Annotated in this window: 32 protein-coding genes and 1 pseudogene (1 of these 33 cut by a window edge); 18 read left to right on the plus strand and 15 right to left on the minus strand. The window is 58.5% G+C overall.

Features of this window, described 5'->3' with window-relative positions:
- From EC912_RS18080 to EC912_RS18100, 5 genes and pseudogenes are all read right to left on the minus strand, one after another.
- Positions 1–1,676, minus strand: partial view of an AIPR family protein gene (locus EC912_RS18080; protein WP_132147059.1) — the 5' portion only. The gene continues 364 nt to the left of window position 1, outside the view; the window shows 1,676 of its 2,040 coding nt (coding positions 1–1,676); the start codon lies at positions 1,674–1,676; its stop codon lies off the left edge, out of view.
- A 26-nt stretch (positions 1,677–1,702) separates the two neighbouring features.
- The gene (locus EC912_RS18085; RefSeq protein WP_132147062.1) at positions 1,703–2,677 is read right to left on the minus strand and encodes a PD-(D/E)XK motif protein; all 975 of its coding nucleotides are present in this window, start codon (positions 2,675–2,677) and stop codon (positions 1,703–1,705) included.
- Complete coding sequence (locus EC912_RS18090) at positions 2,658–5,378, minus strand: Z1 domain-containing protein (protein WP_132147065.1); 2,721 nt, start codon at positions 5,376–5,378, stop codon at positions 2,658–2,660. The genes EC912_RS18085 and EC912_RS18090 overlap by 20 nt, the downstream gene beginning before the upstream one ends.
- A gap of 1,089 nt (positions 5,379–6,467) precedes the next feature.
- A pseudogene (locus EC912_RS19880) lies at positions 6,468–6,899 on the minus strand (ATP-binding protein); the annotation flags it as partial.
- Entirely contained in the window at positions 6,880–8,478 is a 1,599-nt protein-coding gene (locus EC912_RS18100; protein ID WP_132147071.1) for a DNA cytosine methyltransferase, read from the minus strand. The pseudogene EC912_RS19880 and the gene EC912_RS18100, both read right to left, overlap by 20 nt.
- 32 nt (positions 8,479–8,510) lie before the next feature.
- On the opposite strand from EC912_RS18100, the gene EC912_RS18105 reads away from it, so the two are divergent.
- On the plus strand, positions 8,511–9,002 hold the full coding sequence (locus EC912_RS18105; protein ID WP_132147074.1) for a very short patch repair endonuclease: 492 nt from the start codon (positions 8,511–8,513) through the stop codon (positions 9,000–9,002).
- 355 nt (positions 9,003–9,357) lie between these two features.
- Here EC912_RS18105 and EC912_RS18110 read toward each other — a convergent pair whose 3' ends face one another.
- Positions 9,358–9,678, minus strand: coding sequence for a hypothetical protein (locus EC912_RS18110; protein WP_132147078.1), 321 nt, complete (start codon positions 9,676–9,678; stop codon positions 9,358–9,360).
- Between the two features lie 368 nt (positions 9,679–10,046).
- Between EC912_RS18110 and EC912_RS18115 the strand changes: the two genes are divergently transcribed.
- From EC912_RS18115 to EC912_RS18125, 3 genes are all read left to right on the plus strand, one after another.
- Positions 10,047–10,370 carry a helix-turn-helix domain-containing protein gene (locus EC912_RS18115; protein ID WP_132147081.1) on the plus strand — a complete coding sequence of 108 codons (324 nt, stop codon included), beginning with the start codon at positions 10,047–10,049 and terminating at the stop codon, positions 10,368–10,370.
- Positions 10,371–10,570: 200 nt separating this feature from the next.
- Positions 10,571–11,527 carry an RHS repeat-associated core domain-containing protein gene (locus EC912_RS18120; RefSeq protein WP_132147084.1) on the plus strand — a complete coding sequence of 319 codons (957 nt, stop codon included), beginning with the start codon at positions 10,571–10,573 and terminating at the stop codon, positions 11,525–11,527.
- 564 nt (positions 11,528–12,091) lie between these two features.
- Positions 12,092–12,646 carry a hypothetical protein gene (locus EC912_RS18125; RefSeq protein ID WP_132147087.1) on the plus strand — a complete coding sequence of 185 codons (555 nt, stop codon included), beginning with the start codon at positions 12,092–12,094 and terminating at the stop codon, positions 12,644–12,646.
- A gap of 421 nt (positions 12,647–13,067) precedes the next feature.
- Here the strand turns inward: EC912_RS18125 and EC912_RS18135 are convergent, their stop codons facing one another.
- Both EC912_RS18135 and cycA read right to left on the minus strand, forming a co-directional pair.
- Entirely contained in the window at positions 13,068–13,433 is a 366-nt protein-coding gene (locus EC912_RS18135; RefSeq protein ID WP_132147093.1) for a DUF2314 domain-containing protein, read from the minus strand.
- Positions 13,430–14,818, minus strand: coding sequence for a D-serine/D-alanine/glycine transporter (cycA, locus tag EC912_RS18140; protein ID WP_132147096.1), 1,389 nt, complete (start codon positions 14,816–14,818; stop codon positions 13,430–13,432). Before cycA ends, EC912_RS18135 begins: the two co-directional genes overlap by 4 nt.
- Positions 14,819–14,961: 143 nt before the next feature.
- On the opposite strand from cycA, the gene EC912_RS18145 reads away from it, so the two are divergent.
- The 3 genes from EC912_RS18145 to EC912_RS18155 all read left to right on the plus strand — a co-directional run bounded on the left by EC912_RS18145 (position 14,962) and on the right by EC912_RS18155 (position 17,028).
- Positions 14,962–15,477: a PH domain-containing protein gene (locus EC912_RS18145; protein ID WP_132147100.1), complete on the plus strand. Its 516-nt coding sequence runs from the start codon at positions 14,962–14,964 to the stop codon at positions 15,475–15,477.
- Complete coding sequence (locus EC912_RS18150; protein ID WP_132147103.1) at positions 15,474–16,271, plus strand: SGNH/GDSL hydrolase family protein; 798 nt, start codon at positions 15,474–15,476, stop codon at positions 16,269–16,271. The genes EC912_RS18145 and EC912_RS18150 overlap by 4 nt, the downstream gene beginning before the upstream one ends.
- A gap of 220 nt (positions 16,272–16,491) precedes the next feature.
- Positions 16,492–17,028, plus strand: a complete 537-nt coding sequence (locus EC912_RS18155) for a hypothetical protein (RefSeq protein WP_132147106.1) — start codon at positions 16,492–16,494, stop codon at positions 17,026–17,028.
- Between the two features lie 64 nt (positions 17,029–17,092).
- On the opposite strand, the gene EC912_RS18160 is transcribed toward EC912_RS18155, so the two are convergent.
- Positions 17,093–18,301 carry a hypothetical protein gene (locus EC912_RS18160; RefSeq protein ID WP_132147109.1) on the minus strand — a complete coding sequence of 403 codons (1,209 nt, stop codon included), beginning with the start codon at positions 18,299–18,301 and terminating at the stop codon, positions 17,093–17,095.
- 140 nt (positions 18,302–18,441) lie between these two features.
- Here EC912_RS18160 and EC912_RS19705 point away from each other — a divergent pair, with 140 nt between their 5' ends.
- The 8 genes from EC912_RS19705 to EC912_RS18195 all read left to right on the plus strand — a co-directional run bounded on the left by EC912_RS19705 (position 18,442) and on the right by EC912_RS18195 (position 34,241).
- Positions 18,442–20,286 carry a hypothetical protein gene (locus tag EC912_RS19705; RefSeq protein ID WP_243649344.1) on the plus strand — a complete coding sequence of 615 codons (1,845 nt, stop codon included), beginning with the start codon at positions 18,442–18,444 and terminating at the stop codon, positions 20,284–20,286.
- Positions 20,190–21,764 carry a DEAD/DEAH box helicase gene (locus EC912_RS19710; RefSeq protein WP_243649345.1) on the plus strand — a complete coding sequence of 525 codons (1,575 nt, stop codon included), beginning with the start codon at positions 20,190–20,192 and terminating at the stop codon, positions 21,762–21,764. Before EC912_RS19705 ends, EC912_RS19710 begins: the two co-directional genes overlap by 97 nt.
- Positions 21,765–22,120: 356 nt before the next feature.
- The gene (locus EC912_RS18170; protein ID WP_132147112.1) at positions 22,121–27,427 is read left to right on the plus strand and encodes a hypothetical protein; all 5,307 of its coding nucleotides are present in this window, start codon (positions 22,121–22,123) and stop codon (positions 27,425–27,427) included.
- Positions 27,427–28,443 (plus strand): DUF4329 domain-containing protein, encoded by a 1,017-nt coding sequence (locus EC912_RS18175; RefSeq protein ID WP_165973661.1) that lies wholly within the window; start codon positions 27,427–27,429, stop codon positions 28,441–28,443. Before EC912_RS18170 ends, EC912_RS18175 begins: the two co-directional genes overlap by 1 nt.
- A 78-nt stretch (positions 28,444–28,521) precedes the next feature.
- Complete coding sequence (locus EC912_RS18180) at positions 28,522–28,893, plus strand: hypothetical protein (protein WP_132147118.1); 372 nt, start codon at positions 28,522–28,524, stop codon at positions 28,891–28,893.
- A 1,199-nt stretch (positions 28,894–30,092) separates the two neighbouring features.
- Positions 30,093–30,458, plus strand: coding sequence for a hypothetical protein (locus EC912_RS18185; protein WP_132147121.1), 366 nt, complete (start codon positions 30,093–30,095; stop codon positions 30,456–30,458).
- A gap of 284 nt (positions 30,459–30,742) precedes the next feature.
- A complete protein-coding gene (locus EC912_RS18190; RefSeq protein ID WP_132147124.1) occupies positions 30,743–31,354 on the plus strand; it encodes a hypothetical protein in 612 nt (203 codons plus the stop codon).
- Between the two features lie 265 nt (positions 31,355–31,619).
- Positions 31,620–34,241, plus strand: coding sequence for a M1 family metallopeptidase (locus EC912_RS18195; protein WP_132147127.1), 2,622 nt, complete (start codon positions 31,620–31,622; stop codon positions 34,239–34,241).
- Between the two features lie 78 nt (positions 34,242–34,319).
- On the opposite strand, the gene EC912_RS18200 is transcribed toward EC912_RS18195, so the two are convergent.
- The 6 genes from EC912_RS18200 to EC912_RS18220 all read right to left on the minus strand — a co-directional run bounded on the left by EC912_RS18200 (position 34,320) and on the right by EC912_RS18220 (position 40,692).
- Positions 34,320–35,102: a glutaminyl-peptide cyclotransferase gene (locus EC912_RS18200; RefSeq protein WP_132147130.1), complete on the minus strand. Its 783-nt coding sequence runs from the start codon at positions 35,100–35,102 to the stop codon at positions 34,320–34,322.
- A 118-nt stretch (positions 35,103–35,220) separates the two neighbouring features.
- The gene (locus EC912_RS18205; RefSeq protein WP_132147133.1) at positions 35,221–35,988 is read right to left on the minus strand and encodes a glutaminyl-peptide cyclotransferase; all 768 of its coding nucleotides are present in this window, start codon (positions 35,986–35,988) and stop codon (positions 35,221–35,223) included.
- Position 35,989: 1 nt separating this feature from the next.
- Positions 35,990–37,141 (minus strand): hypothetical protein, encoded by a 1,152-nt coding sequence (locus EC912_RS18210; protein WP_132147136.1) that lies wholly within the window; start codon positions 37,139–37,141, stop codon positions 35,990–35,992.
- 73 nt (positions 37,142–37,214) lie between these two features.
- On the minus strand, positions 37,215–37,382 hold the full coding sequence (locus EC912_RS19470) for a hypothetical protein (RefSeq protein WP_165973662.1): 168 nt from the start codon (positions 37,380–37,382) through the stop codon (positions 37,215–37,217).
- Complete coding sequence (locus EC912_RS18215; RefSeq protein ID WP_132147139.1) at positions 37,379–39,577, minus strand: peptidase domain-containing ABC transporter; 2,199 nt, start codon at positions 39,575–39,577, stop codon at positions 37,379–37,381. The genes EC912_RS19470 and EC912_RS18215 overlap by 4 nt, the downstream gene beginning before the upstream one ends.
- Entirely contained in the window at positions 39,577–40,692 is a 1,116-nt protein-coding gene (locus tag EC912_RS18220) for an HlyD family secretion protein (protein WP_165973663.1), read from the minus strand. Before EC912_RS18220 ends, EC912_RS18215 begins: the two co-directional genes overlap by 1 nt.
- 631 nt (positions 40,693–41,323) lie before the next feature.
- On the opposite strand from EC912_RS18220, the gene EC912_RS18225 reads away from it, so the two are divergent.
- The 3 genes from EC912_RS18225 to EC912_RS18235 all read left to right on the plus strand — a co-directional run bounded on the left by EC912_RS18225 (position 41,324) and on the right by EC912_RS18235 (position 45,604).
- Entirely contained in the window at positions 41,324–41,542 is a 219-nt protein-coding gene (locus EC912_RS18225) for a hypothetical protein (protein WP_132147145.1), read from the plus strand.
- Between the two features lie 232 nt (positions 41,543–41,774).
- Complete coding sequence (locus tag EC912_RS18230) at positions 41,775–44,111, plus strand: putative bifunctional diguanylate cyclase/phosphodiesterase (protein WP_132147147.1); 2,337 nt, start codon at positions 41,775–41,777, stop codon at positions 44,109–44,111.
- 155 nt (positions 44,112–44,266) lie between these two features.
- On the plus strand, positions 44,267–45,604 hold the full coding sequence (locus EC912_RS18235; RefSeq protein WP_132147150.1) for a GGDEF domain-containing protein: 1,338 nt from the start codon (positions 44,267–44,269) through the stop codon (positions 45,602–45,604).
- The last annotated feature ends 182 nt before the right edge of the window (positions 45,605–45,786 follow it).

A 45,786-nucleotide genomic window follows, 5' to 3' on the forward strand; every position in this document is an offset into this window, starting at 1 on the left:
AGGTACGGTAACGTGAACTCAGCTAGGCGGCGCGCTTCCAGCATAAATGAATCTGGTGCTCGCTGGGTTCGCCAAATGCCTTCAAAGTCAATGTTTAGATTCTTGCTAGCCATGCGATCACTCATTAGTGCGAGCGTATAGCTACAAAGCTGCCGAAGGATCGATCCGGGATACCACTTCTGCGCCGGGATGTCGGCATCTAAGCTCTTGGTTAAAATGCATTTGCACACCAGTTCTCTGAAGTACGTAATCTCGTAACTTTCAGGATTGCGGGCCCACGCTTCCTGCACTATACGAGCGAATGCCGCGACGTTCTTCTGTGCGCCAGCGCAGACGCTGTGAGGTAGTGCGGCCCAAGTTACCTCATATCGGGCTACGTCTGTCTTGGTCAGTTTCTGTTTTTTAGGGTGTAGCAATTCCCAAGCTTTAGTCGCGGCTCCTTTTCTTCGTTTCAATTCGACGTTGTAGCTTCCCTGGGTTCTTTCGAAGAACCAATAACCTGGGATCTCTCCTGGTTTTGCCGAAGCGGGTGCAACCGCTTGACGCGACAATGCCTCAAGCCGCTTGAAATATGGATGGCCGGCAAACAGGTCAGAAGCGCTGACGGCATTCTGGGCATTCGCATAGCGAGCAATTGCGTGAACTGCGTCTTCGAATCCCTCCTCAGGGATTCTCGACAGCTTCATCTGTACGAATACCTTGCTAAGGTCGTAGTTAGCCTTCATTGCCCAGTAAAGAGACGCAGTTGTTTGCCCGCCATTTACAACTTGGAAATCTTTTACAAACGAGATTACTTTCTGTCCATTCGTATCGGCTACAAGATCGAGATGAGATACCGTTGCCGTTAATCCATTGTTGTACGCAAAGAACATGGCGGGATCGGTGCGTAGGGTGTCGCGAATACCTTTGTTTACCTTACGGCCCTCGCCAAGAAAGGCTCGAACGTTCTGCTCTAGAATTCTTCCACCAAAGCGATCGTATAGTCCAGCAAGTACTACCCCAGGCACGATACACATATACGAGTCATAGCTTCCCGTCCCTCCGGCGGGGAGTGCAGGAATGCCTGCACCGAAAGATTCATCGAAGTTGATCTCGATCTCCTCGCGCCCACGAATTGATGTCTCGACACGGCAAAGGCGCGCTACGTCCCAAAGCTGAATCTCGACATCTCGGATACCGATTGCCAGTATCGGCATCTTACCGAGAGACGTGCCCAGTTCACGATCCGAGACCAAGTAGATCTTGACCTTCAGCAGGTCCTCGCTGGCAAATGCATGAACCTCTTGGGCAAGTGCATGCCCTGGGTGACTGTCGTCCCAGCACTGAGCAATATCGCCGTGAAGGCTACCCTCAACGAACTTGAAGGCTGACATTACTAAACTTCGCGTCTCATCTGTAGCAAGGGATGGAGGTTGGTCGGCTCCCGAATAGTCGCCTACAACAATACTCAGCAAACCATCGCTATGAGAGATGTTAAAGGCGTCAATGAGTACAGGGGACCGATTCCATACTGCAGAGGCATAGCAGAGGTGGTACTCGACAAATTCCTCACCCGCTTCAAGAACTTGACAGGCCTTGTCAATGAATGCTGTGCGCTCGTAGTTGCCGCCACCTCTGGCATCCGCTCGAATCTCACCAATAAGATTTCCACGATATAGCTCAACGTCTTCAAGCATGGCTCCGTCCCCTGATTGACTTGGTCCTACTGTTGCATGCAAAACATCGATATGGTGGTGTCGAAATCGGAGCGAAACTCTTCAAGGTTTTCAAGCGATAGTGAGTAAGTTGCATCGATGATGCGATGATCGACGTTGCTGCGCGCTATTCGCGGAAAATGTCCCCGCACCTCGAACGCGATCTGCCCGGTTACTTCATAGGTCAGTGAGTCATACGTTGACGAATGTACGTAGCCGCGCCGGCACAATAGCGACTCTGCCAGTATTTCGTCTCCATCTTTTTCGGCGTCTTCGAGAAGATCTTGAGCCAATTCGTTCAGCGAGAGCGCATCGATATGTTGAGACGGTGAAAGTTCGGCCACGATTAGTCGGAGTGGGAGGATTGGACTGTCTAGTTGATTTAACGAAGAGATGCTGACTTGATTGCGACTTCCCGTGAGTCGAACCTTCATCTCGATAACGCTTTGTGTGGAGGCAAAGTCCTGAGGATGGCAATCGGGAGCAACCCATGAGCGGAGTGCGCCGGGAAGCCCCAGCCGCGGAATCAGATTTTTCCTCAATAGCCAAAGTTCGCCTATAAGTCCGCGTACTTCGCGGTCGCTCAGAAGGCTTCCTATGGAGAGTCCGAGAAGCCTTTGCCATCGCTTGAGTCTGCCGAAGAGCTGTCTGGTGGCCTCTGATTCGGTTGTGGCCATGGAACTGATTTCGATGATGTCATTGCACAGTCTAAGGAATAAATCGCGATCTTCTTCCTGGCGTAGGAATATGTGGAGTGAATATCCTGCGTCACTTCCAGGCTCTATTTCAACTGAAATACCGCGAAGTTGAGGTAGTCGCCCTGGAAGGGTTGCTCGCGTCATCCCTTTCGTCACAAGACCGATGGCTCCCGAGGGGTGAACGGCCCAGAAGAGGTCTAAAGGATGTGGTTGATTAAGTCTGCGCCCAACCCAGTTCGTTGACGATTGAAGGCCCGCCCATGGGTCATTCAGTGGCGTCGTCATCGTCGTCTCCGTCAACGTCGAACTGACCAAATAGTTCGCGATAAGCGACTATGTTTGCGGTATAGGCAATGCGGCTCTCCACTTCACCATCGGCTAAACCAGGGAAACTGATGCCATAGGCTGCATGAACCTGCTTCTTCTTCTCGCGGGGTGTTGCACTATCGTCGGTTATGCTCACATCGAGAATATGGACCATCAAGAGTGGCTTGGTTCGAACTTTGCGGTAGTACAAGTCGGCAATATTGGTTCCAGAGTTCTTCTTCTTGAACTCTACTTCGGCCTCTGCCGCTTGGGCATCGTTAATGCCTGCACGCTCGAGACCTCGAGATGCTACGCGTCTAGCATTGCCCGAGATCTTCAGGGTCCGCTTATCCAATTTTGCGTTACGCTCCTGCATCCCGATTTCGAAGCCTGCTATGTGGAATGGGACGGCTTCTTCGGATCTCTTCGAAACAAAGACGACGTCCCATTTGTCTAATGCGCGTCGTTCTGTGTACTGCTCTACGAGCGCGGAAGACATTTCGATGTTTGCGGGGTGTAATACGAAAGACCGGATGAAATCGACAATGATGTTCGACTGGACGTCCGTGAAAAGTCGACTGGGCCTGCGCCTCGTCTTTGTTGTGATGGGAGGGAATGGCTCGCACGAAATGCCGGCCAACTGAAGTTTTTCGCCCAAAACAAGGGTGGCCTTCAAATTGGCCGTGCAAACCTCATCTGTAGCAAAGATGACAGCAGACTCTACAAGTTTTGCAGCAAGGCCAACTTCTCGAATGATCTCCTTTGCCGCGCGCATCTTGTTTCGAGCGGTCACGAGAAGTGCCTCCGGATGGGAGCGCACCGCGAAACCAAAGTCCAGGGGTGTCAACTTTAAAGACTCCATTTTGGCTATTTCGTCTCGTAATTCCTCCGTGGCGTTAGCAATGTACGAATACCATTCGAGTGCCTCCGTCTTTATAAAGAGACGACACAAATCAGCATAGCCATCCCGATATCCAAACCATCGGCCCATTTGAAGTAGGGTGTCATACATCTGCGTGTTTCTAAGGAAGTAACTTATGGTCAGCCCCTCCAAAGTGAAACCGCGCGAGAGCGAGTTGCCCCCCACGGCAATCACTGTTAGCCCCGCCTCGCCGTGACTACGATAATCTAGTGCTCCTGGCCCCGACCTTGCGTTGACCTCGGCAACTGCTATGCCCGCCGCCGCTTGATGAAGGGCTGACTGGATACGATCCCAGGATTCCGCGGTGGTTGTGCGATACATCGCGGCCCAAGCTTCGTGAATGCTTCGGATGTATGGGTCGCGGAGCGCCTCACTTCCACTGATCGCATAACGATTCTCGACGGCGTCTCGAAGTCGCTTCACGTGTTCTGCAATGCGTTCGGCTATCTTGCTCTGCACGGAGGTGAACCGCGATACATTGACAAGCATCGAGTGGTGTCGCTTGCCTTGTCCGCGCAGAATTCTGATCGCCTTGGACAGAACAAAGCAATCGATTGCTCGAACAAGGGACGGGTGTAGTTTATCGATCGTGGTGTCGATCTTGTGAGAGAGGGGTAGCCAATCGTCGGTATCATTTACTTCGACAGTAAGTGACTCGCCACTGCCTTGCTCAAGAAAAAACCGATTCGCACCTACATACGTCGATGGAGCATCGAGTCCAACGATAAAATCTCTGGGAAATAGATCGTCACCACTCATTTCGCTCGACGTGTCTGGGTCGATGAATATGTTTGCAAAGGGTGTTGCGGTGTAGCCGATATAAGTATTCTTAGTGGATATATTCAATAGCTGACGTATGAGCTGATTAATCGTGTTTGGCTTTGTTGGATCTTGTGAAGTGTTGACTGATGCATTGTCTGCTTCATCATCGATGACTAAGATGGGCATCGTAAGTCGATCGCCACTCGAGCTCGTGCTCTGTAGCCAGTCGATCAGATTCGTTAAAATAGACTTATTCTTCTTGATTACGAAGATTGCTGGCTGCGACAGATTATTGATCGGTACTCCTAGCCCTTCTGCGCGTACGCGCAGAAAGTCATATGCACGGCTTGTGTAAGCGGTGGCGCTAAATGAGCGATCCAAAGCGCCAACACCAAGAAACTTTGGGTTGATCTTGCCCCCCAAGAGTTGGTCGCTGTCTCTACCAACGAAACCTTCGTCAATGCGCTCTTGTGTCTGTGAGCGAAGATTGCTGTGGATTCCCGCAATGAGGATGACAAGTTTATAGCCGGCATCTGCGGCCTTATTTATGAGGCCAACATAGTTTGCTGTTTTGCCGCTTTGGACGTGCCCAACTACGAGGCCACGTCTACTCCAAGAGCCTGCGTCCGTCGGATCGCCGGCTAGGTCAAGTATTGAATCGGTGATCTCGTCAAGCCGATCTACAACTTTGGGGCCGAAACCGCTTTGCAAGAGATGATTTTTGTAGCGTCGCCAGTAGTTCCATTGGATTTCGTGGCGTTTTCCGAGGAGCCATGCCTTGTGGTCCCCCTTGAGTGTGTGCGCTGGACCAAGGTCAACCATGAATTCACGTTCGATCTGCCGAGCGATATCCTCATGGTCGTGGATGCTAAGCATGCCGGTGAACATCGGCAACGCGCTAAGATTTGTGACGAGTGTCCGAATCTCATCCTGAGTCGGCGCCTTGTTCATGGCGATGCCGGCTCTTGCCATGTTCAGTAACATTTCCCTGTTCATAATCCCCCCTGAGGATGTCTATTTGTGTCAAATGATGCGTCTTAGTCCTGCCAATATTTGACGGCATCTTCTGTCATTGGCAAACGGATGCGTTTGCAGTATGGAGCTGCAGATGGCCTCTGATATGGTGTCTGTATTTGGGGCCACGGCATTGACGTAGGCTGAAAGTATGCCTCGGAGTCCGTCTTCATCTAGGCTGGGCTGTGTTCTGCCGGGGTCGGACGCCACGTCTGAAAACATTGATTCCAGCGGTAATGTCGCTTCGATAGCCGTCAAGAGATTTTCAAAGTCAGGCGAAGATGTCTGGGTTTCTAGATGCCTAACAAGCGGGTTCGCCCGATTGATCTCATAACGAACATTTTCACGTTCGGAGATGCGAAGCCACATATCCATCTCCTTGTTGCGTGTTTGCACATTGCCGCGATGCCTGTATGGTCGTGCTCCTTGTTCGCTCATGCGTTCAATAAGAGGCTTGAGTCGCTCGCGTATTTCAGCGGGTGGACGAATTAGGGACTTGCGTACGTCGACTCCCCATTCTGCGTCGAGGGCAGTAGGTACGTCCACGCGGACGCGAAGAAGTCTTGTAATCTCGGATCGTCGGGTTAATCCAAGCCATGTTCCGTAGGCAATCAGTCGTTGCGCCCTATAGATATAGAGTCCCTGTGTTTCAGCAAGGCTCAGTCCAAGCGAAAGATCTTTTAGCTGTACTGGCGTGATTCGTTGATGGTGGGGAAGAGTAAAAGCCTGCGCATGAACGATGTGACCCTCAACATGGATCGTTTCAGGTACATGTGCATCCGCGCGCGGCGTCATGCGCTGAGCGAAGGGGTCTAGCGCCGGGACAGGACTTTCATTGATGGCAATTGTAATTGCCGATCGCTGCTGACCAGCATCTGGACTTATGAATCGATGAAACGTTAGTGCGAGGTGTCGCCGGCCTTCGGAAAATAGGTGGTTGAGTGCCGTTAGTAGCGCGTCGGCGCTTTTTCCTACTGAGTCGAGCCGATCTAAACCTTGCCAGATGACCAAGGTTCCGGTCGTCCCTAGGATGTTGTATCCCGGAAGGTCAGTTAAGAAGCTTGGATCAAGTATCTGAAGTAGCCACTCATCTGACGCGAGAATTCTGTCGAGATCCCAGCGTCTTGCAGCGATGTCCTTGCCTTGTCTGCTCACTACTGTAAGGCGTCGGCACTGGGAGAATGATGCTGTTTTCAGACCCAATCCGAACCGCCCTAGGTCTTGGGGCCCACGAGCCTCACGCGGGCTTTTTGCACCATGCTGCATCGCGGCTGTGAGCTCTGCGGCGGTCATACCTAACCCGTTGTCAGCTATGGCAACGAATGGATCGCCAGCCCCGTCGAGGCCATTTAAAATGTTGATTTGTTGAGCGCTGGCAGAGATGCTGTTGTCGACGATATCTGCTAATGCACTCTGGAATGAGTACCCGATGTCTCGCATTGACTCAAGAAGCCTCGCAGCACTTGGTGGAAGCGGTATTTCGTCATGAACGTCGGAATTCATGGCTTGCGTGGCTCCGAGTTGATGAGTGGAAAATCGACCACACGACCGACGCAATTTGTTCGGCAAGCATGGGGGGCACCGCGTTGCCTACCTGTACATATTGCTGGGTTCGATTCCCGAGAAAAATGTAATCGTCGGGAAAAGTTTGTAGTCGTGCCGCTTCCCGGACAGTTAGGCTTCGGCATTGGCTGGCGTCCCAATGAATAAATGCATGACCATCTTTGGATAGATGACTGGTGACTGTGCTTGAGGGCCTATCTCTTAGTTGTACCCGGAAGCGATCGGAGAATGCACCTGTTCCCCAGCTGACGTGGTCAGGCGCTAGGAAGGTTGGGAACTCATTGCTCTTCGGCGAACGGTGTTCGGAAGAGGCGTGAGCCGCAGCGAAAAGGTAGCGACCAAGGTCTGACACCATGTGTGATCGTGCTTCATGGCTAGTTACGAATAGTGAGCTGCCCTTCAGCTTGCTGGAGATGTCTGTAGATCGGTCTGTGTATTTGTACGAGCTCCGGGCGACCTTTGGATTGAAGCTTGCCTTTTCTAGGCGCTCCGAAATCATGGGGTGGGATCGCTCAAGCCACTTTAGAAGACGCCTTTTATGCCTTGCCAACTCATTCGCCCAAGCGTCCCCATTGTCTGCAGCTCGCGAGATTCCGCTCCGGAGTCGCGGAAGGCCGGATAGTGCCTGCTCCAAGGTCGGTGCTGTGGCCTCTTCCAGCCGTGGTGCTGAAATAGCTCGCGTGGCAAGCTCACGGCTTACACCCATGATGATGACTCGATGTCTGGCTTGTGGAAGGCCGTGGCGTTCGCTCCGTATGATGAAGCCAGTAGGGTCGGCTAGTACCTTGGCTGGATCGCGCTCTTCACCATCGCGCACGTGAATCGGCAAGAGAACATACGTATCTTCCCTAGGGGCATCGCGCATGTTAAGCGCGCGACGCGGATTGGCTAGATCGCGTTTAATCATGTCGAACATTCTCTGGCCGCCAACGGTGGACGTGAGAATCCCTTTGACATTCTCCATGATGAAGATGTCTGGTGTGAACTCACCAAGTATCCGAAGGTATTCTTTGTAGAGAAAGTGCTTCTTGTCGCCGATTGATTCAAAGCCCGGGACGTTTTTCTGCCGAGCCCTTCCTACTAGTGAATACGCTTGGCACGGCGGTCCACCGATGAGTATCAAGGATTCGAATTCCTTGCGTATTCTTCGAATTTTATCGTAAAGAATTCGGTCGTGATTTTCGTCGCCAAGCGTTAGGTTGAGCGCTTCTTCGGATGCATTTTCCCATCGTTGACGGTGTTCACCCTCACTAAACCAATCGCTTGCGGATTTTTCTGTACCTTTCGCAACGGACTCGAGGAACTTTGCGTATGCTTCGGGCATATCCCCTTCGTCTTCGCGAAGCGAGCGTAGGAATGCGCGTAACCGTAATGTTTCGTGGGCTGACTTTTCCATTTCTGCGGAAACACCAATTTTGAATGGTCGCTTGCCGGTGGGTGTTTCGAATCTCGAAAAACCTTCTCCCAGTCCACCTGGGCCGGCGAACACATCAATGATGCCGATCTTGCTGCTAGCCATTATTCTTATTAGCTACTTCTGGGAATGTTGACGTGGTCGATGTGATGACAATCGCGCAGCGATCTGCAGCGATGGCAAAAATCAAGGGGAATAACACGGCGCCGGAACGCTGGGTTCGTAATGTGCTTTGGCACGCCGGATTCCGTTACCGTCTGCATTCCAAGGCGCTTCCCGGCCGACCGGATTTGGTTCTTGCGCGCTGGGATGCAGCGATACTCGTGCACGGCTGCTTTTGGCATCATCACGACGATTGTCCATTGTTCCGTATTCCTGCGACACGGCCCGAATTTTGGATTCCGAAGCTTGAAGCAAACGCGGCTCGAGACCGTCGGGTAGTCTCCTCGCTCACAGAGGCCGGATGGCGCTCATTGGTTATTTGGGAATGTGCCATTAGATTCGCCCCCTTGGCGAGCGCCGAACTCATGGTGTCCTGGCTTTCTGATTGGCGCCCAAGCGCCCAGCTAGAATGGCGGGTGTCGGGCGTTGCCGAGCAATCGATGGCGCATGTGGGCACATTCCCCTGATCCCCCCGTTATCAGGCTTATCCAGCCTCGCCATCCACACTTTGTGTCGCTGATTTTGAGCCGACATATAGCTATGGGATTTTACCTTTCTGGTGTCCCTTCTGATATCCCTCTAGGTGAGGCTGGTTGCCGTGAGTAGGGTCCGTCAATGGCGCGAGTGGCATCGGGCGGTAAGTATTTGTTTCATATTGATATCGGTTTGTGGTCGACGTGATAGAGGTGCGACTTGGCTGGCATTGATCCTGTGGCTGGGCCCGATGAGGGGCGCTTCCTAAAGGTATATGGGCTTGAGTCGCGGCTGCTGTGTCTTTGGCGGTCCCGAAAGGTGTGCTCAAGTGAGGCGCGCCAGGGAAATTTATGGTGTCGCTATGACAGTATGCGATTCATTGACGGCAAAGCTCATGACGCGATAGATCTCTCTCGCCTCATCGATCATTCCTCTTAACGCATACCCAGCTTGGGCGACCGACCCTTGCTCCGCATCGATCATAGGCACGTCGATCAGCAGATCGGCCACACCGCGCATATGCGAGAGCTTGTCGTTCATGGCGGTATGAATATCGCCCAGCTTCATCCATGCCGCGCCTTTGCAAAGAGGACAGGGAATATAGTGGTCGTGGGTACAAAGGGTTTCGTTCGATTCGGGCGACTCGGGCCCAACTTGCTTGCTGCTCAATGCGGCATCCTCCTTGGTGCCGCCACCTGCAGGGTGCAGGTGGCGGGCGTGCCAGGTTAGTCGCCGGATGCGTTGGAACCCGGTCGGGACAAGCCCGCCCGGCACGCCCGCCGCAAAGCGTCGGGAGCCAAGAGTATGCAACGCGGAAAGGCGTCGCTTGAGAAGACGCCTTCCAGCGCCAACGCATAAAGCACGAGCTTCTAAACCCGGTCGCCGACGAGCGGCGACTGGAAGAGGATCGTTTCGCCAGCTCCGCACGTCAATCCACATTGGAATTAAAAGCCAATTTTTCAGAATAGTCGTACTTCTCGATGCGCTTCTTCCTCAGGTCCAATATCGGTGAAGCCGAATGTGAGCGGGAAAGCGAAATGATCTGGATCGAAGAAGTAGGTAGCAACGTCTACGCCGACCTTGGAGTCGCCTACGCCAACGAGATGCTCGTCAAGGCCCGTCTCGCGGCGAAGATCGGCGAACTCATCGATGACAGGAAATGGACGCAACAACAGGCTGCGGACGCTTTAGGTCTGACCCAACCCAAGCTATCGAAGATGCTGCGCGGTCAGTTGCGCGGCATGAGCGAAGCAATAATGACAGAGTGCCTGGTGCTGCTCGGACGTGTCGTGCACACCGTTGTGGAACCGGTACATCGGTCGGCATGGCCGGGTAATGTAGAAATTACATTTGCGTCTTGAATATCGATGTTCTACCACCGGGACGTAGTGACTGCCCTGCGTAGAAATATGGATTCGACCAGAAAGTCTACGTGCGCACTCTGGTCATCCACTTGCTTGCAGTGTCATCCATATTTGCCTAGGCTGCGACCAACTCCGTCAGTATTTTGGAGTGGCAGGTGCGGCTAGGGGGTTGAACGTATCCGCAAGGGGGGATTGGCATGAGGAAGCGTACTGTCAGTTTGTGGAAAGCGGGGTCGATAGCCGCCATCTTCGCGGCGGGTAGCTTATCGGGCGCATCTGCTGTCGAAGTCGTCACGTACTACCTGACTGACCCGCAAGGATCGGTCTTGGCAACGACCAATGCATCGGGAGTTCTGAGCGCGACGTCAGACTATCGTCCTTATGGAGTCGCCGTGCTTGGCGGAACAACTGCTGGGGTGGGATATGCCGGACATGTTTTCGACGATGATTCCAATCTCGTTTATATGCAGCAGCGCTACTACGATCCGCAGATCGGTCGCTTTCTGAGCATTGATCCGGTTGCGCCTGATGGAAGTACGCGCGCGAACTTCAATAGATACAAGTACGCCACCAATAATCCGTACAAGTTCGTCGATCCTGACGGTCGATACGACAGATTGGTCTGGACGAGCAGTAATACCGTGAATGTGGTTATTCCATATGCGATTTCCGACTCGAATGGCGTTGCGCGCTTTACTTCCGCGCAAGTGGATGCGGATATCGCTAAGCGGCTATCGGGTAGCGTCAGCGTGAACGGCGTGACGGTTAACGTAATTGCAGTCCCCGTAAATGTCCCACTCGATTCGCCGGAAGTCGCTAGCGGTAAAGCTAACGTAATCAATGTCGACCCCACCGTGACCCGATCATTCACGAACAAGATAGGGGGCGACAAAATTGCACTGAATGCTAATGCGCTTCCGGGTGAGGTCTCTCACGAGATAACGCATACCGCTGGTGGCGGCGACCAGTATCCAGGAGGTGTGGATGTGTCCGGTCATTGGATTCCCGCTACGTCGCCAGCATTGGCCGGTACGCTGATGGGCGATATGCAGGGGGCCGCGAATTCCCAGACGTTTCGGGAGGTCGTTACCTCGCCTACGGCAGAAGTTCATTGCCTGAGTGGCGCCAGCGCACCCACTGGAGCATGCCAGTGATCGCCCAATCATTTCGATGGATTCTACTGGCTCTCATCGTTTGCTCGTCGCCAGTAGTTGGTGCGGCAGAGAAAAATTCTTCTCCCAGCCCCGGCGCACCTCCGGCCAAATGCCAGATTTTGCGAGGCTCATGGTGCATTCTGCGTGGCCCTTACGAGATAACCTTTTCGCCAATCCAGAATGAGCCCTGGTACCAGTGGCGGATATCTGAGCCTCAGTGGCGCGACGAGGCTGGAGTGGTTCTTGAGAGCGCGGGTTGTGTCGACACTGTTGCCGACATGACCGAGGTCGTCGGCGAGCCGAGACGGGTCATCTGGAATGGTCTTCCTTGGCGAGAGGTTGTCGTCCAGTTGACGAAGAATGGCGGGTGCCGCCTGCGTCTTTTGGCGCCTACGCACGAGCGGGCTCGACTGGATATGGCGGCATCTGTGCTGAGTGGCGGTTTGGCCGCCTGTTTCCACGGAACGCGCTGCGAAGATAGGGTATTCCCATTGGATATCTACAAAGCGTTCGGCAAGTTGAAATGATGTACACAGATATAGCTGCTGAATTCAAGGCGACGTTATGAATGCAGTGCAACGGATGTTTGCCGCCTCGGCGACTCTTATGGTTTGTGGATTTGCAGATGTGCGGGCGCAGGACGGCGGGCAGGGGGCGCAACGGTCAGCTTCTCCCTTGGTCCCCATCGCACCATCCAGGAAATGCCAGATAACGCATGGCGCGTGGTGCGTTCTCGGCAGCGATGCACAGATTACGTTCTCGCCGCGGTCCGACCTGGCCTCTTATCAGTGGACTATCTCCGCCAGCGACTGGCGGAGCGAGCCGGCGATCATCCTGGAAGGCACTCTCTGTTCCGACGCCAAGGCTGACTCGATAGAGATCGTCGGCACGCCGAAGAAGGTCACGTTCGAAGGTAAGTCTTGGCGCGAAGTGGATATTCAGCTGACGCGGGACGGAAAGTGCAGGCTTCGACTATTGGCACCGACGTCCGATCGTGCACCGCTGGATGCTGCGGTATCGATGCTTAGTACGGGCCTTGCGGCTTGCTTTGAAGGGCAGCCTTGCGAAGCGCATAGATTCGGCCAGAAGGTCTACGGCGCCTTCGGTAGCGTTCATTGACTACATGCTTAAAGGTAACTAATGCGCTATCTGGACGGTCAGGAAGTCATGCTTAACGACGTGGTCGATCTTGGTAGCGACTGGACGGGATGGGTTGTGGCTGTGATGGATACGAGGCAATACTCGGCGGAGCATCCAGGGGCGCAGTGGGGATACCTCGAGCAGGGCGCAATGGTTGAATGCCCTCAGGCTGGTCTTATTCACTACGTCGTTGCCGATGAGGACTTGGTCCTCATTCGACGAAGCGCATCAGCGGGTTAGCGTTGTCACATCTGGCCTCATTGAGCGTTGCCAGGGATCTTGCCGATACTTTGCCCATTGTGCGAGTACATCCGTGTCGATCCGCCCCGGCCACACGCCGTTAAGCAGCAAGCGAAGAGCCGGGTCGCGAGGTGCCAGCAGTTCAACTTCTCGCGACACCTCATGCGTGCGATATCTCCGCCAGCTCCGGATGAATGTCGATGATGTGCCGAGCCTGAAACCAGACTTCCAGTCCGGGCTTGATCTCATCGGTGCAGTAAGGCTGGTTATCCAGTTCCCCCCGATACCACTGATCGACCTTGCCAGTCACCTTAACCCACATCCGTTCGCCTTCGTCGATTAACTCCCCGTCGTCGGTTTCTACACGGATGTAGAAACGAAGCTTGACGAGGTTGCGTGGCTTCATCGACTCGCGCTCAGCCAGAGGCGGAATCCAGAACTTGTCTGGCGATTCCGCGTGGGCTATTTCGCCGTCGTCGACCATCCAGCCGTCATGTTCCAGCGTGGTCAGTCGCGGCGCGCTCATGCACGCGGCTCCTTCAGCCCCCGCCCCTTCCACGCATACCCCATCGCCAACAAAGCAAACCAGACCGGGCTAGCCATCAACGCCTGCCGCGTATCGCTTTCCAGCGACAACAACACCAGCACGAACGCGAAGAACACCAGACAAGCCCAACACATAAACACGCCACCGGGCATCTTGTACTCGGACACCGCATGCAGCTCCGGACGCTTCTTCCGATACGCCATATACGCCACAAGAATCAGCGACCACACGAACATAAACAGCACGGCGGCCAACGTCGTCACCAGCGTAAACGCGGTGACCAGATTCGGGATGATGTAGACCAGCGTCGCGCCGGCCAGCAGGCAGATGCACGAGAACAGCAACCCGCGCGACGGCACGGCGGCTTTCGACAGTTGCGCGAAGGTCTTCGGCGCGTGCTTCTCCTGCGCCAGGCCGTAGAGCATGCGGCTGGTGGAGAAGATGCCGCTGTTGGCGGACGAGGTGGCGGAGGTCAGGACGACGAAGTTGATCAGGCTCGCGGCGGCGGGAATGCCTGCCAGTACGAACAGTTCGACGAACGGGCTGCGGCCGGGCTGTACCTGGCGCCACGGGGTGACGGCCATGATGACGACCAGGGCCAGCACGTAGAACAGGATGATGCGGACAGGGATGGAGTTGATGGCTTTGGGCAGGTTGCGTTTCGGGTCGGCGGTTTCGGCGGCGGTGGTGCCGACCAGTTCGATGCCGACGAAGGCGAATACCGCGATCTGGAATCCCGCGAAGAAACCGGTCATTCCCATGGGGAACATGCCGCCGTCGCTCCACAGGTTGGTCAGCGACGCTTTATGTCCCGACGGCGAGGTGAAGCCCCAGGCGACCATGCCGAAGCCGACGATAATCAGCACCACGATGGCGACGATCTTGATCAGCGCGAACCAGAATTCCATTTCGCCGAAGAGTTTTACCGTCGCAAGGTTCAGGCACAGCAACAGCAGTACGCACAGCAGGGCGGGTACCCATGGCGCCAGTCCTGGCCACCAGAATTGCGCGTACGACGCGATGGCGATCACATCGGCGATGGCGGTGATGATCCAGCAGAACCAGTACGTCCAGCCGCAATAGAAGCCGGCCCATGGCCCGAGCAGGTCGGTACAGAAGTCGATGAACGATTTGTATTCCAGGTTGGACAGCAGCAGCTCGCCCATCGCGCGCATGACGAAGAACAACATCACGCCGATGATCAGGTACACCAGCAGGATGGACGGGCCGGCCAGGCTGATGGTCTTGCCCGAGCCCATGAACAGCCCGGTACCGATGGCGCCGCCGATGGCGATCAGCTGCAGATGGCGGTTGGACAGGCTGCGCCTGAGGTGATCCGGGTGCTGCTCCAGCGAAGAGGTCATCTGGCGGGCCGTCGGTGAAGGAAGCCGACAACATAGAAGAAATGGGAGGGGCTGGCTATGGGCCTGCATTCTTCGAATAATCGGGTGGCGTGCCGGACCCGGTTCCCCGTACCCTGCCGGCGGCCTCTCGATGAAGGACAGATGTGCGCCAGTTCACCGCCACCCGCAGCGGCACCGTCCTGATCGCCACGACCCTGTTCGTGCTGATCCTGGTCGGCGTGGCCGGTCTGGTGGCTTTCCGGATGCAGGCGGCGTCGCTCGAGGTGGTGGCGATCGGGGGTCTCGCGATCGTTGCCTTCCTCGGCATGTCGCTGGTTACCACGCAGGGCTACGAAGTGGGGGAGGGGATGCTCGTCATTCGCCGTGCCCTCATCTCCCGTCGCTTTCCGTTGCGCGGAGCACTCGTCCGCACGGACGATCTGGCGATGAGCGGAGCCATTCGCGTCTTCGGCAACGGCGGCCTGTTCGCGGTCGATGGGCTGTTCTACAGCCGCCGGCTCGGCTGGTTCCGTGCATATATAAGGAATAGCGACCATCTGATCGTCGTCACGCTGGTCGACGGCCGGACGGTGGTGGTGTCGCCGGATGACCCGTTGGGTTTTGTCGAGGCGGCGATGCGCGAGTCGGGTATCCAGCAACGGACAGGGGATCGATCATGAAGAGATGGCTCGCGACATGGGTGCTGATGGTGGCTCTGCCGTGGTCGGCGATGGCGACCAACGCACCGGATCCGTCCGCGTCGAGGAAGGTCCTGTTCATCGGCAACAGCATCACGTACACCAACAATCTTCCCTCCGCTTTCGCCGCGCTGGTTAGCGGGCAGCGACCGGGCAGTACGGTCTCGGTCGACATGTATGTAAAAGGCGCGGCGGCACTGGCCGACTTCGTGCGCGACGAATCGCTGCGCAGTGCGTTGCGCGACAACCATTACACCGACGTCATCGTGCAAGAGAGAGGCGGCAATGCGATATGTGCCGCCACCAGCAGCAGCGATATCGGCGAGGCATGCCGGGCTGTCGTAAAGGCGCACGAAGCGATATCGCGCATGGTCAGGCGTTCCGGCGCTACCGTGTATTACCTGGGAACGTATCAGCAGTCGGACACCGCGAACCTGCTTCTGGTCAAAGGTGAGCGACGCCTTGCCGATGCGATGAGCGCCCGCTATATCGACATCGCCGACGGCTTGACCGAAGTACGCCAACGTCATCCCGATCTTCCGTGGATATATGACGATGGCTCCCATCCCGGCGTAGCGACGGTGGGGTTCATGGCGGCGCAAATTTATGTAGCCGTGTTTGGCAGTAAGCCAGGTGCGCAGGAAATCTGCATGACGGATCCGCTTTACCATCCATACACGACCTTCGATGGAATGGTGCACATCGGTCAGAACGACAAACCGAGACCCCGCCAGTGCCTATTGTCAGAAGCGGAAATGCGCACCGTTCTGAACTGACCACAACACGCCCATACCCTCACCGTCGCCCCTGCGCAGGCAGGGCGACGGTGAGGGGGCCGGAATTGCGTACGTGAAGAGTCTCTTCACGTACGCAACCATCAAAAGTAAGAACCACGACACGCGCCTACGTCAAACTACGTATTGCACTTGGCCGTCCATATGATCTACTTACTTGTCTTAAAACCGGCAAACCCCAACCGGATGCGAGGATCCCACCATGGCCCGAATCCCCCGCTTCACCGGCCGCACACTCGCACTGACCGCGGCACTTCTTCTACCCGTCACGCTGACGTCCCCGGCAATCGCCGCCGACACACCGGAACCGCGCGCCGCACACACCTGCGTCGACCCTTCCGACAACGGCGCCATCAGCCTCGAGGCTGTTCCGTGTCGTGACCTCGGTCTGGCCAGTCCGCTTGAGCCCGGCGCCACGTTCGACGCCGAGATCGACTGGAACGGCACCGTACTAAGCGGCACGGACTGGATAGATCACGTCGAACGCAGCGCGTCCGATTCGGGATATCGCGTGGTGTTCGCGGAGTATTTCCCGCGCAGACCCGTCTGCACCGAAGCACTGTCCGACCATGTGTTCACCGATGGCGGAACGCAGGTGCATCGCGACGATGTCGCCATGGTCGACGGCGATTCCGAAGCGGCGCATCAGCTGACGGTTTCCACGTCACCCGTGGTGCGCGCCAAGGCAACCGGCGCGCCACTCGGTACACGTTGGAAACTGAAGTGCACCGTTCCCTAGCGACCCGCTTTGACGACCGTCGCGCCGTCGGGAACATGCGTGAATTCTTCGGTAGCCGTCCCGACTAAGCTCCGCCGACATTGATGCCAAGAGCGAACAGCACGGACAAGAGGGCCAGGGATATGGCGGACAAGGCCATCCAGACCTGCCCGAGCCGAGGTCGCTTGTCGGCCCAAACCGCCAGTGCCACATAGATCCCTGGTGCCACTCCTGCGTAACGTGTCATCGAGGTTAGTGTGCCGGTGAGCAGCGGCGCCAGAAGCGTAAGGAGCGTGAAAACGGCCAATTCGTGCCATCCACGCTTCCAGCATGTAACCGTACTGCACAGAGCCAGGACGGTAACCCCGAAATGGAGAATTCTCGGGTTCCATGGCGTGATGATCTTGTGCGGCCGATTGATGTAGTCGAGCAAGGCTGCCCAAGGCGCGTGGAGTTCACGGCCCCAGGCGACCTGGATGTCTTTGAACGCAAGAGGGTTGCCGGTAATCGACCACAGGTAAGCCATGAATATCGCCACGCCGAACACGATAGGGGCCAGCTTCATCAGGTCGGCGAAGCGCCGTTCACCTTTGAGCCAACGCATAAAGAGTGCGGGAGCCAGGAACAGACCGTTCAGGCGGGTGGCCCCCGCAAAGAGTCCCAGGAAACCAGCGAGCCACCATCGTTGCGTAAGCGCGGCGAGGAACGAGGCTGTTGCCAGCGCGAAGAACAGCGATTCGGTATGGGGCAGCATCATGAAGTAGCTGGCTGGCCAAAATGATGCAAATAGCGTCGCGTGATCGGCTAGCCGATCGGAGTCCGTGAGGCGGCGTGTCAGGAGCCAGAGAAAGCACAGGCCAGCGAGCCAAAGCAGGTTGGACAACACGATGCCCGACCATACCCATTCGCCGCTCAGCGCTGCCGCTGCCTTCCACAGTAGCGGGTGCAGCGGGAAGAACGCCCAATTTGCCTGCCTGGACGTATCGAATGGGCGCTGCTCATACCCGTCGTGGGCAACGGTGTAGTACCAGCCCGAATCGTTCCCTATCGCTACTCTACTGAGGCCATCTGCGATGGCCCGGGCAGACAGCTTGATCGCAATGTTGTCATCCTTGCCCCAGCTTTCTGCCGGTACCTGGGCAACCAGCGGCGCGGCGGAAAGGATCAGGATAATAGCCAGGCGCGATAGCAAAAACGGTACAAACACGCGCTTGAGGCATGTCGGAATGACATCAGTAAGACGGCGGGCTTGCGAGCGCCAGGTTGATGTTGTGCTAGCAACTACGGTGTTCATCGGTGCCTTGGGGGAACTGAGTCGAAGTAGCGCACCGAGTCAAGCATCAGCGGCAGCAGCACACGGGTTGCATGGTGTGCGCGGCGATAGTCGGATAACCGCATTCGTGGCCCTGTCGATTCGTGGATGGTGGCGGGGCATTGTATGTCACTTGCCGGCACGGCCCTCCTGGCTGCCAGGTCCGTTCCTACATGGTCAATGCTAAAGATCCGTCAGCGAATGCCGTTATGCTTCTGTCATACCGGCCTCCGGCACGAACTGTGAGGGAGCAGAAAGTCATGGCGACTAGCGATACCGACCGCATTCTGGACTATTGGCACAGCGTTGAATTTTTCAACGCCTACGACCTCGACGATCAGCTGGAGGAGGCCAGGCGGAGCCGCCACCCGACTCAGCTCATCGATGACGAAAGGTTGGTGGACGGTACCTGGGCCACTTTTTCACAGCGGCCCCGCACGATTTATCTGCTCCCGTTCGACGTCTCACACGTCACGCGTGTCGTCGAGGCCTGTATCGCTACCGCGCCGGACGCCCTGGTCGAGCAACGCGATGCGGAGGCCGCCGCGGAAGGACTGACGTGTTTCGCAAAACTGACCGTCAGTCATGAAGGCAAGCCCGATTTCGACGGTATCAGCCTCTCGGCACTCCCCTGGGCACTCGGTCGTTTGCAGCATGGCGACATGACCGACCTCTGCGCGGATGCTTTCGAGGCAAGTGCGCAGGATCTGAAGCAGGGTTTGTTGGACGATCTGTCCGATAGCGAGGATGGAATTTTCGATCCGGACATGCTGCTGAAAACCATCGATCGTCTGAGGAAGTGGTCGCGTTTCGATGTGAGTACCAAAGGTCTCGCATGGCTCGATGTCGGCAACACACCCCAGGCACAGAACGTTTCGAAGAAGGCATCACCCGACGAGCCGGAGGAGTCCGACGAAGCTGCCGCCAATGCCGCTGAGATCGCCGCGGCCCGCGATATGCCGATACTTAACAGCTTCTACGTCCACGACCTTACCCAGGCGAAGCGCGAACTGAAAGGAAAGCGGCTTCCAAGGGCGCTGGCTTCATACCTTGCAGGAGTCGACGCGGCAAAGACCGATCTCGACAGCGAAGAAGGGCAGCGCGAAATAAGGGAAACACTACGTCCGCGCAACGGTATCGCAGGCCGGTGGCCGTCCGAACCACAGCACGTGCAGTCGCTTATGCAGCAGTACGCGCTGAATAAGATGAAGGTGATGAGCGAGGGTGAGGTGCTGGCTGTGAACGGTCCGCCCGGCACAGGGAAAACCACGTTGTTGCGCGATCTCATTGCGCACCTCGTTACCGCACGAGCGGACGTCCTGGCATCGTTGAACAGCGCGAAGGACGGGCTGGCAGGGGGCACCGTCGACGCTGTTTTCTCGAAGCAGACGCGGACTATTCCGTTACTCATTCCTGCACTGACAGGATTCGAGATCGTTGTCGCCTCCACGAACAATGGCGCGGTAGAGAATCTTTCGTTGGAGCTTCCGCAGTGCAAAGGCATCGATCCGGCTCGAAAGGACTCGCTTAAGTACTTCACGGATGTTGCCACGAAGTACGCGGGAACCCGGTCGAATAAGCCCTGGGCGGAGCCATCCGAGCCGGTTTGGGGACTGGTATCGGCGGCGCTCGGCAAAAGCGCCAACCGTTCACGGTTTGGTGAAGTGTTTGGATACAAGTCGTCTCGCCCAGGCGAAAAGCCCGGGCAATCGGGACGATTCCTCGCTCGTCACAGCGTCGATACGGAAAGTGGAAAGAGCTGGGCGCGATGGACTATTGGCTGTATGCCAAGGAGAAACCCGGCAAACCGACGTTCTCGGGTGCGCGTCAGGACTATCTCCGGGCCCGTCGTGCCTATGATGCCGAGCAGGTGCGCCTTGCACGTCTGGACGATGCTATCGCTCATGTACAGAAGGCGTGGCCGGTTATCGAGTCGTTGTGGCCCACGGCACCAGCCTTCGATCTGAAAGAGCTGCAGCCAGTCATCGATGCTTTTCCTCGTCTGATCGAGAGGTTGGAAGGCGAGGCGCAATCGGTTGGACGACGACTGGGCCCATCCTTCCTGCACTGGCTAACGGCTCTCTTTCGCAGGGATATATATAGCCAGTGGTGCGACGCGCGCGATCGGGTTGCTTTTGTCAGGGCAATCCGGAATGCGCTCATCGATCTGAAAGCGCTGACGGGAACATTCGATGTCGCGCTATGGGATGGGCAGCCGCTGGATAGCGATGGGAATCAGCGGCGCGCGTTCTGGCAGGGCCAGGGTCTGAATGTCCTGCGTAGTGATTTGTTCGCTGCGGCGATGGCCCTGCATGAGGCCTTCTTCCTGGAGGCTGCATCTAACGATGTCGTTATAGCTCTTTCGTCGATGCTGTCGTCACCGCCCCTTCCTTCCGCTCGTACGGCGTTGTGGCAGTGGTTCTTTATGCTGACGCCTGTGGTCTCCAGTACGTTTGCCTCGGTTCGGCGACAGTTCGCGGGCATCGGCGTGGAAGGGCTTGGTTGGCTGGTCATTGATGAGGCAGGGCAGGCTGTGCCGCAAGCCGCGGTCGGGGCCATGATGCGTGCGCGACGGGTCGTGGTGGTGGGCGATCCTTTGCAGATTCCGCCCGTGGTGACCCAGTCGACGCGGCTGCTCGCCCGGCTGGGGCAGCATTGGCTGAAGGATAGCCGCGCCCGTTACGCAGTGGACAGTCATTCGGTGCAGACGCTGGCCGATCGTATCTACCCGATGGGGGTGCGGCACCCTGTCGACGACAGCCGGTTCATCGGTATACCGCTGGTGATGCATCGTCGTTGCGACAATCCCATGTTCGACATCGCGAACGCCATCGCATACGGCGGTCGCATGAAGCACGCAAAAGATGGTTCGGCGGCTGCCCATCCGGTGTTCCGCAAGAGCTCGTGGTGGAATGTCTGCGGCGAGACGGAGGGTGACACTAAATACGTGTCCGCCCAGGGCGAGCACTTGCTGCAGGCTCTATTCGCACTCTATCGACACGACATCGCAACGCGAGGTCCGACGATGCCGAGGGTTTTCGTTATCACGCCATTTCGACAGGTCAAGAGCGGCCTGCTGGCATTGCTTGGCGATCATGACGTCTGGCAGCAGGGGCTCGCGGGGTGGGATGTGCCCGTTCCCACCGATCTCCAGGATTGGGCCCGAATTTCCATCGGTACGGTCCATACCTTCCAGGGGAAGGAGAACGATGTGGTGTTCTTCGTGCTGGGCTGCGATCAGGCACGCGGTGGTGCCGTCGACTGGGCATGTGCCGAACCGAATCTACTGAACGTGGCGCTGACTCGCGCAAAGAGCCACGTATATGTCATTGGCGACCGCGATGTCTGGGCACATAAAAGATACTTCAGTGTCGCGGCGGGCATGCTCGATACCGATACGTGGACGCCAGCTCTTCGCGATGAATTGATGGTCGAGGTTCCGTAGAGGCAGGGTATATGCATCGGCTGCCAGGGTGGCTTACATCGTAATCGCTGGAAAAGCGATGTGGAGTTAGGTCGACGGCGGATCGTAATTAGTTACGTTGACAAGATTCTACGAATGGGCATAGATTCATGCGCTATCGACGCAAAGTCGATACTCAGGGGGAAAGGGAATGTTCTGTTGCTTCGCTGTGGTGGGGTTAGCGTATCCGTCCGTTCGTTCCAGCGATTTGCGTGTAATCACGCGAAGTCCGTTACGAACTTAAGCTCCACCGACGCGTAACGGCGGAATATCCGCGTTCGCATTCGTCAGAAACGCGGCCCTTGGGTCGGCGTAATCAGTTCCAGGGGAATCCATCGATGTCGCCTACGTATCGTCGTGCGCGTGTGATCGCGCGCGTGCTCATCTGCCTGCTTGCCGCGGCTATGCTGAGTCAGGGGGCTTTTGCCCAGACCGCCACGTCCTCGCCCGAAGACGAGTACAAAAAACTCATCAAGGTCGACGAAGAGATCCAGCCGCTGGGTGAGAATCCCTTCGGCGAGTCGGTGAATGTGTATGACGGCTCGCTATCGTTCCACGTTACCGACATCAGCATTCCCGGTACCGGCCCGACGATCACGATCGGTCGTACGTTCCAGGCGGACGGCGATGCCGAGATACGCAAGGACAACGCGGCGTTCGGTGACTGGGATATCGATATTCCGCGACTCTCGACGCTGACCAGCGCCGCGGACACGATTCAGCAGGGGCCGAATCAGATCGGGTGGTTGGTCAATTCCATCGCCCGAACCGATCGCTGCACGAATTTCCGCGAGCCGCCCGATTTGCGTATAGGGCGTCCGGGGACCGAAGACCTTCCGCCCGATAAATGGTGGAACCAGGGCTATTTGCTGCGTATACCGGGCGTGCCCGATCAGGACATCCTTTCGCGTGGCCCCACCAGTCAGCAAGCTCCCCAGATGTCGGGGATCAATTTCGTTGGCGTATCGAAAGGCAACTGGAATATCGGGTGTCTGTCCGCTACGGCTAACGGCGAGGCTGGCGAGGCATTCCTCGCGGTAGGGCCTGATGGCAGTAAGTACTGGCTGAACTACCTTGTGTACCGACAGGCGCGTGCCTTCAAGGTTGCGCGTCAATTCGGTTTCATGATGGCCACACGCGTCGAAGACCGCTTCGGCAACTGGCTTACCTATTCGTACGACGCCGGAAAGCTCAGCAGCATCGACGCGAGCGATGGCCGACGAGTGACCTTCGGGTATACCGCCGACGGTAAGCAGATCGCGCAGGTGAACGTTGTCGCGGGCGGTGCGACGCGAACATGGACCTATAGCTACGTGGCAAGTGCCTCGGGTTCCTCGCTGACGCATGTCGGCCTGCCCGATGGAACTGCCTGGGACTATGCATTTCAGGACCTGACCTTCAACGTCAAGACCTATACGAGATACCAACACTGCGTCGATCCGGATCTCCCGGATGGTTCGCTGGTGAAGACGGGAACTGTCTCTGGCCCCTCGGGTGTGCAGGGTACGTTTGAGGCGCGTCCGACGCGTCACGGACGCTCGGGCGTGACGGAACAGTGCGATATCCCGAACGGCCAGCCAACCGCGAACGCTTACGAACTGATTCCCCGCTACTACAACAACCTCGCACTGACCCGTAAGGTGATTACGGGTGCGCAGTTGGGTAGCCAGCAGTGGACCTATAGCTATCCGGTGGCCAATGCGACCTGGGCGTCGCAGTGTACTGGCGGCTGCGACTACACCACCTATAGCGATGTTACCGATCCCTCCGGCAATGCTACCCGCTACGTCTTCAGCAATCGTTTCGATGCGACCGAAGGCAAGCCGCTGCGTACCGACTACTACGCTGGAGGTGTGGCCGGAAGTCCCGTTCGCACCGAGGCATACACCTATGCGAGCCCCACGCAGGGACCGTGGCCGACCAGCTACGGCTACAACTTCAGCATCTATGCCAACGGTGGCAAGGTGATGCAGGAAGTCCCGCTTGTGAATCGCGTCATCCATCAGGATGACGACAATTACAGCTGGCAGGCGCAGGCGTTCGACAGCTTCGCGCGTCCGACGAAGGTTCAGCGCTGGAGCAATGCCGGCCCGTCTGTCATCGAGCAGACGAGCTTTTACGACGACCTCTCGCATTGGGTGATCGGACTGCCGTTGCAGACCGACAACCTCACCACGGGCGAAACAGTCAGTCGCAACGTCTACAATCCGGCGAATGCCACGCTGACGGATCGTTATCGTTTCGGCCAGCACCTGATGAGCTACGGGTTCGACGGGCAGGGCCAGCTAGGTACGTTCACCGATAACAATGGTCACACCACGTGGCTGCAAGATTATAAACGCGGCATTCCGCAGACGATCAAATACCAAGACGGCACGACGCAGGTGCTGGGTGTAGACGACTTCGGCCAGATTGCCTGGATCAGGAATCAGCAGGGGAGTACGACGTCTTACGGTTACGACGCCATCGGTCGGGTAAGCCGCATCGATTATCCGGCGGGCGACACGGTCGCGTGGGCACCGAAGACCTTCAGTTATGAATACGTCGGTCCCGAGCGCGGTATTTCGGGCAACCACTGGCGCCGTACAGTGCGGCAGGGCGACAAGGCGCAGGTAACCTACTTCGACGCCATGTTGCGCCCGATTTTGAGTGGCACCTATCGCAACAGCGATGGGGCCTGGCATGTCGCGGCTCGTACCGACTACGACTGGCAAGGTCACAAGACCTTCCAGTCCTCGCCGGTCAATGGCGCGCAAGACCTGATCAGCATCGGCGCAGGCGTGTTGACGTGGTACGACGTCATCGGTCGGCCGGTCCAATCGTTGCAACATTCCGAACTGGGCGATCTGGTGAGCCATACAGCGTACCTGTCGGGTTCGCGCAAGCAGGTCACGGACCCCAAGGGCAATGTCACGACCACGGCTTATCAGGTCTTCGACCAGCCGTCCTACGACAACGTTATTCGCGTCGACGCACCGGAAGGCATCGTCCAGACCATCGATCGCGATATCTATGGCAATCCGCGCTGGATCGATCAGGGCGGTGTGCGCAAGTACATGTACTACGACGGCTACCATCGTTTGTGTCGTACGTTGGAACCGGAAAGCGGTAGCGAAGTGATGGACTACGACGCCGCGAACAATCTGGCGTGGAGCGCCTCGGGTCTGGCCATCACCGATGGCGGTGCCGATGGTTGCGGGCGCGGGCAGGTGAGTGCCGCTGCAAAAACCATCCGCGGTTATGACGTAATGAACCGCGTGACCTCGGTGGTTTATCCCAGCGGTACCGACAGCAGCAGCTTCACCTATGACGTTCTCGGCAACCCGGCGACGGCGACCTCCGGGTTTACCTCGTGGACCTTTGGCCGCAACAAGCTCGGCCTGCTGACCGCGGAAGTCCTGAACGTCGATGGTTACCAGTGGTCGCTGGGTTACGGGTACGACCCGAACGGGGCACTGAGCACCGTGCTCTACCCGGACGGCAAAATCGTGCCGTACAGCCCGGACGCACTCGGCCGGCCGACCCAGGTCGGTGGTTACGCCAACAGCATTAGCTACTTCCCGGATGGCGATCTCCAGTCGTTCAATCTGGGCAGCGGGGCGAGCTATCTGGCGCAGAAGAACCTGCGCTATATGATCAGCAACTTCAGCTACGGCGCGGGCGGCGCTATCGCCGTCAGCGAAGACTTCGCCTATGACGCCAATGCCAACGTCAACCGGATTACCGATCTGACGAACGGTGGTCAGCGCACGAAGGTCATGGGCTATGACGGCCTCAACCGCCTGACCAGTGCGACGGCGAGCAACCTGTGGGGCACGGAAAGCTACACCTACGACACGCTCAACAACATTCGCACGCTGAGCAACAGCGGCGGCACCAATGTGTACAACTACGACGGCAATAACCTGCTGGCGTCGGTGACCAACGGTGCGGCCACGGTCCACAGTTTCCAGTACGACCCCCGCGGCAACACGGTCAACAAGAACAACGTCGCGCTGACTTTCGATCAAGCCAACCGGCTGACCGCGATTCAGGGCAAGGGTGCGTATTTGTATGACGCGGCCGGGCGACGGGTGAAGAAGCAGTCGATGACGAACAACACGACGACGTATTACGGCTACAACAGTGCCGGGCAGTTGATGTGGGAATACGATCCGTCAAATACGACGGGAATCGACTATATCTACCTCGGCAAGAAGCTGGTCGCATCTACGAAAACCCAGATGTCGAAGGTGATTGGCGACTTCAATGGCATCACGCAGTCAGGTGGCGATGCATACCTTCAGGGCTGGGCATGCTCCACTGGTCGCGCAGCTTCGATCGATGTACATGTGTACGTCGGAGGGCCCTATGGCACGGGCACTGGTATCGGTGCCTACACCGCGAATCAGCCGAGTGAGGACGCCGTAGCGATCCAGTGTCACGCTAGCGGCACGGCCTACCGTTTCGCCATTAAGCTGACCGAGGCGCAGCGTGTTCAGTACGGCAATCAACCTTTGTACATTTACGGAATCACGCCGCCGGCTGTGAACGGGGATAACCTGTTGCTTCCAGGATCGGCACAATTTGTCGTGCCACCTTCGATACTGGCACCTGTTGCAGTGACCACGGTCAACGCTACCGTAGCGGGTGATCTGGCGAGTATCGGTGTGATCTGGTCGACTTCGCCCAATACGACGTACTACTACGTCGAGCAGAAGGTCAACGAAACGCCGTGGAACGCTGTCTACAACGGAATGGCTACGAGCTATACGCTAAGCAATCCGCCTGATGCGTCATTTGTCTATCGCGTTCAAGCCTGCAACGCGAATGGGTGCAGCACCCCGACGCTGTCCGCTGCGGTGAGAGTTGCACATTTCCCTCCGACGCCGGGCTCCATCAGCGTGCCCGGGACAAGCTCTGGCAGCATCCCTGTTTCGTGGCCAGGTGTTGCTTATGCCACCTACTACGTCGTGGAGCACACGACGGACGGCAATTGGAGCCAGGTGTACTCGGGAGGTGCGACATCGACAACCGTTGGCGAAGGGGCGACGGGAAACTACTACTACCGGGTGAAGGCGTGTAACGGAAACGGATGCAGCGGCTATGTTCAGTCGCCCTATGTCGTTGTCACGATAGCGCCGTCGGCGGCGCCGCCTATCAACGGCGGCGGTATCAGTAATAACGGCGCATACGCGATCGGTTGGAATGGTGTTCCTGGTGGCGTGTACTACACGCTACTTGAAAGCGCCAACGGTGGCGGTTGGACGGTTGTGCAACAAAACGGCGCCGGCAATTGGTCGACCAGCGGTCGCGGCAACGGTAACTATGTCTATCAGGTGCAGGCGTGTAACGCAGGTGGATGCGGGCCATGGAGTGGGCAGGTCACCGTAACGGTGGCGCTCATCCCGCCAACTCCCACGGGTTTCTACATGACCGATACCATCACAGGTAAGCGTGAGAACTACACGCTTTACTGGGATGCATCTCCGGGCGCGACGCGTTACGAGGTACTTCGTTACGAGACAGGAGCAATCATCTACTCGGGACCGAACCGATCCTATCTCGCTGAGGGTGGTAACTCGCCGTACGTCAACAAGTACAGCTACTCAGTACGCGCCTGCAACGATCAGGGCTGCTCCGCATGGAGTGGGAGGAACGGTTGATGAGCTATTTCCTGTCATCACGGTTTGCGGCGAGAGTGCCGTCTTGTGACCCATCTCCAGGCATGCCACGGGTGGCGAATACTGCCCGGCGTGCGAGCAGCGTAACGAATGTACTGAACTGCGTTGTTGGTCTCATCGCATTTATTTCGTTTGCACCGACTGTTCGTGCCGAAGAGGTCACGTACTACCTCACCAATCCGCAGGGAACGCCGCTTGCGACAACTGATGCACAGAACAACATCACGCGCCGGCTGGATCAGAAGCCATATGGAGATGGCGTGCTTGATGAAGAGAAAGGGGTTGGGTATACGGGGCACGTCATAGATGCCGATACGGATTATGTGTACATGCAGGCGCGATACTATGACCCGCTTGTCGGTCGTTTTCTATCCGTTGACCCTCATCCCTCCGACACAGGATCAGTGTTTTTCTTCAATCGATTTGCATACGCACGGAATGCGCCGAGCCGCTACTCGGACGAGGATGGAGAGAAGCCTGGCGACAAATTCGCAACGCCTGAGCAGGCGGCTTATGACGCGCTTCAGTACATTAATGCTCGTTCTATCGCCGAAAACCACGAATACCTTGGGTACATCGTAATCTTAGAACGCCAGTTTGTTGCCACCGAAGCCGTGCGCGCAGCGGAAGACCACGCAAATGCACCTATGCCTGAGGGCATCCCGGTGGTGGGGGACTACCATACGCATGGAAACTACACGAAGAAAGTTGGCAGCGAATACGTTATCGTGGATTCGGCCAGCGATGGATTTGATAGTGATAATTTTTCGACTAGAGATAAGTTACGTTATGCAGGGTTTGCGTCCATATTGAAGCATGTGTACAGGGGCTACTTAGGAACACCAAGTGGGAAAAGCTGGGTATATGACCCTTCTGTTGGAAAGGCGATGTCTCTCGACGATATGGTTCGTGAGCAACGCAGATATGCGGATGAGCGAGCGCAAGAGATGCAGCGGGATCGAGACATGAGGCGGGACGTTTCTGATCAGAACCATTAGGTGCTACTAGTCGTGAGTGATTGATCGCTATTGAATGATATGTCGCGCATCAATGTTTATATCTAGGGGTGGGAAGTGATGAACGGATTTGTTCCATTCAGATCGGCGCTTTATGGATTTATTATATTGGCGGTATGCGTGTGCCCAACTCCGGGTTTGACGCAAGATACCTATGGGCCAGGCGTGGGGGATTGCGCGAAAATAAGTTGCGTACTCACACCGCAGCAAGTTTTGGCGCTTGCGGCTGCAACAGTCAGGTACAAGATTGACATGCCAAAGGTGTCCGAATTCGGTGCCTACGTCGGCGTAGTGGAAGAAGGGATTGAGGTGACGATTTTGCCGCGTGAGTCTGATCCGACTGTCTATCGCGGAAAGGGTGAAAAAATGGCGATTACATATATCTATGATACGACGGGAACAAAGTTAAAAAAAATGTCTTACAACCGTTGAATATGTCAGATGAACTCGGCGATTTGGCGGCACCGGTATTGATTGGCCAAAAGTTCCCAAGGCAATTTTGGCCGACGAGCTAGGTGGGAGAGCCAGGGAGGGAGAGTTTGCTCTTTTCTTTCAGCGACTCGTCGTCTCGGCAGGTCTTGGCGGGAAGGTAATCTATGCGGGTGACGGCGCTATGGATTTGACGCTGGACTCATCGATCGATGAGCTTGTCTGCTGCATTCCCGTGCTTGCGATGTTGCCTCAGCATCACAGATCTATCCCATTCCGGATATTGCGTGGTGTGCATCGTTGACGTTTGAAGGCTACATGTACTTTGGCTTCCGAGGATGTTGGCAGGTCTGATGCGAAATCAGAAAGATGTTTTCCGGGGCATTTGCGCCGATGAAGCGAGATTTTTGTGACGATCCTGTTCGCGCTCTTCTTTTTAGTGCCGAATACACCTGAGGGTTCCGGTAGCGGTCGAACGGTTTGTGATCTTGCCTTGCATGCAACGGAAGCTCACGTTGAGCATTTGCATGGAATCTAACGTAGCGACCGGCGCGAATTTTCGTTCGTGATGGATAAGACATGTCCGGGTGTTACGTTGGACGTGAAGCAGGCGACAACGGTTGTTGAGGACGAGAGTGTCTCGCAATTTATGCGAGCTGTCGTCGGCGACTATCGTGATTTGTCGGGACGGTACTTCGTCATTGACGCAGCCGTCGATTTCACTCCATCGAGGGGAAATGCCCGGGGCTCCGTCCAGTTCATACGGATCTGGAAGTTTCATAAGCTTTGAAATAGGCGGCCCGAACAATTTCCAGCAAGACCGGATGTCGACCGTAAGGTTCGGTACCCATAGGCATGGTGGTGCCTGTTCGAGCCCGCTCCTCCCGAGAGCATAAGGCATTGACACATCGTGGCTTGTATCCGTAAATTCTTTTGATACTGGCGTGTGGCCGGTACTTCGGGGGAAGGGGAATGTTCTGCCGCATCCTGGTCACAGGGGCGCATTCATAGTGCGGACTTCGCTGGTTACGCGCGCCGTACTTTCGGCGTTGACGATCTGTCTTGTCTCCTGCGCCGCGGCGAAAGCTCCGGTGGCGGCCGCGTCCGTGCCGATAACGAGGGCTCCCGTCGAATGTAACGTTTACCTGCGGAATGCATGTTTTCGTTTTGAGGAGGGGCAGTCTGTCGTTGCCTCGACTCCTGTGGATTTCTATCTTTACAGGGTTCAGCTTGCCGACAATGTTCGGGCGACGATCTACTACGGCCGGCATCCGAATACCAAGCTGACTGATCGGGGCATCGAGAGCAATTGCAGCAAAGTGAGCGCCGCCAGATGCATTATCCAGGTGGATGCTCAACGCATCGAAGCTCTCTATCAGGCTGCGCCGCAGGATGCGTCCATGCATCTGACGATATCCGTTGCTGATGGCTCCGATGAAAAGTTAGCTAAAGAATTCATCAGCACGTTCAGGGCATGCGAAACGAATGATCACGGCGTCGAGTGCTCTCCTGGGGAATTGTTCGATACGACGAAAGATCATCCGACCATCCCGAGTCGGTTGCGATAGCGGACGCAAAGGCGAGCTGCTCGTATGGCGTTTTACAACATCCTCATGGTGGCGGATGGTCTATCCGTACCATCGCCTTCCGGCCGAGATCCCATCATCGGTTTTTTGCTACGCGCCGAGTCTTTGGTCGTGATGAACCCAGTGTGCGCGCGAAGGCATTGATGCTTATCGCGCAGAGTGGTTCGGTGGCCCTTAGCCATGGCGGCAGGTTGCAGAGGTCCGATAGATGAGTCGACGAGGTTGATGCCAGCTGTCGAAGCTATGCCTTCCGGAGGACATCCCCTATGAAATTGTTTTTATTCGTATGGGTGATGCTCGCCTTCCTTTGGGCGGGATTGGCTTATGTATTTGTCCGCAGAACTGCCACGATCCTGGGCGATAAGGAACCGAGAGATTTTTTTGGTTTCAACGATTCGTCTTACTTCATGAAGTTTCTGCTTGGCCTTCGACCCATTCCATCCGACGGATATCTAGGTGCGCTCATCGCGTTGCTTCGGGTGGGCTATGTGCTGAATATTTGCGCGTTATGTATCTTCATGTATCTGGGGCTCACCTTTACCTTCCAGATGCATGGATGCGACGAGTGTATTGTGGCGCCTGCTGATCAACCAGTTATGTTCTGGTTGGTCTATCCAACCGTATTGATGGCTCTCGCGTACAGCCACCTGGCATACGCTTTTGTTGAAACGATGGATTTCATTTGCGACGACTTCGATGATCAGCAGGTATGCGGTCTGGCGGGAACGCTGTATACCCTGCGTTTTATCGTAGGCAATCGCGCCCTTCCGGAGGGAGGGCCGAGCGCTATGCTTTTGGGGCTGCGCATTGTCCTCGGGCTCACAGTCGCAGGCGTCATAGCGGCAATATGGTATGTGGCCTTGCCGGTCCCCCTCTAAACCGACTTCCCACAATGCAACTCAGTCGCTCGGATTCAACACGGAAAATCGGCTATGCCGTAGTCGTGGGTAGCTAGCGGAACGACGATATCCGGGCCAGTGGCCTCGACACGGGCGTGGAAGCGGTCCACTTCTGGATACGCCCCGCGTTCATGCTGCGATGCAATATGGCCGATCGCAATTTTCTAAGACATGACTTCCGGCAATGTCGGCCCGACACCCGGTCGGCTCACTATCGGCCATTCACCATCGTCCAGGGGATGTCATGCGTACTGTTCTCGTTTCGGCCATCGCGCTCGCGCTGTCCGGTGTTTCGATGGCCGGGTTTGCCGCCGATCTCGCCACCACGCAGTTGCCGCGCGAAGTGCGGCCCAGTCATTACGACGTTTCCATCGTGCCGCATGCCGAAAAGCTCGGTTTCGACGGCAAGGTCAGCGTAGCGGTCGAGGTGCTGAAACCCACCACGAGCATTACCCTGAACGCGATGGACATGACGTTCTCGTCCGTGTCGCTGACCCCGGCGGGCAAGAAGGCGCTCGCCGCGCCGAAGGTGGCCGTGGACAAGGAGGCCCAGACGGCGACCTTCACGTTCGCAAAGCCCCTGCCGGCCGGTACCTATACGCTGGCGATGGTCTATACCGGCAAGATCGGTACGCAGGCCAATGGCCTGTTCGCCATCGACTACGACACGAAGGACGGCAAGAAGCGCGCCCTTTACACGCAGTTCGAGAACTCCGATGCCCGCCGCTTCATTCCTTCGTGGGACGAGCCGGCATACAAGGCGACCTTCACGCTCGACGTGACGATTCCGACCGGCGAGATGGCGGTGAGCAACATGCCCACCGCGACAACGGACAAGCTGGGCAACGGCACGACGCATGTGGTGTTCGCACCATCGCCGAAGATGTCGACCTACCTGCTGTTCTTCGGTACGGGCGAGTTCGATCGTGCGACCACCAGCGTCGACGGCACCGAAATCGGCGTCATCGCGCAGAAGGGCAAGGCGTCGCAGGCGAATTTTGCACTGGAATCGTCCAAGGCCGTGCTGCAGGAATACAACAGCTACTTCGGCGTGAAGTATCCGCTGCCGAAGCTGGACAATATCGCCTCGCCCGGTAGCAGCCAGTTCTTCAGCGCCATGGAAAACTGGGGCGCGATCTTCACGTTCGAGTATGCACTGCTGCTCGATCCGACGATCTCCACCGCCGCCGACAAGCAGGGTGTCTTCAGTATCGCCGCGCATGAAATGGCGCACCAGTGGTTCGGCGACCTCGTCACTATGCGCTGGTGGGACGACCTGTGGTTGAACGAAGGTTTCGCTTCGTGGATGGCCGCGCGCACTACCGAGAAGCTGCATCCGGAATGGAATGCGCAGCTGTCTGCCGTAGATGTGCGCGAAGGTGCGATGTCGCGCGACGCTATCGTCACCACGCATCCCATCGTGCAGCGCATCGATACGGTGGAGCAGGCGAGCCAGGCATTCGACACCATTACCTATTCGAAGGGCGAGGCGGTTATCCGCATGCTCGAAGGCTATGTCGGCGCGGACAAGTGGCGCGAAGGCGTGCAGCGTTACATCAAGGCGCACGCGTACGGCAACACGGTATCGGACGACCTGTGGAAGGAAATGGATGCCGTCGCCGGTCCGGGCGTCACGACGATCGCGCATGACTTCACGCTGCAGGCAGGCGTGCCGTTGATCAGCGTGGAAGCGGGCAAGTGCGAAGGCGGCAATACCGCGGTCACGCTGACCCAGGGTGAGTTCACCAAGGATCGTCCGGGCAAGACCGCGCTGCGCTGGCATGTACCGGTCATCGCACAGACGATCGGTGGCAAGACGGTTACGACGCTGGTCGATGGCAAGGCGTCCGTTTCGCTGCCGGGTTGCGGCCCGGTGCTGGTCAACGCGGGTCAGTCGGGTTACTACCGCACGCAGTACACGCAGCCGCAGTTCACCGCGTTGCGCGACGCTTACGCCAAGCTGCCCGCCATCGACCAGATGGGTCTGATCGGCGACGCGTGGGCGCTGGGTATGGCCGGACTGGAGCCGACGCCCAACTTCCTCGATCTGGCTAAGCAGGTTCCCGTCGATGCCGCGCCGGAAATGTGGGGCACTGTCGCGGGCGATCTGCGCAGTCTGGATATGTATTACCGCGGCGACACCGCGCGTCAGGCCACCTTCCGCAAGTACGCCATTTCCCGCCTGCATCCGGTGTTCGAGCGGATCGGCTGGAAGGCGAAGGCCAGCGAGACGGCATCGGTGGCGATCCTGCGTTCGGAACTGATAGGCACGCTTGCCCAGTTCGGCGACAAGAGCGTTATCGACGAAGCGCGTCGCCGCTACGCCGCGCAGGGAACCGATCCGTCGGCCGTGCCGGCCGAGCTGCGCAAGATCATCACCGGCGTAGTCGCCAGTCGTGCGGATGCGGCCGCGTGGGACAAGCTGCATGCCGATGCGAAGGCCGAGAAGACACCGCTGATCAAGGACCAGTTGTACACGATGCTGTCTATCGCCGAAGACGACGCGCTGGCGAAGAAGGCGCTGGATCTTGCGCTGACCGACGAGCCGGGTGCGACGAACAGTGCGGGCATGATCCGCTCGGTTTCGCGCAATCATCCCGATATGGCGTTCGACTTCGCCGTGGCGCATAAGGCCCAGGTCGACAAGCTGGTCGATTCCACGTCCAGCAGCCGCTATTACCCGGGGCTTGGCGGTTCGTCGCTGGATCCGGCGATGATCGGCAAGATCGAGGCATTCGCCAAGGCGAACATCGCCGAAGGTTCGCGTCGCGATGCCGAGACGTCGGTCGCGAACATCAAGTACCGGACCATGGTGGTGCGCGAGCGTCTGCCGTCCGTGGACGCGTGGCTTAAAGCTCAGAAGTAATAGGTACGGAAGTAATAGGTACGAAAGTGATCGAAGCGTGGCGCGTCCGGTAACGGACGCGCCACCGGTTGCAGAGGATCAGCGCGTAAGACGAATCTCGAACAGACGCGGCCAGCGCTTGCCCGTCACGAACAGGCGGTCGTGTGCCGCGTCGTAGGCGATGCCATTCAGGACATCGTTCACCGGATCGTTCACCTGCGTCGTACCCAGCAGTCCCTTGAGGTCGATCCAGCCGAGGACATGGCCGGTCTTCGGGTCGATCCGCGCGATGCGGTCCGTCTGCCAGATGTTGGCGTAGATTTCGCCCTTCACCCATTCCAGTTCGTTGACCTTCCAGACGGGCACGCCATCGGCTGTCACGTCGATGGTGCCTACGGCTTTGAGTGTCTCCGGATCGAGGATGCGTATTCTGGGCGTGCCGTCGCTCATATAGATATGAGTGGCATCGCGGGTCATGGCCCAGCCTTCGCCCGGATAGCTGAATCGCCCGGTCGGCGCGAATGTCGTCTTGTCCATGATGAATCCGACTCCTTCCTGCCATGACAGCTGGATCAGCTTCGGTCCCCACGCGATGATGCCTTCGCCGAAGTAACCCTTCGGGGTGGCGACACGCTGAAGGACTTCGCCCGATTCGAGGTCCACCTTGCGGACGGAGGACGTGTTGGGTTCGCCGGTGCTCTCGTACAGATAGCCGTTGTCGTAGAACAGGCCCTCAGTAAACGCCTTTGGGTCATGCGGGTAGCTGTGGACCACCTTGTAGCCGTATACGGGCAGCCCGGAGCCAAGCGCAACGTCGGACTGCACGGTCAGCGCCGTGCCAAGGGCGAGGGCTAGCCATTGAAAAGCGGAAGCACGGTGCATCCGGATCCCCAGGGTTTGGTTGTATGAAAATACGACATCGTTGGCGGTCCGGAGAGCCACTGCCCTTCGGTCGGCAGAACCTACTGAGACGTCGGCGCCAATGCAAGCGGCCCGGATGCTACGGTTTACGCAAGCGTATCTCGTAAACGTTCGGCCAGTTCTTTCCCGTGACCAGCAGCGTGTCGTGCTGCTTGTTGTAAGCAATGCCGTTCGGCACGCTGTCCGCGTCACTGGCGTCGACCAGGGATGTGAGCTGCGAAATGTCCACCCAGCCCTTCACTTTGCCGCTTTGGCCATCGATCCACGCGATGCGGTTGGTGGGCCACACATTGGCGAACAGGTCGCCGTGCACCCATTCCAGTTCGTTCAGCCATTCGACCGGATGCTCGCCATCGGTCACGGTCATCGCGCCCGTTTCGCGCATGCGTTCGTCGAAGAAGCGGATGCGTGGGCTGCCGTCGCTCATGATCAGGCGTGTGCCGTCGGACGTCATGCCCCAGCCGCCGCCGGGTAGCGACAGCGTTTCTATCTTCGCGAGCGATTCCGCGTCGTAGACGAAGACCGGCGAATCTTTGTAGCTGACCTGATACAGCCTGTGATGGAGCAGGGCCATACCTTCGCCGAAGGCATCGGTGGGAATGGCGACAGACGCGATGGGTGTGCCGCTTACCGGATCGACTTTCTTTACGGCCGACCGGCCGAGCAACCCGGTGGATTCGTAGATCACGCCATTGGCGAGAAAGAAGCCTTCGGTAAACGAACTGACGTCGTGGCGATAGCTTCCAACGACGTCGTAATCGAGCAAAGGTGCCTGGTAAGGCGCACGCCCGGCAGTCGACTGACATCCGGCGACGAAAATGGCAACGCCGATCGATACTCCGCGCATGCTACGCCTCCGTGCCGGGGTGCGGTGCGACTGCTCTGCCGTCGTTTATGTACGTGACACTGGGATGCATGCCGGGCCCGGCGACGACCGAATCGGTCGTGCGCAGGCAATCGCGGCCTTCCGACGACGTATAGAAGGCGGCCAGCGAGGGAAAAACGAGAGAGGCGTCGCTGGTAACGCGACGACAGACCAGCAGGGAACACATGGCGGCCAGCACGTGCATGTCGGGACAATCTTCTTCGAGGAAAAGGAAGGAGCCAGCGGGATTGAGTTCGAGGAATCGCCAGCGGCCCTCGGTATCGATGACGAAGTCCGACGCGCAGTAACCCAGCCTTAGTTCGCCCATCATGCGCAGCAGCGACGATGTGATGTCGGCGGGCGGCAGAATCGGTTCGATGCGAAGCTTGTCGCGATGGATCTGCCGGAAATCGATATCGCCCGGTTCGCGGTGATGCATGGCCAGCGCATGGACGGTGTCGCCGATGACGACGACACGTACGTCGGCCACGATGGGAACGTACGGCTGATAGATGGCGGGTGACATCGCCAGTTCGGCGTCGCTGGCTTCCATCAGCCGGCGCGAATCAACCGCCCGCGCGTACGCGGTCCATAGCTTGCCCTCGCTGTTGTCCCTCCATGTATGCGGCTGGAAGGGTTTCACCACGACCTGCGGGTGCAAGCGGAGGAAGTTCCGGATGCGTTCGGGGGAGGCGCTCATCAGCGTGGGCGGAACATCGAGACCGCAGCGCCTGGCGGCGTACAGTTGCCACGATTTGTTTTCGGCTTCCAGCAGGCGCGAGTAAGGATTGATCGAATAGACGTTCTCGCTGCGATCCAGCCACCAGTGAAGATTCTTCTCGTACTCCAGTGCTTCGACCTGCGCGTATCCACGATACATATCGGGCACGTCGTCCATGCGCTTGTGTCGGCGGAAGCGACGGTTGAGCACACTGATGCGCCGGCTACCACGCGTCACGTCGCGACGGAATGGCTCGTTGTCGGGATCGTCCGGAAACAGCGCAATGTTCCCAAGCTGTGCATGCAGCGGCAGGGCGGTATCGATCAGTTCGCACGGGAAGCCACCCGCGCGTATCGCCCAGCGGATCGCTTGTGCATGCAGGTCATCCTGCGTAGAGAAAATCAGTGAATTCATTGTGCCTTCCATGGATGGATCGCGAGTGGGGACCGCGGCTTGCGCCGCGATCCCCGGGCATGGCCAGTGCCGCTTAGTCCATCGCGGTTTCGTACTGGGAGCCGGTTTCGCCATGCTTCGTGCGGGCAATGGTCTGCATCCGCAGGCCACCGGCGACCTGTGCGGCCTCGTCGATGGTGATCTCGCGCGCCAGCGTGCGGATGATCGGGGCGACGTCGGCGTTCGGGTTCTTGTCGTTCATGTACATACTCCATTGATGGGATTGGCGAGGCGGACGCTCTCCCTTGCGCCGCGTTCGTCGTCGTGTCCGCTGTTCATCGACGGGCACGTATCCGCGCCTCCCTGCGCGGGTAGTTCGGTGTTTTCGCCGGTGCAAAGATCGATGACGCGATCGGCGCTGCGAAGCGTTTCGGGACGATGCGCGATGACGATGCGGGTCATCGCAGCGGAGCGGATGTGGGCGTTGACGCGCTGCTCGGTGGTCACGTCGAGGTGACTGGTGGCTTCGTCGAGAAGAAGAATCGACGGCTGGCGATAAAGCGCCCGTGCAATCACCACGCGCTGCTTCTGTCCGCCGGAAAGCGACGAGCCCATATCGCCGGCCAGCGATTCGTAGCCCATCGGCATGCCGACGATATCGTCGTGGATGGCGGCAGCGCGTGCGGCGGACTCGATATGTTGCATCGTCGCGTCGCCGCCTTCGTCGAAGAACGAAATGTTGTCGGCGATCGATCCCGCGAAGAGTTCGTCGTCCTGCAGGACGGCACCCAGCAGGCGCCGGTAGTTGTCCAGTCCGTAGTCGCGTATGTCCACGCCACCGATCAGTACGGCACCTTCGGTCGGCTCGACGAGGCCGAGCAGCAGGCGTGCGAGTGTGCTCTTGCCGCAGCCGGACGGTCCGGCGATGGCGACCGACTCGCCCGCCGCGACCGTGAAGTTAAGGTGGCGAAATACCCAGGGTTCGTGCATGCCGTAGCGATAACCAAGATCGCGTACGGTAATGTCAGTCGACGGCAAGACCGTGCCGCGCCGACCTCCGGTATGGGCTTCGGGCTCCGTGAGCGCGATGTCGGCAACGCGGCGCAGGTGGACGCCGAGCAATCGCAGTTCCACCAGTTTGTCGATCAGGCTGCCGGTTTTCGTCACCAGTTGGTCCGCGTAGCCGGCGAAGGCCACCAGCATGCCGGCCGAAAGACGTCCGTTCATCACGAACCACGCGCCAAACGCGAACAGGGCAAGGCGTTGCGCGCCGAACAGGCCCTGAGCCAGGGCACCGAAGGCGAGGTTCAGCCGCTGGATGCGCATGTCGCGTTCGCCGGCATCGTGCGTGACGTTCTCGAAACGGACGCGTCGCCGATTTGCCTGGTTCGCGAGACGTATCGTCTGTGCACCGCGGATCGATTCCATCAACTCGGTTTGCTGACGGGCGGCATATACCAGTTGTTCTTCGCTGGCGTGCCATAGCTTTCGCGAAAACAACCAGCGCAGTAGTCCGTAACCGCTGAGGACGGCAATCACAAGGCCGGTCATTGGCAGGCTGTAGAAACAGAGAACCGCCAGTGCGGTTACGCCGACCAGTCCATCGAGCAGTGCTTCGATGAATGCACCGGTCAGTGTCGACTGCATCATGCGCAGCGACGTGAACCGGGAGAGGATGTCCGCCGTGTGGCGTCGTCCGAAATAGTCCAGCGGTAGCCGTAACAGGTGCGAAAAGAGATTGACCGACCATTGGGCGTTCAGCGTCGCACCCAGCCAGCTGAGCAGCCAGCCGCGAGCCACGGTGAGCGCGGATTGTGCAAGTAGCACGATAAGGAATCCGGCGGTTATCGCCAGCAGGAAGCGCCGGTCGCCGGTGACCAGTGCGCGGTCGATAACGATCTGTGTGAAGTAGGGGAGTACCAAGGCAAGCGCTTCGATGGCGAGTGCGAGCCCCAGGACCTGGGTAACGCTGCCCGCCAGACTGCGTAATCGACCGGTCACGGATCGCAGCGAGAGGCGCGGTTGTTCGTCCGCTATACGGAAATCGGGCGCCGGCGTTACTTCCAGCAGGATGCCGGTGAAGTGGGTACCGACGTCCTCGATGGTCATCCATCCGGCGCCACGGGCGGGATCGTGGATGTGCATGCCACGTCTGCCGCGCGCGGTGAGGACGACGAAGTGATTAAGATCCCAGTGCAGCATGCATGGCAGTGACGCGTCTCTCAGATGCGCCATCTCGGCTCGTAGCGGCCGGGCACGCAGCGCCAGGGTCGACAGCATGTCGATCAGCGCGGGCAGGGCGGCACCCTTCAGCGATGTGGGGAACCGGCGGCGCAGGGTGGCCAGATCGATACGGTGCCCATGCCATGCGGCAAGCATCGCGACACACGCAAGGCCGCATTCGGCGGCTTCGGCCTGCATCACCAGGGGGACGCTCCGCGTGCCGGAGAAACGCATTACGGTCGCGCTCCGAACAGCGCGTCGGCGAGGCGAACCCGCGACACCGCGATATCGGCGGTCACCGCCATGCCGAGTTTGATCTTCGCATCGCCGGTCTCGAAGTCGATCAGCGTGCGGTAACCGGAAACATCCGGCTGCGTCGACGGGAGTGCGGCGACATCGACGACGCGACCGTGCATGGCGATGCGCGCGTGGGTCAGGGTGCTTTCGTAACGTATGAGTGCGGACTGTCCGGTGCGTACCGCATCGGCGGCGCGTGTCGGTAGCCACACTTCGGCGGCGAGCCGGGTGCCTTCGGGAAGTACGGTAGCGAGCCGTTCGCCGGTCGCGACCCGCTGGCCTGTACGGGCGACGATATCGACGACCGTCCCGTCGACGGGAGAGCGCAATGTTTCGTCGCGATGCAGTTCCGCCTGTGCCAGTTCCTGCGTCGTCGCGGCGATCTTCTGGTCCAGTTCCGTGCCGCGCGTGCGTTCGCTGGCGCGGGTTTCGTCCAGCGCGGCATTCAGTGCTTTTGCTTCGCCTGCAAGTTCGAGTTCGTGCTGGCGTAGCTGTTTCGACCGTGCGGCATGTTCCAGTGCGACGTCCTTCTGCCGCAGCAGGTCGACGTCGCTGACGAGACCTCTGCGCGAAAGCGCAGACCACCGGCTATGCAGACCTTCGGCGAGTTGCGCTCGCTGACGGGTTAACGCGGTTTCTTCGCGAACCTCGGCGAGTTCGGCGAGGAGCAGGGCGAGGCGTTTTTCGATTCCCTCGCGCTGCCGTTGCGATTCGATCGTCAGTTCGGTTTTCTGTTTCCGCAGTACGTCGATGCGCTCGCGATGACTGCGCGCGAGCGCGGCGAAGGTATCGCCGAATGCGGCACTGGCGTGTTCGGCGGAGATATCCACCAGTGCGTCGTTCTTCTGGACATGCGCTCCGCTCGGGAAGCGGATGCGTGAAACGACGCCGTGGGTCGGCGCGGTAATGGCGATGACGCCGCCCGACGCGACGAGTTTTCCTGTCGCATGCGCGTGATTCGTATACGTGCCGGTGAAGAGAAGGACGGCGAGTGCGGCAGGCAACAGGAGCGCGATGGCGAACAGGTACCAGCCGAGGGCGGGGGGTCGCATGCGGACCGTTCCCATCCATTCCCTTGCGCGGGCACTCCGTGCCTCTTTTCGAAACAGCGACATCCTTCGCTTCCAATCCTTGGTTGGCGAGATAAGTAGTTGCGCGAGGGTGTTGTGTCAATCGAAAGTTGCGGTAGGGGTGTATGGGGTGGGTTCTTGTGGGGTGAAAACTTATTTGTTGGTAGGGGCTTATGTGTTCTTAATTTATTTGGCCGTCTAATTGAAAAATAGGTAATTCTTGATTGTGCGCGTCGTGTTGTCTTGAGAGTCTTCGTAGAGTTCGTGCCGCTTTGGGGCGATGACCGATCGCATCGCTGCGGATTCCGGCGTGCGCCGGAATGACGGTGAGGGGGATGCGGCGAGTCGACATGTGCTTTATCGGATGAGCAAAAGAATCACCCATTCCGGACGAGCAGCAAAAAACCGCCCATTCCGTCGCGCGACCTCAACCCCTCACCGTCATTCCGGCGCACGCCGGAATCCGCCGCCGCCCGCTCGGTTTTCGCGTTGAAACCATTCGCGTTTCTCGCCGAGCCATGCCCTGTCGTCAAGCCCCCTGGCCATCCGATCTATTTACTCCCCACCCCATCCCGCCTTACCGTCCCCAAGGACAATCCGGAGGAGCGACGCTATGCGCTTTGGACCATGGTTCGTGCTGGCGACAGCCGCGGTAATGGCCGCTCCCGGAATCGCGCCCGATATCCCCATGTCGCCGCCCCGCGATGGGCGCCCATCCATCGGCCAGCTGTTGTCGCCGGCGCCGAAGGACATGGCTTTCTACGATACGGATCCCTGCCGCCACCATTGGCGTACCGGCGTCTGCCGGCTACTGCTGCCGGTTCGTGGTTAGGCACCCCTTTTCCGGCTGGCCAAGTGATGTAGGCTTACCTCCGAACTCGGGGGATACTCATGCGCTGGCGCCAAATTATCGGAACGGAGCTGGCTGCTCCGGCTTTCGCGGTGCGCGTCGCCGTCGAGGCCGTGGATGCGGAAGGGCGGCCGGTACCACGCGTTTTGCGCTGTCGCTGCCGCCCGATCCTCGCGGCATGAGCGACCGCGAGCACAGCGGTTACTGATCCCCGATGAGACCTCTCGGCTTTCGCGCGCGCCTCGGCCTGTTCTTCGTCGCCACGCTGGTGATCGTGCAACTGCTGACGGCGGGGCTCGCGTCGGGTATTGCGCGGTCGCAACTGATTGCCGAGGGTGGTCGGCAACTTATCGCCAACGCGGATGCCTTCGTCGCCCAGATGGACGACCTTTCGGCCAGCGTCGCCAACAGCGTGCAGGTCATGTCGCTGGACGATGGCCTGCGTTCCGCGATCGGCGCGCACGATCGCGAAACCATCCTCTCGATGCTGCGCAATCACGGCCGCCGGGTGGATGCGTCGCGCATGCAACTGATCGGCCTGGATGGCATCGTGCGGCAAGACACGGCCGGCGATGCCGCCCCGCAACTCTTTCCCTTCCCGGATTTGCTGAAAGACACCGATGGTGGCCGCGCCGCAGCCGTGGCCGTGGTGGTTGGCAAGGCGTACTGGGTCGTGACGGTACCCATCCATGCCCCGCGGCTCGTGGGGCGGGTAGCCGTCAGTATTCCCGTCGACGATGTGTTGCTCGATCACATGCAGCGGTTATCCGCACTGCCACGCGACGTGGAACTGGTCACACGCGAGGAAAGCGGCGATTGGGCTGTGGTTGCGAGCGGGAGCAGCAGCGCCGGGATGGCCTCGCACTATCGCGGCAATATGCCGCTTCCCACGCAACCCACGCGCGTAACGATCGGAGGCCGCCAGTACCTTGAGCTTGCACAACCGTTGCGCACGCCCAGGGGCAGCCCGGCGGTTTATGCGCTGATGGGGTATTCGCTCGACGATGCGTTGCGTCCTTATCGCGCCGTATGGGGTGCATGGGCTGGCCTGCTCGCATTGGGTCTGGGCGCCGGGCTGATCGCGGCGTGGCTGGTGGCGCGCGGCGTCTCGCGTCCGGTGGAAGCGCTGGCGGAAGCCGCGCGGCGTATCGAAGAGGGCGATTATCGACCGCCGCCGCAGCTCAACCGTCGCGACGAGATCGGCCAGCTTGCGACGGCCTTCAGCACGATGAGCGACGCGGTGCGCGAGCGCGAGAAACACATTCGCTATCAGGCGCTGCACGATACGGTTACCGACCTGCCAAACCGCGCGGCGGCCGAAGACGAGATCGACGAAGAACTGAACCGGTATCCGAAAGTCGAGGGCGCGCTGCTGATGGTCGGCCTGACGCGACTGCCCGATATCGTGAAAACAGTGGGTCATGCACTGGCGGACCGGCTGATGCGCGACGCGGGCGGACGGATTTGTCGGGCGGCGGGGAATCATCTCGTGGCGCGCGCGACGGATACCCAGTTCGTTCTCTGGATGGGCAGGGCCGATCGCGCCACCGCCATCGGCCTCGCATTCCGCATTCTCGACGCATTGGGGCATCCCTATACGGAAGCCGACGTCAGCATCGACATGGGACCGGCGATCGGTATCGCGCTGTCGCCGGAGCACGGCGTGCTGGCGGCGTCGCTGCTGCGTCGGGCCGAGGTAGCCCAGTTCGCGGCCGTGGGTTCCACGCGTGGCGTGGATGTTTACGACCCGCATATCGACCCGCATCGGCCCGAGCGGCTGTCCCTGATGAGCGAGCTGCGCGCCGCCATCGACACCGGCGGTCTGGAACTGCATTACCAGCCGAAGTTGCGGCTGGCCGATGGCCGCATCGATGCCGCCGAGGCGCTGATCCGCTGGCGGCATCCCACGCGCGGCGAGATTCCGCCGGAAGATTTCATCGGCGCGGCGGAGGAAACCGGCAATATCGGACGTCTTACGCGCTGGGTGCTGGCCACCGCTATCGCCCATGTGCACGCACTGGGCGAGCGCGGCCACGTGCTGAAAATATCGATCAACCTGTCGGCGCGCGACCTCGAGGACACCGAGTTGCCCGATCGCGTGGGCCAGCTCCTGCGCATGCATGGCGTGCCCGGCAGCGTCATCGCCCTGGAAGTGACCGAGAGTGCGGTCATCGGCGAGCCCGCCGCCGCGCTTCAAGTCCTGCGTCGGTTAGCCGATATGGGTATCGACATCGCCATCGACGATTTCGGCATTGGCCAGTCGTCGTTCGGTTATCTGCGTCACCTCCCCGTTCATGAGCTGAAGATCGACAAGATGTTCGTCCAGCAACTCGCCACCGACGAGACCGACCGCACCATCGTGCGTTCGTTGGTCGAGCTTGGCCATGGACTGGGCTACGAGGTGACGGCCGAAGGCGTGGAGGACGCGGCCGCGCTCGATTTCCTCCGTGAGATCGGCTGCGATCACGCCCAGGGATTTTTCGTCGCGCGCGCCATGGATTTCGGTGCGCTGACCGAACTGTGCGACGCCGAGGGGTCGCGTCTCACGTGAACTATCCGTGGCGGCGATACCCAGGTGCAGCGGATGGCGTGTCCTATCTACTGAACCCCACCGCGGCAAGACGGCCGCGCTCAATCGCTGTGTCCCGGCTGGCGTAAGATCGCATCACGGGACGCCAGTTCAGGAAGATCGACTCGGGAGATCGCGTGGAGCAGGAACACTGGGAGCGTAAGTACCATCTCGCACTGGAGCGCATGGAACGCGACGAGCGCGATTTCCGCGTGCTGGAGGAAGGTCTGCGCCGGCTGGTGCTGCGGTTGGCGGCGCTTGCGCGAGGTCAGGGCGACGAAGCCGACCGCCTGCTCGACCGGCTTGGCGACGGCTTGCGTCAGGCATCCTCGCCCGAAGCACTCGATCCGCTGCTGGACGAACTGGCCGATGCGGTAGCGCATCTGGACCGTTCCGCCCGGCCTCTCCCCGACGATGCCCTCGACCATCCCGACCCACCGGGTGTGGAAGCGTTACGTGTGATTTTGCAGCGCATCGTGTTGCTTCCCGCATTTACCGAGCGTGGCGACCGGTTGCGTGCCGCGCTTGCGGAGGTTCGCGATGCGCAGGGTACCGCGATACTGGCTGGCCAACTGGCGGACCTGGTCAATCATCAGCGCGAAGCGTTGCGCACGGATATCGTCAAACTGCAGGACCTGCTCGGTGAAGTCAGTGGGCGTCTGGGCGAAATGACGCGTTATCTGGATGGCGAGCTGGAAGGCCGGAACGCGGGTGCCGTCGAGGGCAGGGGACTGGATTCGAGCGTGCGCGAGGAGATCCGCCTGCTGGGCGAGCACACGCGCGACGCGGTCGACCTGGGTACCTTGCAGCGGCAGGTGGAGTCGAGGCTGGAAATGATCGACCGGCACTTCAAGGCCTATCGCAGTCGCGAGGACGCTCGTCTGGCGGCTTATCGCGACCGGGCCGAACGGATGCGCGACCGTGTCGAGGAGCTGGAAACCCAGGCCACGACGCTGCAGGATTCGTTGCGCCGCGAGCACGAACTGGCGCTTACCGATCCCCTGACCGGCCTGCCTAATCGCCTTGCCTACGAGCGCCGTATCGCGCAAAGCGAGCAGGCGTTGCGCGATGCGGGCACGCCGTTCTGCATCGGCGCGTTCGATATCGATCACTTCAAGACGATCAACGACAGCTTCGGTCATGCGGCGGGCGATGCGGTGCTGCGCATCGTGGGGCAAGCGCTGACCGGTCGCGCGACGCCGCGCGATGTTTTCGTCGCGCGTTATGGCGGCGAGGAATTCGTGGCGATCTTCGACGCGGTCGATCAGGCCGAAGCCATGCGCATCGCGGAAGATCTGTGCCGGATCGTCGAGGGACTGGCGTTTCATGCCAAATCGCGGCCGGTGAAGGTCACGATGTCCGGTGGCGTGGCACGCTTCGACGCGACCGATACCGTGGATTCGGTTTTCGAACGGGCGGATCGCGCGCTGTATACGGCGAAGCGTGCGGGAAGGAATCGCTGCGAGGCGTTGTGAGAATGGCCACTGCTGCCCGGTATAATCGAACATTCAGGTCGGACGTAAGAATGAGAGGTCCGGCCTACCTCGCCGTCGCTCCTGCGTAGGTGTATGGACCGGGGACATAGCGCACAGGTGTGCGGGGACATCGCGCACACTTTACGGCTCCTGGTGCAGGTCGATAACGGTCAGGTGGTGAT

This window comes from Luteibacter rhizovicinus, assembly GCF_004342265.1.
GTDB lineage: Bacteria > Pseudomonadota > Gammaproteobacteria > Xanthomonadales > Rhodanobacteraceae > Luteibacter > Luteibacter rhizovicinus_B.

Bases quoted from the DNA above. Each gene is read 5' to 3' on its own strand.
- EC912_RS18090 (WP_132147065.1), bottom strand. From the start codon at position 5,378: ATGAACAGGGAAATGTTACTGAACATGGCAAGAGCCGGCATCGCCATG.
- EC912_RS18100 (WP_132147071.1), bottom strand. From the start codon at position 8,478: ATGGCTAGCAGCAAGATCGGCATCATTGATGTGTTCGCCGGCCCAGGT.
- EC912_RS18175 (WP_165973661.1), top strand. From the start codon at position 27,427: ATGAGCTATTTCCTGTCATCACGGTTTGCGGCGAGAGTGCCGTCTTGT.
- EC912_RS18190 (WP_132147124.1), top strand. From the start codon at position 30,743: ATGAAATTGTTTTTATTCGTATGGGTGATGCTCGCCTTCCTTTGGGCG.
- EC912_RS18215 (WP_132147139.1), bottom strand. From the start codon at position 39,577: ATGCGTTTCTCCGGCACGCGGAGCGTCCCCCTGGTGATGCAGGCCGAA.
- EC912_RS18230 (WP_132147147.1), top strand. From the start codon at position 41,775: ATGAGACCTCTCGGCTTTCGCGCGCGCCTCGGCCTGTTCTTCGTCGCC.
- cycA (WP_132147096.1), bottom strand. From the start codon at position 14,818: ATGACCTCTTCGCTGGAGCAGCACCCGGATCACCTCAGGCGCAGCCTG.
- EC912_RS18225 (WP_132147145.1), top strand. From the start codon at position 41,324: ATGCGCTTTGGACCATGGTTCGTGCTGGCGACAGCCGCGGTAATGGCC.
- EC912_RS18085 (WP_132147062.1), bottom strand. From the start codon at position 2,677: ATGACGACGCCACTGAATGACCCATGGGCGGGCCTTCAATCGTCAACG.
- EC912_RS18170 (WP_132147112.1), top strand. From the start codon at position 22,121: ATGTCGCCTACGTATCGTCGTGCGCGTGTGATCGCGCGCGTGCTCATC.
- EC912_RS18135 (WP_132147093.1), bottom strand. From the start codon at position 13,433: ATGAGCGCGCCGCGACTGACCACGCTGGAACATGACGGCTGGATGGTC.
- EC912_RS18200 (WP_132147130.1), bottom strand. From the start codon at position 35,102: ATGCACCGTGCTTCCGCTTTTCAATGGCTAGCCCTCGCCCTTGGCACG.
- EC912_RS19470 (WP_165973662.1), bottom strand. From the start codon at position 37,382: ATGAACGACAAGAACCCGAACGCCGACGTCGCCCCGATCATCCGCACG.
- EC912_RS18160 (WP_132147109.1), bottom strand. From the start codon at position 18,301: ATGAACACCGTAGTTGCTAGCACAACATCAACCTGGCGCTCGCAAGCC.
- EC912_RS18210 (WP_132147136.1), bottom strand. From the start codon at position 37,141: ATGAATTCACTGATTTTCTCTACGCAGGATGACCTGCATGCACAAGCG.
- EC912_RS18120 (WP_132147084.1), top strand. From the start codon at position 10,571: ATGAGGAAGCGTACTGTCAGTTTGTGGAAAGCGGGGTCGATAGCCGCC.
- EC912_RS18155 (WP_132147106.1), top strand. From the start codon at position 16,492: ATGGCCCGAATCCCCCGCTTCACCGGCCGCACACTCGCACTGACCGCG.
- EC912_RS18180 (WP_132147118.1), top strand. From the start codon at position 28,522: ATGAACGGATTTGTTCCATTCAGATCGGCGCTTTATGGATTTATTATA.
- EC912_RS18195 (WP_132147127.1), top strand. From the start codon at position 31,620: ATGCGTACTGTTCTCGTTTCGGCCATCGCGCTCGCGCTGTCCGGTGTT.
- EC912_RS18115 (WP_132147081.1), top strand. From the start codon at position 10,047: ATGATCTGGATCGAAGAAGTAGGTAGCAACGTCTACGCCGACCTTGGA.
- EC912_RS18205 (WP_132147133.1), bottom strand. From the start codon at position 35,988: ATGCGCGGAGTATCGATCGGCGTTGCCATTTTCGTCGCCGGATGTCAG.
- EC912_RS18150 (WP_132147103.1), top strand. From the start codon at position 15,474: ATGAAGAGATGGCTCGCGACATGGGTGCTGATGGTGGCTCTGCCGTGG.
- EC912_RS18220 (WP_165973663.1), bottom strand. From the start codon at position 40,692: ATGCGACCCCCCGCCCTCGGCTGGTACCTGTTCGCCATCGCGCTCCTG.
- EC912_RS18125 (WP_132147087.1), top strand. From the start codon at position 12,092: ATGAATGCAGTGCAACGGATGTTTGCCGCCTCGGCGACTCTTATGGTT.